The sequence below is a fragment of the Mesorhizobium sp. WSM1343 genome, from assembly GCF_055901535.1.
In genome coordinates, this window is sequence record NZ_JBVVWZ010000002.1 from 284,034 (window position 1) to 341,704 (window position 57,671).

Below are 57,671 nucleotides of genomic sequence, written 5' to 3' on the forward strand. Positions count from 1 at the left end.
CTGGGGCCTGTGTCTGCGATGCCGGCTACCCAGACTGCCTAGATGAACTTTGGACGATGCCTCTCTTCCGGGGCTACCCAGCTTTCTATGAAATCCAGCGGATCGACGGTGCCCATCATTGCCCTCGCGAGTGTCAGACGCTCCTCCAGACGGTGTCGGCGAACTTCGTCGTTCGTATTCTTCAATCGGTTTTCGGCATCCGCGAAAAAGCGCTCGACCGTGATCGCCTTTCCCCACCTCTCGATAATTTCCGCAAGCTGCTGCTGGCTATCGGCAAGAGCTTGAGCTGTCTTGCGGGCATCCTCTTGCCTTAGGTAGCGCTCCCACTCCTCCTCTCGCTCCTTTTTCCTCTTCGCCGCCGCCACATCCTCGGCGTCCATAAGGCGTTGCACATTGTCCCTAGCCGCTTTCAAGGTCTCGACGATTTTTGGGATCAGCGTGCCAAGCGCCTCCTGCTCGGTCTCCTGCCAACTGACAGACCAGTCGACGCCCTTTTTCGGGGAATAGGCAATCACCCGAAAACGTCCGCAGGGCATATCCTGCTCTGTTGTCCACGAGTGCGTCAGTTGCCAAGGCTTGGCTGATCGTATGAACCTGCTGTCCTCGCGATGGTAGTCACCATTGAGGTATCGCATCGTCACTCTTTCGGTCATCTCGGTGAGAGCGAGCCCTATTGGCACCGTATCAATGAAGAAGACGGTCGGTCGGTCCGGAGCCCAAATGCTCCCGGAGTGATAGCGTCCGTATTTGCGATCCTTTCGCTCCACCTCCTGTTCTTTAACGTGGATCCGATGAATGTCACCGGCAGCCTGAGCGATGTGAACGCGGTACCCCTGTCCGTCCAGCGCGAGGTAGAGGTCATTGGCGATCGCCAGTGCGCGATGCAGTGCAGTTTCCGATGAAATTAGATCTGGCAGGATCCTCTTGTAGGGCCTGAGGAACTCGCCGTCTTTTACGTCCCGTGTTTTTCGCAAATGTTCTTCGACACCAAACAGTAGCGGATGACGTGCCGGACGATGGGGTTTCGCTGCGCGCCTGATCTTCCGAGCGGAGCCTTCTTCCGGCGCCCTTTTTGGTCTTGGCTTCTGGGTCGACGGCGTGATCTCAATGGTCTCATCAGATGCCTCTGGAAGCGCTGGTAGCTCCGCCGGGAGCCCGAGAGAGATGCAAGTCCAGTACCCCGATCCGGGATAGGGTACCTGATATCGTTTGCAGATGGCGGCCAGCGCCGTGCCGGAAATTCCGAGCTCCGGGGCGACTTTACTGAGCGGCCTGTCGCATACCCGTTGATAGAGATCAAAACGTGTCAGTTGCATTGGCGAAAAGGTCTCAATTCAATTGCGGCCGATATCGCACTGCCGGGATACACCAGGCAATATGTCTCTCCGGTGGTCACTGATTTGTCGGCGGTTTGGATAATTTTTAACGCAACGGCGCGGGCAATATCCTTCAGGGCCGCCAGCTCAATGTTCTCTCTCTTCGCATCAAAGAGTCGCGCAAAGGCCTCCGTGGGGAGATGCCTATCGACAACGGCAACTTTAGAACCCTTCATCACGAAAGCCGACGGTCATCTGCGGAGCGGCGCATTGAGGATGTGGAGAGCGAGCGACGTGCCCAACTGATAGAACGTCTCGCACTGGCGAGAGCCATGATAGGTACGACGGATCCCTCGATTAGCTTGAAGGTTGGCCCTCGAGGAAGCGCGGCCCTCTTGTCCCGCAATCCGTGACCGCGTCAGCACCGCCCGGCCGACCGCTGATGAGCCCGAAGCGAAGGCGCTCTACGGCAGTGATGGCAGCGACGCGCGGGGACAGGGGAAGACCGGCTCTTCGAGGTGAATGACTGGTTGCGGGCAGGCCACGAGCCCCGAATGAGACATGCTGAACCAGCAGATGACGTGAAGTCGGCTCTCTATTCTGTTGTACCTTCTATGTAGTTGGGGATAAGTCTCGACAGCAGAACTGGCAGACAGATCTCGGGGGGAACGTGAATATTCAATCGGGCATCGACGACCCTAACGGCGTCATCGCGCAAGTCGCGTATTTCACTACTAAGGAATTTGACAGGTCACTGAGCAGAGCCTTTCTCGGAGGTGGACAGCAACAGAAGAAGGCCATCAAGGTCAAAGCGATCCTCGGCAGCCTGCGCGACCCAAATCCTTTTGTTGGCGTTCCAGTTACCAATCATGGTGAAACCCGCGTCCAGAATGCCGTTAAGTACGATCTTGGCGATGGCTGGCGCCTGATCACCCAGCAAACGGACAAGACGTGCCTTTTCCTGTTTGTCGGAGATCATGAAGACGCCGACAAATGGCTGGACGGGCAGAAGGGGATGAAGCCTGCTGTCCGGGACCTCAGGGCTGTTCTTGTGCCTGGTTCAGGCCAGCAGGTCGTTCACGCCAACTCATTTCGCGCCGACCATCACGACAAGCCCCTTGTCGAGCGACTGGACGCCGGCGCGATGGACCACGTACTGGACGGGCTCCCGCGCAGTGTGGCGAGGAAGCTCGAGGCGCTGGATGCACGTTCAAGCACCAGTGATCTTGATGGGGTGGTCGCCGGCATTCTAGATGCAGGAAAAGCAGAACTCGTTCATGCCGTTTTCAATCTGCTGCTTTCTGGCAATTATGAGGGTGCACAGGCTCATGTCGATCTGAGTATGGGTCGCATCGGGCTGCTGGACGACGTGGACGAAGCCGATATGCTCGAGGTGGCCGACGGCGAGGATATTCGCCGTCTGCGCATTGGATCGCCAGAATATGAGGCTTGGCTAGCATCCTTCGAGAAGCGCTCCAGTTGGTACGAATGGTTCTTGTATCTCCATCCCGAGCAGGAGAATGTCGTGATGGCCGAATATGCCGGCGTCTCTCAGCTCTCCGGAGTTTCAGGGTCGGGAAAGACCTGTGTCGCCGTTCGCCGTGCACTCCGTCTGGCGGAAGCAGCGGATTCGAAAGTTCTTCTTCTTACCCTTAACCGTAGCCTAGCCGGTCTCCTGCGCCAGCTTGTTGACGCTGCCTGCAGCAATGACGCCGCCCGGGGCCGTATTGAGGTCACGTCATTCTTCGAACTCGCCCAGCGTCTTCTCCATCAGTTCGAGCCGGACAATGATCGTCATTATGTGGATGTGACCTGGAAATCCAATGAGCATGTCGATCTGGTTTTCCGCGAATACTATCGCCAATGGCTGAACAATGATTCAGCGAAGGTGCTTCTGCCCCTGCATAAGTCGATGACCGCTCGGGGCGTTGGCGGTGAAGCCTATCTTCGTGACGAGTTTGACTGGATTCGTAGCGCCGTCACTCCGCATTCTCGCTCGTCATACCTCAGTCTCGAACGCAAGGGACGCAAGTTCCCGATTGCGGCTGATCGTCGTTCGGATATCCTTAAAGGTCTGGACGGGTGGGAACAGAAGATGCGCGATGTCGGTGTCGTCGACTATCTGGGCCTTACCTCGGCTCTTGCGAGGCATCTGGATGCCTTACAGCCGCTTTATACCAATGTCCTTGTCGACGAAGCCCAGGATTTCGGTAGTACCGAGCTTCAGATTATCAGAAAGCTCGTCGAAAAAGGGCCGAACGACATCTTTCTTTGCGGCGATATCGCACAAACCATACTGCCGAAGCATCGTTCCCTTCCGGACTTGGGCCTGGTCGGCATCACGCGCGAGCGAATTAAAAAGAATTATCGCAACAGCCGGGAAATTCTGAAAGCGGCTTACGAGGTACTGAGCAATAATCTTAACGATGAGATGCTGGACAGCGATGACCTAGAGATACTTGACCCTCAGTTCGCAAATTTCAGCGGCCCCGTGCCAATGGCTCTCGCGGCAGATACGCTGGAGCACGAGGTCGCGTATGCGCGTGCATATGCCGCCACTGCTCTGCAGAACTATGCCAAAACGGTTTGCATTGCATTTGCTGGATTATCGAGTCGAGACGTCAAGGGCTTTGCCGAGAAGTGCAATGTCACTTCGCTCGATGGCGCCTATGACCCTAGTTCTGATCGTCTGGTGTTTTGTGATCTTGAGCAGACCAAGGGCTACGAGTTCGATTCGCTCATCATTCTGAACTGCAGAAGGGGCGTCCTGCCGCCACATGATGTTCCGGAAGAGGAAGCCTATCGTGCTTCCTGCAAACTCTACGTCGCCATGACACGCGCAAGGCGGGAGCTGATCCTGTCGTTCAATGGGGAGGCGAGCCCATGGATCGCGGAAGTGAGGGACACTATTGGAACAGCTCTCTGGAGCGAGTTCGAGATTTTGGATTCGAGTCTCTTGCAAGGCGTCCCTGAACTTCTTCCCGAGATAGAGCCGGACAAGGAAATTGATGATGTCGGAAAGCTAACGGGGCTGCAGTTCATTTATACGGCCAAGGGGCTCGGACTATCGCCAGAGGCGCAGGACAAACTTATCGACCTTGTAGATGGTCGTGGCTTGCGTGCCGCAGGCGGCGTTCGACGGTTGAGATGGCAGAACATGCGATCAATGATCACAGATCTGAATGAAAGCCGGCTTCATGATTTGCAGTTTGGCCCGAATGTGGCAGCCGAGCTCCGACAACTCGGAAGCCTCCTACCTTGAGCGTAAGTCTGAAGGCCCTCTCTCCCGCGACACTTAACGCCGGGCGGAATGAGATGGGTGTCGACGCCTTCCCGCTTATCGCGCGTGGTCAGTATTCGGGTTTGGATGACGACCCCGTCAGGCGATCCAACGCGTCCAATTCTAAAGCCATTGCTTGCCAAACCGTTCCTCGAGTGCCGCCAATTTGGTCGGAAGATGGTCATCTCCGGTGGTCAGACCGAGATACATCGCGGCGCGAGTCGCTCCTACATAAAGGTACTTTTCGAACAGATCGGGTTGGCGCTGCGCGAGCCGGTCGATCCCGAGGAAAAAGACCGCCTCAAATTCCAAACCCTTGATGTGACGCACGTCGAACACGCGCACGTCGTTCTCCTGCCCGGCCATTTCACCGAATGGACAAGGAACAGCGCGAATGTTGCTCGATGCAAGCGCATCGTTCAGCGCCACAGCCATCGGGATAACCTCCTCTTCATCGCTGACCAGGATTGCGATGCTCGGCACTTGGCCGCTCAGGCGTTCAAGCTCGACTATTCGGTCCCTCAGCCAAGACGCGCAGGCGAGGCGATCCCCCAGTCTGACACCGAGAACAGGATCGAATCCGTCATTGTTGACGCGCTGCGGCAACTGCGCCTCAGGGACTTCGGGCGATGAAAGCTGCGCAATGGCCCGCGCCAACTCATTCAACTGCCGGCTGTGGCGATAAGTGATGTTGACGGAGCGGACCTCGAAATCTGGGAAGACCCACTTCAGGTCGTCATCCGAACGGCTTCCCCATTCCGTGATGCGCTGATTGAAATCGCCGCAGGCGACAAAGGAACGGGCCGCCGGATCGCACAACGCCGCCATGCAGGCAAGTTGCACCGGCGAGAAATCTGTCGCTTCATCCACAAGGATTTGCGTGCGGTTCAGCGACAGTACGGGCGCCAACGCGGCATGGCGGCCCTGGGCGTGTCCGCGTGCAATCCGCCGATCCGCAAGCAATGTGCGGGCGGATTTGAGGATGGCGAGCAAAATTAGATCGACCTCCAGCGGGTGCAGGTCGGTCGTCGCAATCGGATCACGGCGATACCAGCGGCCTTCTGCCTGACGTTCGCGACGAAAGCGTCGATACCGTGCGCCTACCCCTTCAACAAGACGCCGTTCGGCATTCAGGAAACGCCGCGCTGCCGTTTGCAGAAGGAGATCGGTCCCGATTGTGCGCAAAGCGTCCTGCGTCAGGCTACGGTCGCCAAACCAATCGGCAAGTCGGCCGTTTCGCGATTGCTTTCCGAGCGATCGTCCACTGGCCGCTGCGCGCGCTTTGGAACGCAGGGCGCGGTACAATGCTTCCACAGCAGCTTCGCGGCCAAGCTTGATCTGCCGGGTCTCTTCTTCATCCTCCTCGTCGGGATCTTCGTTATCATCGCTTTCGGACAGCGTTCCGACGAACGCGACAAGCGCATCAAGAAAACCAGCGTCTGCCTTAAGCGCCTGCCTCGCCGCCGCGTTTAGCGCCTCGTCGGTTTTCCTCTTCAACCCGCCGATCAGCGCCTGAAGCTCATCCGCCATAGCCGCCATGGAAATCAAGGCACCGGGATGGGGGCCAGAAACAGACGACGGAAGTGCTTCTCGGAGACGAGCGCCAAGACGCTTTACATCTGCCGAGCTATCGGCGGCCAGAATGTCGGCGTTCGTTTTCAGTTCCCTCCAAAACAGGCCGAGCTGCCAAGCCTCAAAATCCTCGAACCACGCTCGCTGCGCCGCTACCGCCTCCGGCAACAGCGATGGCAACGCATCCTTCATCACGAACGAGCCGCCCCCGGCAGCGGAACGCAGGACACCGAAGCGGTTCCGGGCAAGCTCGCGCCGGTAGTCGTCCCAAGTCTGAATACGCTCATCAGGTGCCGGGATAAGCTCCTTCGCGAAGGCTTCCTTCACATACCGCCGCAACAACGTCGTCGGGGTGAACATCAGCCAGCTCGTCTCGTGTTGGGCTTCCCCAGACGTTGTCGCATCGATCACATCCCGCTCATCCTCAGGAAGGCTTTCCAAGTCGATCTTCTGTCCAAGACGCTTGATAAGCGTGGTCGTTTTCCCAGTGCCGGGCGGCCCAAGGATCACAAGGCGCGTATCTATGGGGAGACGGAATATCTCATCCTGATACTCGTCTAGAACCTTAAGGTCACGGAGCGCCATCCTGGTAATGGCATCGCGTTTGCGACCCTCAAAAACGACGGCCGCAGCCCTGTCGCTCGCCAATGCGGCCTCAAGGATATCAAGCTCGTCTTCGGCGACACCCAGGCCCCGCAGCAACTCGCGAAGGGAGACGACCGTAAACCCCGCAAAATCCTCGCCTTCCACAAAGGTGTTGAACGAGTCCCAGATACCGCCCACCTCCTTGGCGTACAGCGTTGACTTCTCGAGCACCGTGAACGTTTGAGATCCGGGACCCAGGATGCTTCCTCCGATGGGAAGCGCAGCGATTCGACCAAAAGGGAGATGGTAGCCGACAGCAATGCTTCCGTCCGAAGGCGTCCGGTGCGGGATCGCCCGGGAAACAAAGACGAACCTGCGCGCGCCATCTTCGTCCTGCGCCACCACACGGGAAAAAGCTGGCTCTGCCAACAACGCAATAAGCGCGCGCCGCAATTGATCAGAGTTCTGGCTCACGCGGCGAACCGCAGGGCCGTCTGTAAAGGCGTTTAGTGAAGCCAAGGCGTTGGCGGGAGACGGACTGCCCTCAGCAAGTTTCTCCCGAACCCGGTCTGCTGTTTCCTCGAAATGCCGCAGCGTGTGCTCTGCAATCGGTACAGCGCGCTCCCACTGGGTGGGCGCCATTACCGCTGAAACTGTCTTCTTCTTGTTCAAGATCTTGCGTCCCTCCTCCGGTCCGTCTTCCTTCACGGACGTAAAGCATCTTAGACAAATATTCCCTCTTCCATGAAAGAAATTTGAAGGTATTTTTATTGTGCGGGCCTTGGCGGGCGTATCGGGTTTGCCGACCAGGCTGTCGTGAATCGAGGCCGCTTCGTGGTTTCCCTGCGTAGGCAACCAGTCGCTTCTTTGCGGCCCAAAAAATCGGCCTCAATAGCTAAGTGTGAGGGAAAGCGGGAGTGTGGATTTCAGCAGGCCGGCCTTTTCAGCCTGCGGCTCAGGTTGTGGGGCTTGTGTATTTCACGTTTAAGTCTGCCAAAGGGGATTAATACGATTTGATGCTGCAAACCCGCGCCTCATCCCGCTCAACAGCGCGTCCTGAAACTCCGGCGGACGCAGTCTCATTAGGACTTCGACTTGATTTCGTGAGATGAAGAAGAATGGCGGATCCGGATTTCAATGACGATGGCTATGACACCAAGACCGACATGGTCCCGGAGTTCTTCAATTTCATCCGAAGCCTGCGCGCAGATGATCTTGTAGCCGAGCTCTTGCAGAACGAGATCGACGCGGGCAGCACGCATACGATCCTAGACTTCGGCGCCGACCGGCTCATATGCAGCGGCAATGGCGCGCCGGTCGATGCGGACGGCTGGAAGCGCCTCACGTATCTCCGCGGCGCGGGCGATGAGGTGCCGCAGAAAAAGGGGCTCATCGGCATCAAGAATCACGGCCTCAAAGCGTGCTTCACGATCGGCGATTCGATCCACATCCGCTCGGGCAAGCTTAGGACCCATCAGACGCTCTACAGATATGGGGAGAACAAACCGCCCAAACCCGGTGCGCGCCGCGTGCCAATAGCGGATCCCGACGGGCCGGACGTAGGTTGCGCCATCGAGATTCCATACCGGCGCCGGCAACTGGTTTCGAAATCGGGCGAGCGGACAATCCTCGAAGTGCCGAGCGAGGCGGGTATCGACGCCTTGTACACTGACGCGGCTTTGTCCCTGGCACGGCGGTTCATCGGCACCTTGCGCCCGGACATCCGGCCGCACCATGTCATCGAGCTCAGGCATCACCTGCTCGGCACCAAGCGCTTCTTCTTCTCGACCACCAGGGCGCTCGACAAGGGCAAGTTCCAGGTCTTTTCCCGTAGCTGCGAGATAAGCGGAGCTGATGGCGATAGCGTCCTTCGAGAGCGGGTCGCCACACGCACGATCGGACGCCCCCAAGGGGCCCAGCATGACGTTCCGGCCTTTTATGCCCGCAAGGCGCGCCTCGCCATCGAGGTGGCCTGGGCGGAGACCCTGCGGGGGCGGATTGTTGCCGGCCGGGGCGAGCTCAGATATCCGATCGGATATGTGCTGGGCGGCCCCTCCTCCTCAAGCGGCTTTGCGGCCCACTATTCCGCGCCGTTCGCCTCCGATACGGAGCGGCATGGCCTCGCCGACCAGTCGAAGGTCTGGAATACACATCTCGTCAATGGCTGCGACGCGCTTCTCGTCGAGGCCATTTCGTGGCTGCTCAGCCGTGCGGATTTGCTGCCACTCGATCTCCTGGGCGCCGACTTCGCGCCGGACGAGCGCCTCGCCCCGCTGGTCGTGGCGCTCGCGCAAAGCCGTGCGCTCCCGAGCATCGCGCCGCACGCAAGACAGGGCGCGGCCGCGAACAAGACGCGCCGCAGCTGGACGCGGATATTGATCCCGAGCACACAGACGCGTCCCGGCGTCCATTCAGACGCCCTGGCGGATGTGGCGCCTCCCGAAGAATGGCTGCTGGCGGCCGCGACGCCGGAGCGGATCCGTTCGCTCCTGCTCGACCGGAATCTCGCCGGCTGGCTAGAGAACCGGATCAGCTTCGACGAGACCGACGTTGCCGAGCGATTGAGGCCGCTTGATGCGGAACGCGAAGGCTATTTTCCTTGGGCGAGCGACGCCGAGCGCCGTCGGGGTTTGTCGAACCTCCCTCTGGTGCGCCGCCATCTCGACGCCTTGCTCGAAGGTGATCCGATCCCCTCGCCGGCCCACGGCCTCGAGCTCCCCAACACAAATGGCACCGCGACGCCAATGGCGCGGATGAGCCTGGCCTCTGAACTTCCTACCGATCTGCCGGGCGTCAGCCTGCCGCCCATCGTTCATACCGACCTTTCCGCGCATCCGATCTTTAGGTCGCACGATTGGCTGCGGCCGCATTTCGGATTTCCGGAACTGGTCGAGACCCTGGCCGCCGCTCCGATCGGCGCGACGGTCGCCAAAGGGCTTTTCGCCTGGCTGTTTCACAACCCCGCGGGATTCCCGAAAAAGGCTTGGCCCGCGATCAAGAAGCTGCCGATTTGGCCGGATGCCAGTGGCATGCCGGGACCGCTCGGCAGATTGTGCGAGCCCAAGAGCGGCGGGCCTGCCCGGGTCGTCGCGAGCGCGCTAACGCGCCCGCATGCTGACATCGCGAAGCTTCGGACCGCGCTGGCGCACAGACGGCTGAGCCTTACCGTTCGCAACGAGCCCAGCGAGGCGGAAGTCTCGAACTGGCTGGCCGCCACCCTCACTGATTTGCCAGGGGGACGGATGCTCGATGCTGAGGAAATGTTGCGGTTTCGCAAGCTCGAGCGCGACCTGGAAACCATCGCCAAATCAACAAGCGCGCGGCTTCTGGCCGCGAGCGACGCACCGCCGGCCTTGGCGCTCGATGGTACGCTTAGAGCACGATCGGACCTGGTCCCACCGACGCCGGCGATGGGGCGGTTGTCCCTAGTGGGCGAGCATGTCGCCGCTAGCCGCTCCGAGGCACTCGCGAAGATCTGGCCGATGCGCGCCGCCCCGAACGCGGCAATGTTGTGTGCGGCGCTTAGCGCGGACCTGGCCAACCAGCCTGCTTTGCTGGGCCGGCTCAAGGCGCTCGCCGACGTTGCCGAAGGCTATGATCTCGGGATCGGCCAACTTGCGTGCATTCCGTTGGGCGGCGACTTTGCCGCGCCTGTGGCGCTCGCCTTCAAGGGCAACAGGGGCGACTATTGGGGCGATTACCGGCGCCAGATCAGCGGCAAGAATCTCGCGCCGAACGACCAGGCCCTTTATCGCCGCGCCGGCGTGTTGCCGGCAGAACCCAATACGGAGAGCTCACGCGCGTTCTTCGCCTGGCTGCGCGAGGACGAGCGACAAATCGAACCGCACTTGCCGCAGATCGTGCGCCATTTCGCGCATGAGCGTGGGCCGACGAGCTGGTGGGGCATTTATGAGAACGAGCCCTGCCTTCCCGTCGACAGCGCGAACGGTCTCGAGCTTGTCAGCTACCGTACAGCTACGAGGGGCCGCTCGGTTTTCGTGAAGGATTTCCCAGCGCTTGCGCGGACCATACTAGACGATCCAGGATCGCTCATGCTCGCGATCGACAAGCATGAGCAGGTGATTTCCTCGATCACTCAAGTCCTGCTGGGCCAGGGTGTGCGATCACTTCGACATGTCGCGGGCGAGCCCACCAAGGTGACGGGGACCGATTCCGTGCCGGCACCGACTTGGGTTCAGGAGATCGTCACGACGCTTAAATCCAGGCGTATCGCCAGGACGCTCGAAAAGCGGCTCGACCATTATCAGGTCGACAGGAAGTATATTCATGCGCACTGGCCCAGCCGTCTTTCCGGCATCGCGAGCGTCATGTGCGCGAGGAGGGTTCTTGCGACCTACAAGATCGGTCAGCGCGAAATCGCGACCGAGATCGACCATGCATTCGACGAGGCTGGGGGCATACTATGGCTCAAGCTTGAGCCTGACGACCGACGCAGCAGCGTCGAGAGGGCCCTGTTTATGGCGATCGCTGAACGAATTTTCGTGCAAAGCGCTCCTCTTTGGTGCGGCCCAACCCTGGCCGCGGCGCTCAACACCGACATCGTCGAGGCCAGGGCCGCAGCCGAGCAAAAGCTCGACTTCGAGGAGCCGCTGGAAGCGGGCGAAAAACCGCTGGATGAGGACGAGCCGATCGGTGAGGTCGAGCCGGATGAAGCGCCGATCGGCCATTATAATTGGACGCCGGACCCGGCCCGGAACGTTCCTCATCCCGCTCCCCTGGCGGAAAATCACGGCAAGTCCGGACCTGAAAAGCCCGCAGAGCGCGACAAGAACAGGAAGCGCGAACGCGCGGCGGTGCCGGGGGAGGAAGACCAAATCAGGGATTTGAAGCAGAACCATTATGCGTTTCATTGCCAAATCTCGCTGGCATCGCACGCGCCGGCCAGGCTGGCGCCTGCCGGAAGTTATGTGGAGCTGGCTGAGAACCGCGCCAAGATGATCGACGCGCACCATGCCGATTATGCCGGGGCGTCTGGCGCACGACATGCCGGCAATCTACTCATCCTGTCCCACGTCGAGCATCACAAGGTTGGACGACAGCTGAGCCGTGAGCAAGTACGCGCCGCGCTAAGGGATGCACGGCCTCGTCAGGTGGTCTTCGGCAAAGGCAGGCAGCGCAAAACGGTCGAGGGCGTCGTGGCCGATGTTCTTGTCGCTGCGACTGGGGAGATCATCTCGATCTTCTTCACTTTGGACCACAGGGACTATTGGCTTCGATAGTGCCCACCGAACAATGTCAGCGCCAAATCGGTGGGAGCCGAGCCCAAGCGCTACCTATTCGGGCAGGAGCACGGCGACGTCGCCGCGCTGCTCGAGAATGACGCGATCTCCGTTGAGCGGCTGCTCGGCGCCTTCTTCCGCGCATCGGCCTCCGGCCCGCGTATGACCCCCGCGAACGATGGAAGGCAATAAACCCGGCGCCGTCGGCAAAAGACGGCGATATCAGCCGAATTTGCAGGGCCGTCTCCAATCTGCGTAGACTTTGTTTATGCTAAGAATCGGCTCCGAATTACAGTTGAGCGCCTCCGACCTGGTCGGCTACTTGAACTGCGGCCACCTTACGGCGCTAGACCTTCAGGTGGCGGACGGCGCGCTTGACAAGCCGAAGATCTGGGACCCGCTGCTCGAGATCCTGCAGCAGCGCGGCGCCGCGCACGAGGCGGCCTATGTCGATCACCTACGCGTGTCCGGCCTTACGGTCGCGGTCATCGAGGGCAAGCGCATCGATGACGGCTCAGTGGCCGCCACGATCGAGGCGATGCACGCCGGTACGCAGATCATCGTGCAAGCCGCTCTGCGCGCACCGCCCTTCACGGGCCGGGCCGACATTCTGCGGCGCCTCGATACGCCAAGCGATCTCGGCGCCTGGTCCTATGAAGTCGTAGACACCAAGCTCGCTCGCGAAACCAAGGGCGGGACGGTGCTGCAGCTCTGCCTCTATTCTGACCTCGTCGGGCAGGTGCAGGGCCTCGTGCCAGAACATGCCTACGTTGTCGCGCCCCTTACCGGCTTTGAGCCGGAGGTCTTTCGGGTCAGCGACTATGCCGCCTACTACCGCAATGTCCGGGAACGCTTCGTCGCGTCCTTGAACGGAAACGGCGGCACCTATCCGGAGCCGGTCGCTCATTGCGGTATCTGCCGCTGGCGCGGCCGATGCGACGACCAGCGCCACCAGGATGATCACCTCTCCCTTGTGGCCGGGATCACGGCCGTGCAGCGCGGTGAGCTCGCCGGCCACGACGTGGCCACCATGACTTCGCTGGCCGAGCTCCCCTTGCCGCTGCCGTGGAAGCCGGAGCGTGGCGCCGCTTCGTCCTACAATCGCATTCGGGAGCAGGCCCGGATCCAGGTCGCGGGGCTCGCGGCCGGGCAGGTGCTCCATGAAGCGCTGCCGATAGAACCGGGCTTTGGCCTGTGCCGCCTGCCGGTGCCGGACGACGGCGACATTTTCTTCGATCTCGAGGGCGACCCCTTCGTCGGCGAAGGCGGCCTCGAATATCTCTTCGGCTATGCCTTCAAGGACGCGGAGGGGGCGCTCACCTACGTCGCTGACTGGTGTCTCACGCAGGCCGATGAAAAAACAGCCTTTGAGCGCTTCGTCGATTTCGTCATCGAGCGGCGAGCAGACCATCCCGACATGCACATTTATCACTATGCGGCCTATGAGGTGGGCGCGCTCAAACGCCTGATGGGGCGCTACGCCACGCGCGAGGAAGAGATCGACACGCTGCTGCGCGGGCAGGTCCTGGTCGATCTCTACGCGGTGGTCCGCCACGCCATCCGCGCCAGCGTCGAGAGCTATTCCATCAAGAAGCTGGAGCCGCTCTACGCATTCGTACGCGCGGTGTCGCTGCCCGATGCCAACTACTCCTTGAGCAGGGTCCAGGCCTGCCTGGAGCTCGGGGATGCAGGCGGCATCAATGCCGACGATCGGGCCGTCGTGGCGGGCTACAACCAAGATGACTGTGTCTCGACGAAGCGGCTTAGGGACTGGCTCGAGGGCCTGCGGACTGACGCGGTCGCCTCAGGCTTGGAGATACCCCGGCCGGCTCCGCCTGGAGAGGACGCTCCCCCGGATATTACAGCCTGGCAGGCGCGGATCGATGCTGTAGTGGCCGTGCTGACTAATGGCATTCCGGTGGACTCCGCGGAGCGTAGCGCCGAGCAGCAGGCGCTCTACGTGCTGGCGAACGTGCTCGACTGGCATCGCCGGGAAGAGAAGGCGATCTGGTGGGAATATTTCCGGCTGGCGGCGCTGTCCGCGGACGAGCTGGAAGACGAGCGGGCAGGCATCGCCGGTCTCGAGTTCGTGGATACCGTTGGCGGAACCGTCAAGGCTCCTATCCACCGCTATCGATTTCCCCCGCAGGACGCGGAGTTTCGCGGCGGGGAGGATTTGCGCAGCGTCGGCGGCAATCGGTTCGGCAAAGTCGAGGCCGTCGACCTGGAACATCGCTTCATCGACATCAAGAAGCGTGGTGACACCGCCGGTTTTCACCCCGAAGCTATCTTCGCCCATACCTACATCGACACGGCGGTTCTGGCCGAGTCCCTGGTGCAGATCGGCGAGTACGTGGCCGCTCACGCCATTGCCGGTCCGGGTACCTATAAGGCGGCGCGCGATCTTCTGCTGCGGCTGCCGCCCGATGCCGGCGGCGCGGCGCTACGCCAGCCGGGCGAGAGCGCGGTCGATGCGGCCTGCCGCCTCGTCCCGGCCTTACACGGCGTGCTCGCCATCCAAGGACCGCCGGGCGCGGGCAAGACCCATACCGGCGCCCACGCGATCCTTGCGCTGGTCAGGGCCGGCCTTCGCGTCGGGGTAACCGCCAACAGCCACAAGGTCATTCGCAATCTGCTCGAAAAGGCCGCCGAAGAAGCGGAGAAGGAAGCCTTCGACCTCCAGTGCTTGCACAAGGTCACTGATGCGGAAGACAATATCCCGCACCTCACTTTCACCACCAAGAACGCCGAAGCCCTCGGCGCCTTTGCAACCGGCTACCATGTTCTTGGCGGCACGGGGTTCCTGTGGGCCCGACCCGATGTGGCTGGCCTCGTCGACGTGCTGTTCGTGGATGAGGCCGCGCAGATGTCGCTCGCCAACGTGCTTGCCATATCGCCGGGCGCAGCCAGCCTTGTCCTGCTTGGCGATCCGCAGCAGCTTGAGCAGCCGATGCAGGGCTCGCACCCCGAAGGTACTGAGGTCTCGGCCCTCGATCACCTTCTCGGCGGACGGCAGACCATTGCCGAGGACGAGGGCCTGTTCCTCGACCAGACCTGGCGCCTCCACCCCGACATCTGCCGTTTCACCTCCGAACTGTTCTACGAAAGCCGACTTCTTCCCCGTCCCGGTCTCGAGAACCAGGCTATCCTGATGGACGGCCCGCTTGGCGGGAGCGGTCTGCGCTATGTTGCGGTTCAGCACAGCGGCAACCAGAATTCCTGCCCGGAGGAGGCCGACCGTATCCGCAATATTGTGCTGGGGATCCTTGCCTCAGGTGCAGGTTGGCGCGACCGCGAGGGCAACGAGGCGCCACTCACCCTGAACGACATTCTGATCATCGCGCCCTACAACGCGCAGGTCTTTGAAATCCAGGCGCACCTCCCCGGCGCGAGGGTAGGGACGGTTGACAAGTTCCAGGGACAGGAAGCACCAATCGTGATCTATTCCGTCACGACCTCCAGCCATGCCGATGCCCCGCGTGGGATGGAGTTCCTCTACAGCGCGAACCGCCTCAATGTGGCCACCTCCCGCGCCAAGGCTCTGTGCATTCTCGTGGCCAATCCGGAAGTATTCGAGCCGGAATGTCGGACGCCGCGCCAGATGCAGCTCGCCAATGGCTTCTGCCGCTACCTGGAAATGGCCGATGTGATCGATCCATAGCCGTTTCGCTCCGGCACATCCGTGGCCGTTGAAACGTGGTGACGAGGAAGGGTGTCCGTGCGCTCGACGCCGCACATATCAAGGCCGCCAAGATGGCAATCATGGCCGAGACGCTGCAGCCCACCTCTGCTATCGTCGAGACAGATAGAATGAGGGCGGGGCCGGCGCGCTAGGCTGTCGTGGCTCCCATGCCCCAGCTCCGCACAGGCCAGGAACCCTCGCTTTCCTCCTCCACGACGAAATAAAAGTCCTTGAACCGCCGGGCTTCGATGCGTGGCAGCATGTCCGAAAACTGCGCCCTGGTGACTTGGAGGGAGAGGCTCAGCGACGGCAGGCGATCGGCCTGGAAGAGCGTGCCCGCGTCAGGGAACTGCGTCTTCAAGGGCGTGGGCGCCATGATCATGACAATGCCCGGCCACCGGAACGCCGCGTCCGGCATGATGAGGGTGGCGGGGAGAATGATGTAGGTGAACTCGACCGACTGGCGGGGCGGGCCTGGCTGGACCACCTGGCCGAAGTTGACGCTGGCTGATGCTACGATCTCGCCGCGCCACTCGCCCGCCACGATCGGCGGCAGCCGGAGACGGTCGCCCTTCTTGCGGCCGGTCATCCGGTAGGCGTGGCGCCGGGGAGCGTGGCAATATCGATATCCGCTTCCTCCAGCCTGCGCATGGCCGCCGCGACGACCTCCGCACTAAACTGCGGCGCGTGCCGCAGGACGATCGCTTCGCCGGTCAGCTCCGGCATGTTCCGCTCCAGCAGCATGTCAAAGCCGTCGGTGCTCTTGGCGCTCATGGCCCAGTCCTGAAGCGTCTGGACCACTCCCGCCCTTGCGACTTTCTGCCTTGTGCGCGCGAGCCGGGTCGTCTTTCCCCGCTCGTCGGACAGGACATGCTCGAAGGCATGTATCGTCTGCCAGAAATCATGCTCCACGGTCCCCGGCTTCTCCTTGGGCAGGACCGAAACCAGCTTGCGGAAAGCAGCGTCGGCGACGCCCGGCTCACCCTTGTCCCGGGCGTTCCTGATCCACGATCTCAGCTTTTCGGGATCGTTGCAGTTCTCGATCAGTCCCAGAACCTTCGCCACGTCGCTCATTTGGTCCTCCCTTTGGCCCCTGGCCCGCAGCCCCTTCTTGCCCACCACAGTGAGACGGACATTCTGATTGAACGGGGCCCCTTGGGTTGACCGCCGCTTCCCATGGCACCTCCGTTTGCTCTAGAATTAACGGAGGTTGCCCACGTCCGGAGCCTACCATGTGCAACGACTACGAGCAGCATGTCCTCTGGGCTGAATATTGCCGGATGATGGCATCGCTGTCGCTGAATATCCCGAGCCACCAGACCGAACTTGATTTGCCCCAGGCGGATGACGTCCACATCAATGATCCGGCGCCGATAATGCGTGCCGCTGATGACACGATCGAACTGGCGTCGATGACGTTTGGATTTCCGCCGGCGGGACCAAAGGGAGGGCCAGTGTTCAACTTCCGCTCCGAAGGCCGGCAGTTCGGAAACAGCAAACGCTGCCTCGTTCCTGCGTCCGCATTCTTCGAATTCACAGGCACGAAATATCCGAAGGCCAAACATCGTTTCACACTCAACGGCTCTCCCTTCATGGTCATCGCCGGGCTTTGGCGTGAAGCTGTCGGCAACAAGCCTCCCACCTTCACCATGCTGACGACCGAACCCGGGCCGGACGTCGCGCCATATCACAATCGTCAGGTGGTGGTCCTTCAGCCCGAGAATTGGGCGGCCTGGATCAATTTGACAAAGCCTGAGGCTGAGCTGCTGCGTCCGCTTCCCGCTGGATCCCTCTCGGTGGAGACAGTTCGCCCCGAAAGCTCGTGACTTAGCTGCGCAAGATGTCTGGTACGCTGAGCTGACCGAGATCGAGAACCGGCGTGTATTCGCCCGTGCGGCGCCAGACGCCGCGCACCTTTCCATTCTCCCGATCCCGCCTCGGATCGAACATCAGCCCCTCGAAATGATCAAGGAACACCTCTGCTGATGCGGCATCGCTGAAGCAATGGAGCCGATAGGTTTCATATTTGCCATTCGGCCATATCGCCTGCACATGCCGTGTCTGGTGCTTAAGCCCTCGTTCCTGGCAGAACTTCGCGATCATGGTGAAGTTCCGGTCGGTGCAAAGGTCATCTGGCAGCGCAACCTGGTGAGGCCAGTCGCGGTCGATGACCGATGGCGTTGGTGAAACCCGACTGCGTTTGACCACTATTCGAAATGCATCGACTGGCCACGCATCATGGCCAGCGTCAGCGCGATTGCAGTATTTGCCGGTGGCTTCTCCATGTGCAGGGAGCCGTCGAAATCACGCCATGCCGCCATGCGCAATTCATCATCGTCATCACTGGCCGCCGGGTCGAAAACGTGGGCATCGCAGGGATCCCTGTCGATCTCGATTGTCCAGTCCCTGAGCGCCTTGCGGGCCATCTCTTCGACCTGGGCAAGATCGCTGGTGAAGAAGGGGATACGGTCTCCCTCTTCGGAAAGCGGCTCAACCCGATCCAGCGTCGGCCGCTCGGGCACCCAACCCAGAACGAAGGCAATGTCGAAATCGATCTGGCGGTCTGGGCCAGCTGTAACCTCCAGCCGTTTGACGACGTCAGGATAGAGCTGCTTACGCGCCGGCCACGTGTCCGGAAGAGCCTCGGCCTGCAACTTCTTGCGGGGAACGTTGATCAGTTCCATGACCTGATGGCGCGGAATTTTGTCCTCCGGCCAGCCCGCACAACAAGCAGTCGTCGCAGCCTCGTCGGCCTCCAGCCAGACTGTGGCGGCCTGGTTCTCGTCTTCAGTAGGCTTGTCGTCTTCTGGAAAGCCTTTGATATCCCACCCTTCCAACGCAAACAGTCCTTCCGCGCCCTGCAAAGCCGTAATGCCGGCGCGTGCAAACACGGCTTCGGCTGCGGCGATGCCGCGTGCGAGCTCTTCTGGTGTTGCGTTCTCGATGTTCAAGCGAAGTTCCATGGTTCGCCTCCTATGGCCTATCTCTGTCAAGGAGAACAAAAAGAGAACGATGAGTCAAGTATGCCTTGACGAGAGAGGAATATGTTCCTTATTTCAGCGTGATCTTGAGCAGCAAAGGACCGTGGCTCGGCGTCAATCGCGCTGGCCGGCGAAGCTATGGCGAAAACAGCGGAAGACAATTTTCGGATCGAGGTCTGGGATCGCGAGGAGCAGGCTTTGTCAGAAACCATCTCGCGTTCTCCCGATTCAACGGTCAGTCAGGCAGCCTGGCAGGCCGCCATCCGGCGCCGGCCGGGCATGTTGCTCATCCACTACAACAGTCGGCATGTGATGGAGAAAATCCTGACACCCGGCGAGGTGACGATCCCGCCACAGACCATTGTCGACGGCAGCGTTCATGCCGGCCTCGATGTTGCGCTCGGAGATCTTCGCGAGTGGCATCTGCTGCGGGCCTGGTGCAGATCCTGTTCGCATCATGCAACGGTAAAGCCTGCTGGCCTCATCAAACGCTATGGGAAAGGCGCTCTGTTCAGTTCAGTCGAGCGCGCGCTTTTTTGCACGAGTTGTGACAGGGGCGGGCCTGTCAGGCTGGAAATTCACAAGCTGCCACGCAATTGAGGAGAGCCGAAGGGCGCAGGACCTCCTCGATTTCTTCTAGGCGAACTCGGCGCTGACGCTGGCAAGCCAGTAGCATCGTTGCCGATCAGCGGCTTGGCTCCCGAGGACCGGAACTGCGTGCGATCATGGCTGATCTGCTTCCATCGTGACGCCAAGTCATGCGGACCGCCGGGGACGGGGACAGTCGGTCCCGCGTCCCGTCCTGCGGCCGGCGCTATGCTGACGCTCCTACGGCTGTCCCGTTCACCGCCCGCGGCGGGGGCGAATTTCCTCCGTCCTACCCGCGACAGTCGTCCGCTGTTCCGGACGCGTGCAGGACTACGGTTTATACGCCGTTCTTCCTTAGAGCGCCGACAGTCGCCAACGGGAGATCAACGAGGCAGCAGCGCGTCTTTTGGAAAGACGAATGAGGACAGCGTCATCGCACCTATGCGATCCCGTCCGTTTCGCTCTCCTCGTCGATGGTACGCACCGGGAGATAGGCGTTCGTCTCCAGCCATTCGCGCAATACAATCTGTATGAGGTCCGATCGGCCCACCTTCATCTCAGCGGCTATAGCGTTGAGTGCATCCTCAGTCGCCGGCTCCAGGGGCACGCCGGCAACATTCCTGAGCATCAACGCCGCGCGACGAAGGATGATCTGCAAATCCGGCCGCGACAGGTCCGCTATGCGATCCGCAGCGCTTTCGAGCTCTTCAGCAAAGGACATCCGGGTCATGGTCGGCTACGGCGCCGTTCCCGGCGCCCTTTTGCCTTTTCCAATTCGGCCGCGATGTAGGCAGCAGCGTGTTCGGTCGCCCGCCTCGTGTTCTCACGCCGCCGTGCCAGGTCCTCTGGCGGGTAGTACACCTCGAGGACAGTCATGCTGTCTATAGCGGCCGTCGAAAGCGGTTTCCATTCCTCCGCACCGGCGGAAGTCTTTTGAGCCAACCGCACTTTTGCCCGCGCAAGCACAATACGAAGAGGCGAACGTCGCATCATGTCAGAATTGCGGAAACCTTACACAAGCGCAAGCGGTGCTGGGTGACGCCGCACCTTCTCAAACTGGACAAACGCATCGAATGTGTTTTGGCCAAGTGACCCTTAGGCCTGTCGGAACTAACACCTACTTGCAGGCTCTCACGGAGCAGGGCTGTTGCGTCAGGAGGGAGCCATGTCAGGAGCATGTGCCACAGCTCGCTACGTGAGGATGAAGATAAAAAATGACGCCACGGGAAGCGATGGTTCTCGCGCAGAAAGTTGGCCAATTGACTGAATCAACGGACAAAATTCAGAAACCCTCAAACAACCTTGGGCGGCAGTTGAACGCTCTCATCAGCCGCGTCGTGCCCCAGTAGCTCGCGATATTCTTTCACGAGTTGATTTCCGGCCGGTAGCCCCACCATGTACTTCAAAATGTCACGCGCGACGCGCTTCCCGCGGGCCACAATGATGCGCTTTGTAGGCTCCCAAATAACTCCGACATAAGGAGCGCCTGCAAGGTCGATCGGCAATCCTCTTATGATGGTGAACGCTTCCTCGAACGTTATTTTCTTTTTCGTTACGAGGTCGATTGCGACCCTGGTCATCATTTCGAGCCCGATCGGCCGAAATAGCAGATGACCGCCATGGCTACCGCGTTGCTTCTTGGTGACTGCTTCTGGATCGGCCGTATCGAAAAGGGATTTCACCGCGGGAAAGGCGGTTGCAAGCTGATTGAAGAACTCCATTGCGTAAGCGTAGTGTTTATCGAGCCGTTCGTCGGACGGCCTATTAAACCGGAGCCGCTCGTCCGACGACTTGCCGACCTCAAGCTGGAATATTAAACGAAGGACGTCATAGAGATTGGCTATCGTGGTTAGCGCCTCGAAATTGGTTGGCGGTATGTTGGCGCTTGAGATCACCGCAATCTTGGGATTCTTGAAGCGCGGATCGGTCTCGACCATCCTGCGAGCCACGATTGCCATAACGTCGTCCTCGTCGAGGGCGATGATCTCGTTTTTCAAGACCGGGACCGCAGTCTTGTTCAACGTAGTAAATAGACGGCGAGTTCGAACCATCCCTTCCTTGCCGGGCTTGTGACCGACCATTAATACCGACAGTTGCTGATCAGTAAGATCAACCTTCTCTTCGAGGGCTTTCTTGATTCCCGCCAGCCGATGCTGTCCATCCACGGCAAAGATTTTCTCCGCTCCCGTCAAACTCAGGAAACCTACATTATCCATGGCACTTTGGTTTACGTTCTTGGCCAACTCGGGGTAGGTCTCGGACTTGAAGTCGCCGAGCTCCAACCATGTTGGCTTGCCCCCATAAGTAGCCAGAACCAACGAGTTGAAGAAACGTTCGTCGTTATTGGCTAAGTACGCCGCAATATGTTTCGCTCTGGTGCCTTGGAGAGTGCGTTGAATGAGGTCTGACAAAGCCTTGTTTTTGTGAATTTCTGTCGCAAACCTAACGCGCGCGGCGATCTCTGGAACTGGAATGAGGCAAGAATAGTAGATCCAGTCGCCGAAGTAGCCTCTCAGTGCGGGGAGAATGAGGGGTTTGGTCGCCATCAGAATGCCGCCGCCTTTGCGTTCGTGATCGTAGCACCGAGATCGCGCTTGTTCATAGGAGGATTGACCGCGTCCAGAAAGGCATTCTCCAATTTCAACAGATCCACCGCCTTGTTGGGAAAGGTGGCGAAGTTGAAAAAGAGGTCATCTTCCCAATTCGTTAGCATATAGGAAATAGCGGGGCGCCCCCTTTGGGTGTTGTGTTGTCGGAGATACTGAGCGTAACGGCTCCTCAACGTCGCATTTGAGACGTCACCAGTGATCCCCATATATAGGATATAGCCATGTGAAGGCAGCTTTCCGGGAGAGAGTTCGGCAGTAAACACGTAGATTCCACGCTCGTTGGGGATGCTTGGTCGAGTAGCCTCGCCGAACCGCTCCTTCTTCCATTCAAGTTTGTAACGCGTGCTGAACCTCCTCCACCGCCGAAAGTCGAGGAAAAAATGCTGCATTTCGCCCTTAAGCCATTTCGTTTGGCTAACAAGATCAACAGGGCCTTTAGCCACTACCCCTCCCGCACCGAAGCCATTGTCTGGTCCGAATATTTCAAGGTCTGCTAATTGTCGAGCAGGTCTATCAGAGCGTCGCAGAGGCCAAAGGCCTCGTCGTCGAGATGCTCTTCAAGGATTTCAATTAGGTGGGGCATGCCGGCAAATGCAAGGCTGTTTGCGATCCGCATCATGGCCCTACCATCCGTCACGATCGTCGGGTCGCCAGTCTCTCCAATGGCGATCAGCTTCAGGGCGTGTATCCGCCATTCAGGCGACGAAATTGCTGCGCCTTCAGCGGCCTTGTAAGTGGCCATACCCGTCAGATCGACTGGCTTCAGTTTCTTCTTCACCGCCACGCCGATGGCGAGGAACCAGAAGTCAACCATACGAGGAAAGGGCTTACGGTCCAGCTCATCAACTGAGCTTGCACCCGTCGATTGCGAGTACCTCTGAAAGAACTCCTGAAACTCATTCGGTGCGTTGATTTCCGTATTCAAAAATGGGTTGCTTATGGCGCTCATGATCAAGCGGGTTCCATTTCTGAGGTTTCGGCGGCTATGTCCATTCGACGGGCGCAGATTTCGCACTCCTCGTCGTACGAGCAATCACACTTCACGATCTGTCTTGTGTTCGACACCGGCGGATGCATGAGCATGGTGGGGTAGTGAGCAGGGTTGGTGAGCGTCACCACTGCGCCCGCGTACTGCTTAAGGATGGATTCGGTTCCAGCGATTTCGGATCGCGTGAGGAAAAGGACCAACTGCGCACTATGTTGGATCGCAGCTCGCAACACGGAAGCCTTCACGTAGCCGCTCATCATGCCCAACGGGGTATCGATGATGTTCGGTGCCTCGACCTCACTTACCTTTGTCAGGGCAAGGATGAAGGCCAAGGTCAGTGCGCGTCTCGAGGCACCATTGAGGTCTCGGTCGGGGTTTAGCGCTCGATCATCTGGCCCCAGCACAATAATGTCGAATGCGGGGCTGATGGCCGCTTGGCGGATAATGGCACCCTGATCTGGGTCCGCACCGATCATCTCCAGAAAGATGTCGTTCATCAGGCCGCTAACCCGCTGCAGCTCGTCAGATTTGAGCCGTGCTAACGCACGATCGAAAACGGTCCAGAGATCTTGTGAGACGATGAGCTCCCCGCGGAGCCGATCGCCCTTTTGCCCCTCTTTCAAACCCTTGTCCCGATCCTCCTCGGCATCGCTCTTCTCGACCTTGGCCCGCTCGAGCTTAACGCGAGCGCGGGAGGCAATGTCGCCTTGCTCATCGGCAGCACGGCGAGCGGTTTTGCGATCAGTCTGAAGCGATTGGACATCGACGTCAGGGATGGAGGCCATCTTAGCTTCGATTTGCGCCTCGCGGCCATTCAATTGAGCCATGCTGGCCGCCACGCCCTTCCGATTGTCAAAGTGAGCGATGTAGCGCGACTTCCAACCGTTTGTGGGCAGGGGCTCCATCAGAGTCTTCGCGCCAAAGTAGAGTTCCGTGATGAGCATTTTCGCCGCATCGGCGCTCCTACTGTGCTCGACAAGGTCTTCGATATGCTTGCGACGGCGTTCCGCGTCATTGTCATGCGACGAAAGTGGCTCGCCGCATATGCAAGTGCCTTCCTTGAGTCGTTCCAGGAGGACCGGTATGGCTTGATTCGGGATGTCGCCCTGTTCCCGCAATTTATCGAGCTGCACTGTCGCCTTCTCGATGTGTCCGGCGAGGAGTTGTCGCGCGAGGAGTTGGTCCTTGATCAATTCGCCGAGATCCCGTGCCAGCGACAATTCCTGCTGTTTCTCGCGCTTCAGCTGTATCTGCACGTTGTGCAGTTCCTCGACCAGCTCCGACCTATTTCCAGCGCGAAGAGCGTTCTCGATCTGCCGAGTTAACTTCTCGAAATACTCCTCGGCTCGCCCCTGCTCATCAGTAGCTTTAGCAATGGTCGCGTCGTAGCCCGTGATCTCTTCATCGAGCTCCTCGATGCGCTTGGAAGCCTTTCGGACACGTTCGCTGGCATTAGTTTCCTTCACCTGTTTATTGATGTCGGCACCAGCGGCCTTCACGTGCCTGCCGGCTTCCTCCACAACCGACAGCCCCAGTAGGGCCTTGATGGCGTTCTCGACACGCTTTCTCTTGATAGTCATGCTGTCGGCTTCGATGAAGCTCAACGCGCGATCTCCGTCAGTGAAGAAAATCTCTCGAAGCTCAGGTGGCAATTCGGTCCTAAGCCTGTTGTCAGGGTGGTTTTCCTTCTTGGTCCCGCCTGCGCCGGTAAGCTCATACATTTCCAACTCGGAGTCGCCGCGCGTCCATTTGGTTTGGTCGAGAGTTTCAACGGCACGTCGAATTACACGATAGCGGCGCTGCTCCGGAGTGAAGCCTGCACGTTTGGTGATCGTGACCTCGAAGTCGACATGGACTTCGATGGAGCAGTTGCGTGCGGACCAGTCGATCGGCCCCAGCCGATAACTCTTGGCGTCCCCTGGAAGGGCCTCGTCGCCAAAGAATGCCCATTGCATCGCCGTCAAAATCGTTGTCTTACCGGTCTCGTTTTCGGCACGGATTACTGTCAGGTTCTTGTCGGGCCGAGTTGAGAACTCAAGCTCTAGGTCTCTGAGTAGCCGAAAATTCTCGAAACGCGCACGAAGAAGCTTCATTTGGCTTCTCCTGGCTGTTGTGCCAATTTTTCGGCGAGTTCATTGCCCAGATTGTTAATCTGCTCGGCGATGTCCTTGCGGACGTTTCGATGCACGAAACGGTGCTTCCGTTCGATGCTGACGATCTCGGCCACCAATGTTCGCAGTTCTTCTCGGTATCCCGAGAATCGCTCTTCGACGTTCATCGCCTCTTCTAAAATAATATCAATTACCCGCTTCGAATCCAAAGTTCCCCCCTAAGATAAGTCGAACGCATATTCCTGTAGTTGCTCCAGCGCTGCAATTGGACCATCGGCGGCTCCAAAGTTCCTGGCCAATCGCGCAAACTCCTGCACCCGTTTCAATTCTCCCCGTGCCAGCTGCTTGGCATCGTCATCGCCCAATAGGTCTGCGGGTGGCATCGCAACGAAATCGTGAATGATACCGTGACTTTTGCCGATGGCATCACATTTCCGTAGAATTCTACCGCGGCGTTGGACCCACTGTCGTTCGACAGTATTGCTGGCCAAAATATAGGCGCGCTTTATCTGAGGAACATTTACACCCTCGTCCAGGACGCGCTTTGCAGTCAAGACCTGCAAACCACCGGACTGGAAGTCGGCAAGTATCTTGGCTGTGCGCTTGCGGTCGCGCGTTTCCTCAGAGGTCAGTTGATGAAATAGCACCCCCCGATCGCGTAGGATGCGGTTGACATCTTCGAGTTGCCTGGGGGCCTTATCGGTGGCGTAAATTAGCTCGTAGCTCAGATCACCCGGACGGCCCCGATCCAGAAGTTCCTCTAGTTCGGCTAATTTATTCGATGCAACCTCCACAATCAGCCGCCGTTTTCGGATGAGATTGTCGAGCTGCGGATCACTGATTCCGGCGCTGAGCTTCCACGCCAGCCTTCGTATCTGATCCGAAAGGACCGCGAAATCGTTCATTTCGTTATCTGTCAACGAGACGCGGTGAACGTAATAGTCGTATGGGACGAGGCAAACACCAATTGCCTGCTCCAACGTGAATTCGAAGCAGGGTGGCCCGAAGTAGTCGAAGAGCTTGTCTGTTCCGTCAGGATCGTATTGGCGGATTGGAGTTGCCGAGAGGCCAAGACGATAGTCAAAGAATGTGGGTTGGTGAGCAAGGAAGCCCGCGCTACCAAGGTTATGCACTTCGTCGGCGATGAGCACTTTGCCGACGGGTATACGGGCGATCTGCGACTGGAACTCAGGATCAGTCAGAATGTCGTGACTGACAACCAAGACCTCTACCTGCGAGAGCTTGAGCTTTAGGCTACGGCCCGCTTCGCCAATTTGCCGTCGTCGCTCGGCGGGGCCGCTTCCGTCTGAAAGATTGCGCGGGGTTACGCCAAAAAGTGCCACCTCGTCGCACCACTGCTGTACGAGAGGAACGTACGGAGCCGCGATGACGATGAGTAGCTGGCCGGCGACGTCGTGCAGTTTGTGACACGCTATGAGCGAGGTCAGCGTCTTGCCCGAACCCGTGGCCATTGCAAGAATCCCGCGGTTGTCCGCACCTCTCCACGCGTTCACGGCCCCACCTTGGTGCTTGAAAGCACCGGTTTCGTATTCCAGCCAATCCGGGATGTGGAATCCAACCTTCTGTGCCACAGTAATCTGTCCGTTCGGCGGAACGGAAAGGTCGATCACTCGCTTGGCCTTGGCCCAAAGGCGTTCTGCATCTTCCTCCGTCGGCTGCAAACCTTTGCCGTAATCAGACAACAACTTCTCCTCAATGGCGGCCGGCAACCGAACCACAAGACAATCGGGGTCATCACCGCGCCAAACGGTTTCGAATTCGCGCCTGACGCGCTGTTCGGTCTTGTCTTGGCTATCATCCATCCAAGCGCGAGCGAGAGCTACTTGCTCACGATTTCGTCGTAGCGCGGCGCCTGTCAGATTGCTCGATCCGTGAAATACGATCCGCAATTGGTCGACACCGAGCAACCAAACCTTGGGATGGAACAACCCGTCCCTTTGGATGGCCACCCTGAAGTCCAGACGTTTCTGTCGGATCAACCAAGCGAGACAGGCAAGCGTATGGCGAGCAAGGTCGTCTGCTTCTGGGATACCGTCGTGGAATAACCGCTCGGCCACGCTCTCAGCGGACAGCAAACCCTCCCGCAACGCCTGTTGGTCGCGTTCGGAAACGAATGGGCTAACAACAAGCCTCATCGGCTTGTCGGAATTGCGGAGAAAGGACGCGAGGCCAGGACCTATCTCGGCGAGGGATGAACTCGCAAAGAACCCCATCATACAGTCGAAATAGTCACTTTGAGCGATGGTGGGTACCAAGACCTCTAGGAGGTCATCACCCGGAAGGAAATAGATCGGATCTGCCTTTTCGAGCCTCCTGATTATGGATGATACATCTATCTCGTTCACGTACTAAGGTTCCTTGTCGCCGGTCGAAATTGCGGCTCACTTTTCCAGCCCGCTTTTTGGACAACGTACAATGGTGCAACAATCGCTGTCGTCAATTCGTCGTTCCAGAACAATCAAATCGACAAGTATGAAGAAATCGGCCTACCACCGACTGCAGGTCGCCTTGAGCGACGGGCATACGCGATCGGCTGACTTACTTATGACAGATCACGCAGCCCGCTGACGCCTCATCAATTCCGTACACTTCGTCAATTGAGGGAGACTGATCGCCGGCCAAAGGATTGGCGCGACGCCGAGACAATAGCCGGATACGTCGGACCTCGAACTCCCTTTCGATCTGGTCGATCCTCTCAGGCTGACTGAGTTCGTCCAATGCTTCGCCCTGACTCCACGTAAAAGGTGAGCCGTGGTCCCGCGCGGTCTTTTCATATCCCTTGGCATCTTCGAATGCCTCTGGGTGCTCGCGCATCAGTCGGACCCACTCGATCTTCTGCTGAAAAAAGCAAAATGTGCAGCCTGAGCGCGTCCGCCACCGATAATATTCAGGTTCACCCAATCCTGCACTTTCTAAGGTCTCGATCACCCCGGCGCGGTTGATGCCATCTTCGCGTAGCGGAAAGTGGACTTGCATGTTGCCATGGGTTGCTTGGTATCCTTCACGACTAGGCTCGTCTGCGCGGATGGCGACGTACGAATGGATGGTGACGCCCTCATCGAGATCTTTGCGCAACCATTGTTCTAGTGGCCGCAACTTCAACTGACGAGTGCACCATCGCGTCTTGGGGGAAGGCAGGAAGTGATTGTATTCCTTGAGCCAGAAATCGAAATCACGATCGGGATTGAGCCGTGTGATAGGCTTGCCCAGAAAACCCTCTAGCTTGTCGAGGAACGAATAAACTTCCGCCAGCTCCTTTCCTGTATCGGTGAAGAAGTATTCCAAGTCGATGTCGGGGCGGGTCTGGCGCATGTGCACCGCAAGGGCCGCGCTGTCGCGACCGCCCGAAATTCCAAGAATGTGACGCTCGCGAACTGCGGTCATATCTGCTCCAACTCCTGTCCTGCCGACAGCCGCTCGACGATTCGCGCCAGCGCGGTGAGTGACACTGCAGATCGCAGCTCCTTCCTTTTCAGTTGCTCGTACAGTTCACCCGCTACGTCGTCGGCCTGAGCAAACTCTTCCTCGGATACGTGGAAGGCGTGGAAGAGGGGCTTCTCAGCTGGATCCAAACCGATCATTACCGAAATGGCCTTGGCGGTGGGGGCCCGACCTTTGATGCGGGCATACGCTTCAGCATCCCGAAAGCGACGAGCCAGTTTCGCCATCTCAAACATGGCCTGTTCCTGTTCTCGATCCGACCAGTTACGCGGCGGTTTGTGCACGAGCAGACTTGCAAGGCCCTCGATGTCGCCATCACCGCCCTCGAAACCACCAGCCCGCATGATGAACGCCTCAAGCCGCAGATCGCCTGAGATACCGGCCGCGGTTGAAGCTCGAAAGCCGATGCCTTCGAAGGTCGTAGGATCTACACTCAGATGCTCGGCGAGCCGGCGCCTTATCTCGTGTAGCATCGCCGGATAGGCTGTCTCGGCCTTAAACAACGATGCAGTAACGGCGACTGCGGGATCCGTTTCACCCTGCAGGGCCGAACTGAGGTCCGAGAACAGCAGGACTTCCGGATCACTGGCCTTGAGAACGACATCGCGAACTTTACGGACCTTCCCATCGAGGTGAGCGGTACGCTGCGACCAGAGTGGCAAGGCGTGGAAGCGCTGGAATAGCGTGGACGCCACGGGGAGAGCTCTCGCTTCGACGACCTTTTCATCGGTGGACAGCAATACCGCCAACTGACGGATGAATTGCTCATCGCGCTTCGAGCGGGAGATACGGCGGAACTCGACAGCCGATGCGTCCTGCAACAAACGATCAGCAACCACATCATCAATCACGGCCTGATAACGGCCGTCGACATAGACAGCTACGAGACTACGGTTTGCCAAAAGGTAGGCTAAAGCCAGCATCGGCATGACGCCGCGTTTGATGCCGAACGGCCGAGCGGCCCACAGGTCGAACAGCTCGCCGAGGTTGACCTTCTCTTCTTTCAACAGCCTCCAGGCAGGCTGCAGACTCTTCCCCGCGCCTTCCTCATCAGGCTCTGTGAACCGCCAAACGCCTTTGTCATCCTGACGATGCAGTCCTAGTGGGGCCAGGACCGTCAGATAATGGCCGCGTTCGACCGGGTAGTTCTCGATACCAAGATCTTCGACATTGGACTTGGCCACCATGGCATGAATGACCGCACGAAGCCCCGCCATCGCACTCGATGATGGTTTGTCGCGATAAAGCAATTCGGACTGAATCACCGGTGCGCTATGATAGGCGCTCGCACAGAGCGCCGAAGCAACCACAGTCAGACCCTTCCCATCGAGCTTGTGTTCCCGCTTGTCGAATGCCCACCAGCGCGAGGAGAAAAACGCCTCCAGCAGCTCGCTGCGGACGGCGTCAGTGATCTGCGCGCGCCGACCAGTCAATTCGCGACGAGCGATGCGATCGCCTTCGAGCCGAGGATGCGATGCCTCGATCTGATCGATCGCATAGAGATCGGTCGCGTAATCGCGCAGCAAATAGATGCGGTCTGTTGCCGCCACAGCACCGAGCACACCGGCGTCTTTCAACTCGCGGCTCAAGATCTTGGCTGTTACCTCCAGCTTTGCGTCAAACGATCTCGCGTCCGGCATCAGCAAGACAAGAATGCCTGAAGAGCTACGCTTACGTTTCGCCAGCACCGCAGCCGTTTTTTTGGCCCATGCTGCAGGATTGACGGGCACTTCGTCGGCGAATTGCAAAATAACGTCGAATACCCGGAGGGCACCAGTCGCGAAGTAGTGGCTTTTCGCGGCAATCGGACCAACACCTAGGCGGGGCGGTAGATCGGCCAGAACTTCGGCATCGAGCTTAAGTCCAACCTTAGACATGGCATCATCAAGGTCGAAGTCGCTGCCGGCGAATAGCGCGTAACCGCCGAGACGTGGCTGGCGGATCAAGATTGCTCGGTTGACCAGGTCATCGAGCGTCTTGGTGATTTGGCTGACGCTGACGGCTGGGGCGCAAAGTGCAAGAATGTCGTCGGCAACAGCCAAGCCCGATCCGTTTCGGAAAAGCTCGATGATCGCCGCCGACTTAGTCAGTCGCGCAGCCAGCGAGCCTTGCAGCGTAGCGCGCTCTACCGCTTCGATGGCCAAGCTCATCCGGTTGCCATCAGGTCCGACGGACAGTGCCGTGCCGAAGTTGGCAACGAGATAGTCCCACAGTTGGTCGGGACCATAGAGGGATGCGTCTCCGACATCGGTCTGTGCCAAGTGAGCTTGGAAACCATGCGGCTCCGCCGATGACAGAAATCCGAAGACACTGCGCTCGTTCTGTGCGAAACGCTGACGCGACACTGGTCCAAGTAGCAGCGCCGACACTGGATGTAGCGGCCATGCATCCGCCAGCACGGTGGTCAGTAAGGCGATATCGACAGGCCTTCGTTTCGATATTGCCAGCGCAGTTTTCGACGCAAGGCCGCGCGCCCCTGCGGGAGTTTCATCGGCGTGGATGGCGCGAGCGAGCAGTGCCGCCACTTCGTCTGCTTGAGCTACGAACGGCACATTTTGAAAACGTCCCTGGACCTTGGCCCACTCATCGCGAGCACTACGGTTCAGACGGCCGGCATACTGCTCAAATGATTGATGTAAGATGCCGACGACCACGAGCCGACCTTCAGACCGAGCGGCGCGCTCGGCAAGATCCTGCAGAATGTGGACGTCGCCTTCATCGCCCATAGCGTGCTCAAGGAATTTTCCAAGTTCGTCGATGACGATCAGGAGCCCGCCCTTCGAGCGCGCGCGGCTTTCGAGTTTGTCGATCAGGATTCTATCGTCGGCAACCGCAGCCGCCTTGATTTCTTCTGACCAGTCGAAGGTTTCAGCGGCCGCATCGGCTAGGGCGTTCGAAAGGCTGGTGCGACGGCCGGTCAGGGCCAGAATGCCCCAAGACTTTCCGCGACCAACGAAGGCCCCAGAAAATTCGGCAGCTAATTCCTCGCCGACAATTCCTTCCGCCAGCGCTCGCTGCTTTTTGTTGCCAGCGACCAGGTTGGCAACAAGCAAGGCAGCGCAGGATTTCCCGCCGCCATAGGGACCGGTCCACGTGAATGCGTACTGCGAGCCCTCGGCTATTCCGCCCAGCATAGCCTCAAGCGATTTGCGCACGCTTGACTGCAGGACGTAGCCAGTCAGAGGCGGAGTACCGTTGAGATCCGTGTCAAGCCGTGCCGACAACGCGAACCGACGCTCGACCGTGACGATTTCAGAGAGTTTGCTCATGCAGCCCTTCGTCGATCGTAACTCGAGGTGATCAGCTCAGTTTCATTGATTGTGCCGAAATCCCCGCTAAGCGCGACCTGCCGAAGGCCGGCGGTGTCAGTCCAGACCATCTTGCCACCTGTAACATCACCTATCCGCATGAGCCGGACGACCAGACTATCTTCATCGAGTTTGAAGATGCGGCCAGGCGAGCCGGGCCCGTACTGAGCTTGCTCCACGGATAGCGTCGGCGATAGCGCGTGATTGCGCTCCCAATATCGCTTGAGGATGAGTGCGAAAACGCCGTCGGACAGCGTGTTCTTCGGTCCGCGAACAAATTCCAGCTGACCACTCGATTTGAGCTCGCGCACTAGCCCGAGTTCGACGAGGAGCGGCTCGGATGCATCCTCGCCGCTGTCATTGTTGCGAGCGGCATAGCTACGAACAAAGACCTCGACGTCGCGCTTCAGCGTTTCAGCCGTTGCACGGGCACCGCGGGCGTTGACGATCGAAGCCATTGCCTGAACAAGGTCATCACGGGTGAAAGCGATCTGGTTAATGCGGTTGAAAGCATAAAAAAACGTCGTCGCCACGTCGGGCGCCGAGACGAGCTGCGAATGAATTAGCCACAGCGTTGAGTGCTGCTCAAGGTAGGGATCAAGCCCGCCATCCTCAAAGATTAGCCGACCGAAATCCGTCGCTGTTAGGTGGGTTTCACCATCCGTAATGATGGCGGCGGCGAGCGCCCAATGGCGCATGGCCAAAGCCATATTTTTACCCACACCGAAGCGAGCGATTGCGCTTTGTTCGTGAAATGTTCTACGGTCAACGCCGTTGGGTCCCGACGCGACATCGAACGCCTTCTTGAGCCAAAGAAGGCGTAAGGGGAATGTCTCGTGCCCGGAGACACGAATCGGAGTGGCAGGATCAAGCAGGTCGTTCGTCATAGCGGGATGCTACTGGAGACCCCCGCCAGTAGCAACCTTAATCGCGGATACTTTCAGACAGGATTCTGGCGGCTTCAATCACTTCGTTCCGCGTATTGAACCGTGAGCAGTAGATTCTGACAGTTTCGGAGGCCTCTTTGGTTGTATACCCCATTGCTAATAGCACATGGGACTCGTTGATCTGGCCACTATTGCAAGCAGACCCTTCAGAAATAGCTAACCGATCACTAACCCTTCCAATAATTGACATGGCGTCTTGTCCCGGGAACCTTATGCTGATGCTGCCCGGAACCCGGATCGTTTCGGGTACATTCTCAAGAAACTTCGTCTGTCGGAACCGAAGTTCGTCTAGGAGTGAGATCGCAAGACCGGCCGCGTGCGCAGAATCCGCGTTGAGACGTTCCCTGGCGACTCTTGCCGCCACACCGAACCCCACTACCAAAGGGGTCGGAACGGTCCCTGGTCGAACACCGCTTTCTTGGCTGCCGCCGAATTGCACGGGCAGGGGCCGCAGCGATGATGCCGACGATACGAACAGCGCCCCGATACCCATTGGGCCGTAGACCTTATGCGACGAAATGCTTGCTAGGTCGAAATCGGTAAGGTCGAGCGGCAGCTTGCCGACGGCTTGGGCCGCGTCGACGTGGACGAGCGCGCCGACGGCGCGGGCGAGTTCAACTACGCGAGCAGTCGGCTGGATCGAGCCGACCTCATTGTTAACCGCCATGACCGAAACCATAAGCGTCTGATCGTCAATCAGGGTAGCAAGCTGCTCTAAATCAACCAGGCCGTCTCGCGTAACTGGCGCCTCAATCACTTGGAAGCCGAGGCCGTTGAGCGACGCAGCCGACGCCAGCACGCTCTTGTGCTCGATTGCCGACACGATGATCCGTCGCCGGTCGAGCCCACTTTCAAGCGCGGCAAAAGCGATGCCGCGGATGGCAATGTTGTTGGCCTCGGTTGCGCCAGAGGTGAAGACGAGTTCCTGCGAATCGGCGGATACCAACGCAGCGAGTTCAGCCCGGGCTGACTCCACTGCTTGCGATGCCAGCATTCCGCGAAGATGAGGCGAATGCGGATTGCCAGTCTGCGCATGCCACCACGGCGTCATCGCCTCTAGTGCCTCTGGCGCCAGCGGCGTGGTGGAGTGACCGTCAAGGTAGATTTGATTCACAGGCCCAGCTCAGTTTCAGAATAGTGGACAACGATAGCCCGAATTGGTTTGGATTCGAAGCCAAGAGGGATCCTGCTGTCGTCGACAATAGTCAGCTCGAGCAGCAGTGCAGGTTATATAATAAGATACCTCCGCCAATCGGTGAAAAAACGGCTCCAAATAATTTGTAAGGCAAGGACGCAGCCATCACTTGCGATCCTAGGCGAGTCGAGCGAACCTTCTGGCTTAACGAACAATGTCGATGCAAGGTCCATGAACGAGCAAGGCGAACCAGTACCCCGAGTCGCAGAGGGTAGTGTAAAGCTGTCCGACATTTATCGGGAACAATACGCACATTTCCGGTCGATGAACGACATCCTCTATAAAATTCCGCCGCTTTTCACCGTGGCGCTCGGTGGATTGTGGTATTTCGCCACTTCGCAAATGCGAGCTGACAAAGCGATCGCCATTTGCGTCTTTGTCTTCAGCGCAATTCTAAGCCTGGCATTTATCAATATCATGGGACGGTTTGGTCGCGCCTTCAATGGATACCTCGATAACTTAAACAAACTTGATGGACATTACAAAGTCACTATCAAGCCGTCGAAATTCCCATCCACTGTAAAGACAATCCAGTACCTTCTCTGGGTAGGCGCCGCGGTATCGCTAGTCGGCGCTGGTTATGCTGCAGCTTCGAGCTCTACGATTCCGCAAGCGCCAGCAATTCTAACTATCCCTGCTATGGCCCCGGCCGGTCCGCCGTGAGACTGTCGCCGCCGCGTCGTTTGGTCGTCCAGGCCTAGGCAACTCGCTTGGGCATCCACTTCGAAGGCTTAGGATCTGGCCGTACGGCAACCGGCCTATAGAACACACACTCTCTTCGCGGGGGAGAGATGGTCTTAGCCATCTCTCCCCCGCGAATGCCGCCTGCGTCAGAGCGGGGCCGCCCGCTCGCAAGGCTGTACATATCGATAATCCCTGAACTTATCCGATCCGCCCCGCTCAACGCGCAGCCCAGCTCCGCTCGCCGGCATTCGCCCCCCACTCTGCCGCGCGCTCACGCGCCCCCGGAAGGCATGCCGACGGGCATGCCTTCGGCATGTAAAGGGAAAGGATTAGAACCATGACGATCAACATGACAAATGCGAAGACCACAGCTGCCGGCGAGAGCGGCACAGAGGTTTTCATTCCACTGAACAAACTGAAAAAGTCACCCCGCAATGCTCGCAAAACCCCGCACAGCGGGGCGATCATCGAAGCCTATGCCGCGAGCATCGCCGCGAAAGGCATCCTGCAAAACCTAGTGGTGGAGCCGGAGCTTGACGGTGAGGGAGCAGAAACCGGCTTCTATTTTGTCAGTATCGGCGAAGGCCGCAGGCTGGCGCAATTGCTACGCGTGAAGCGCAAGCAGATCAAGAAGACCGAGCCGATCCGCTGCGTCGTTGACATCGTGAACGATGCGCACGAGATCAGCCTGGACGAGAACATCACCCGCGAGGATATGCACCCCGCAGATCAGTTCGAGGCGTTCCGCGAGCTTCACGAGGAACGCGGATGGGGTGCTGAGGAAATTGCCGCACGCTTCGGCATTACCGCGCATGTCGTGCGGCAACGCCTGCGGCTTGGAGCTGTAAGCCCCAAGCTGATGCAGGTCTACCGCGACGGCGATCTGACGCTCGATCAGTTGATGGCCTTCGCCATCACCGACGATCACGCGCGGCAGGAGCAGGTTCTCGAAAACCTCACCTACAATCGCGATCCCTACATCATCCGCCGCGAACTGACGCGGACACATGTTGCGGCGACCGACCGCCGCGCCGTCTTCATTGGCGCTGAGGCCTACATGGAAGCGGGCGGCGCCATCTTGCGTGATCTGTTCACCGAGGATCGCGGCGGCTTCTATGGGGATGCCGCTCTGCTCGACCGCCTGGTCATCGAGAAGCTGCAAGGCATCGCCGAAACCGTCAGGCAGGACGAAGGCTGGAAATGGGCCGATGTTCATATCGACTATCCGCACGCACATGGCTTGCGCCGCACCTATCCGCAGCTAGTGGACTTGTCGGAGGAAGACAAAGCTGCCTACGTAACGGCATCCGACGAGTTCAACCGGCTCACGGAAGAATGGGATAGCGCCCAGGAACTGCCGGACGATGTCGATCAGCGTTTCGGCAAGCTTGAAGCCGAGATCGAGCGTATCGACGCACTGCGTCACGCCTACGATCCCGATGTCGTTTCGCGCGGCGGTGTGTTCGTCGTGCTTTCCCATGACGGTACGGCGCGCATCGAACGTGGCTTCATCCGCGCCGAGGACGAGCAACCCGAAACCGGAGCGGAAACGCGGCCAGACGACGGGGACTACGCCGAAAATGACGATGGCGAGATCATCGAAGACGGCAGCAGTTCGGATGCCGATGGTGGCAATGATGTGGAGGACGATGGCAAGCCGTTGTCGGACCTTCTCATTCGCGACTTGACCGCTCATCGGACGCTTGGGCTTCGCCTTGCGCTTGGCGAACAGCCGGACATCGCACTTGTCGCGGTGACCCATACCCTTGCCGCGCAGACCTTCTATCAGGGTGCTGAGGCCCACTGCCTCGAAATCCGCCCAACCAGTGTCTATCTCGCCGGTCACGCGGACGAAATCGAGGATACGGCGGCAGGCAAGGCACTGGCGGATCGACATGCGGGATGGGCTGCGGACATGCCGCGCGATGTGGCTGACCTGTGGGGCTTCATCGCCTCGCTCGACCATGCCAGCGTCACGGCGTTGTTCGCTCATTGCGCCTCGCTTACCGTCAATGCCGTAAAGCAGCCTTGGGAGCGCAAGCCTCGCGCGCACGAGACTGCGGACAGGCTGGCGACAGCGGTCAACCTCGACATGACGGCACATTGGACGCCGACCGTCCGGACGTATCTCGGGCGCATCACCAAGGCACATATCCTCGACGCCGTGCGCGAGGCTGCCAGCGAAGAGGCGGCAGAGAGGCTGTCGGACCTGAAAAAGCAGCCAATGGCGGAAGCCGCCGAGCAGTTGCTCGTCGGGACCGGATGGCTACCTGCGGTCCTGCGCACCGAGCAACCTGTGGTGTTCGCTGAACGGCTGGACGAGGCAGCAGCAGATGCCACATCGGCGGACGTTACCGAACTGGACACGAAACCCGCTCAGTCTGACACGATCGAAGGCGCCGAGGCCTTCAACGTTGCCGCCGAGTGACCCGCAGCATGCCGGAGCCGCGTGGCGGCTCCGGCATGCCTTTCAAGAATTTTCCGGCCGCGCCATTGGCGCGGCCGGATACATCGACAGCTCGAAGTTTTGCAAGCGATGGAACCCAGAATGTTCCTGACACGAATGTCTCCCGGCGTGCCATCGCCCAGCCATGTGCCGCGATCCCCTGCACGAGGTGCCTGAGCGGATGCGTCCCATTCCCGGCAATGCCTCGCCGTGCGCAGAAGTCAGCGTAGTCGGATCATTCCGCGATCCGGCGCAGGATCTGGCGTGATGAGATGAAATGTTTCTAGCCATCGATCTCAACCGGGCTCGCATCCGGTCGACTTGAGACGTGAAGTCGTCGCGGGATTGCCGGCGTGAAAACCTGTGCCCCCAGCAATCAATCGGTCGCCTTCGGAGCCGCCCCGAACGCGATGGCGGTTCAGCCCAAAGATCAGGGAAATCGGGTGTCCCTTCGTCACCTGTTGGAGTAGTGACCGACACTGTCCTGGCACTGAGGTGACGTTTTTTGACCGAAGCGTAGAAGCGTTTCGGGGCGGACGACTATGGGCCAAGCCATCCTGGCGTTTCCTCTCGTCGGTTGGTTCTAAGCCACGCCCACGGCGTCCTCGAATGGATTCGGTCTGACCGAAGACCGTCTTCGCTTCGCTCAGGCTCGATCGTCTTCCCGCAACGACGGCGCTGCGTTTTCTTCCCCTGTCCGCTGCGCGTCCATTCCTCGCGGTCCAAGAAAGCCTCGCGTCGCCGTCTTCCACTTCGTTTCAGTCCCTTCGGGGTGCGGACCGATCGTCTCCGGTCTCACGACCACCATCGAGGCCGCGATGGGCGCGGCCCGACAAAAAACAGAAGGAACCACCACAATGGCTACGATCGGCACTTTCTCCCGCACCGCGAATGGCTTCTCCGGCTCGGTCAAGACCCTCAATCTCAACGTCAAGACGGTGACGTTCTCTCCGGCGGATGGCGAAAATGAAAAGGGTCCCGACTTCCGCATCTTCGCCGGCGCCACCGAGTTCGGGGCGGCATGGAAGAAGACCTCGCGCGAGGGACGCGACTACCACTCCGTCAAGCTCGATGATCCCAGCTTCCCCGCTCCGATCTATGCGAGTCTGGTCGAGACCGACACCGAGGGCGACTTCTCGCTCATCTGGTCCCGCCGCGCCGCAGAGTGATCCGGCCCACGAAACGAAGCCCCGCCGCAAGGCGGGGCTTCGCCATGTTTAGGTTCGCCACTGCCTGACCTTCGTCAGACGCGGCAGGCTAGGCTTTGGCCGGCGCCTTGCGCGCCTTCTTCACCGGCGAGTTGATTGCAGCCACAGTCGTTCTCGCTGCCGCCGCACGCACGACCGGTTTCCGTTTTTCTGCCGCGGCAGATGTGGGCGCTGGGGCCTTGCGCCCGAGCCCTATTGATTTCGCCAGGGCCGAGCGCGTGGCCGCGTAATTCGGCGCCACCATCGGGTAATCGGCCGGCAGGTTCCATTTCTGCCGATATTGGTCGGGGGTCAGGTTAAAGTGCTGAAGATGCCGCTTGAGCGATTTGAATTTCTTTCCGTCTTCCAGACAGATGATGAAGTCCGGCGTCACCGATTTCTTGATCGATACTGCCGGCTCCTGCTTGACCACCGGTTCTACCGCTGGCGTTCCAATGCCGTTCAGAGCGGCATGGATATCGCCGATCAACTTCGGCAACTCGCCAACCGGTACTGGATTGTTCGATACATAGGCGGCGACAATGTCAGCCGTTATCGACACGGTGTCCAGTTGGTTGCCTTGTTCGAGAGCAGTGCTCATATAATTTCCCTTTTTCTATCGGATGAATTGAGCGACGTTTGATTTCGCCCGCCACCAACGAGGCAAGTAGTACGTTTCTTTGTAAAATCCACGTCTTTTCCGCAACATTATAAGAGTAAGCTTCGCTTTCATCGTTCTGATCGACTGCGGATACCCTTGTCGGTCCGTTGGGAAGCGAGGAACTTCCCCTCGCTTCCCCGCCATTGCCGCCTGTGCAGAGCAGGGCCGCCGGCTCGCAAAGCTGCCAACTGCAGCAATAGTCGCGATCACTTTCCATCAGCTCCGCTCGACCGCGCAGCCCGGCTCCGCGCGCCGGCATTGGCCCCCAACACTCCCGCGCGCTCACGCGCCCCCGGAAGGCATGCCGGGGGACATGCCTTCGGCATTGACGAAACAAGGAGTGAGCACAATGAACATGACCACCATCATCAACGGCGAGAGCAACAGCCAGCAACAGGCGGCTTCCAGTGGCTTTCGCGTGGATATCTCGCGCGGCGAGAGGATCGGACGAGTTTCCTCCGAATGGTTTTCGCGTCCCGATGACGAGCGCTATCTGAGCCTTACCGAGCTTTATGATGCAGTGAAGCAGCGCGCGGACCGAGCGACCGCCCGTACCGTTGAGAGCCGCGCAGTGCGCGTGGAAGCCACCCGCGACAATGCAGAGCGACTTTCGCTCATTGTTCCCGGACAGGAGCAGCCGATAGCGCCTACGCATTGGAGCTTCGGCCAGCTTTGCAGCCTTGTCAGCGCACCGGCCAACTACATGCGCCAGCTACCCGCGCCGCTTGCAGGCATCAATTTGCAGCATGGCCTTTTGTGCCATCGAGCGGAATTGATGAAGACGCTCGAGACAGAGGACGGACGCATTGAGCTTCGCGCCGTGACCGGCCCGGACTATGGCCGCATCTGGGATCACGAGCTTGTCGCCGCCGTCATGAAGATCGCGGGCAACGGCACTGGTGACACCATGTGGAAGGTGCCCGGTGTTCTCGATTGGGCGACAATGACGCACAATCCATTTGTGGACATCAGCAAGGACACCACCACGCTCTACGCCAGCGACCGCGACGTGTTCCTCTTTCTAGTGGACGACACGCATCCAATCGAAGCCGGACGCCTGCCGAATGGCGAGCCGGATTTGTATTTCCGTGGGTTCTATTGCTGGAACTCGGAAGTCGGTTCGAAGACGCTGGGCATTGCGAGTTTCTACCTCCGCGCTGTGTGCATGAACCGCAACCTGTGGGGCGTCGAAGGTTTTGAGGAAATCACGATCCGCCATTCAAAATTTGCTGCGCAGCGTTTTGCCCATCAGGCAGCGCCCGCTTTGACGAGCTTTGCGAACTCAAGCCCCGCGCCGTTCATCGCCGGCATCAAGGCTGCTCGCGAAAAGATCGTCGTCCGCAGCGACGAGGATCGTGAAGGCTTCCTGCGCAAGCGCGGGTTCTCCAAAGGCGAAACGGGCAGGATCATCGAAGCTGTGTTGCAGGAAGAGGGCCGCCCGCCGGAAAGCATCTTCGATTTCGTACAAGGCATGACCGCGCATGCCCGCACCAAGGCGCATCAGGATAGCCGACTGGAGCTTGAAGGTAGGGCGAGGGTCCTGCTGGAACGGGCGGCATGAGCAAACGAAAGGCCGCGCAGCAAACGTCTCGCCGCGCGGCCTTTCAGGTCCGCCGTATCGACGAGACCCTCATAGCATAAGAACATCGAGCGACCAGATCATCGGGTCGGTTCGTGCGGCCGTTTTTTCAAGGACGGCGGCCGCTCGCCGGGCTCTGCCCGGCTCGCGAAAAACACACACAGACGGTTTTCAAACGACGAATACCTAGTATATTGGGTGGCAGTATATTAGGTAGCCGGTGACTCCTCCCGAATGATCTTGCGGGAGAGAGTTGCGAAGAATCTACGCCGGCTGAGACATGCCACTGGCTTGTCGCAGGAGGAGCTTGCGGATCGTGCCGACGTCAATCGCAACTACGTCGGTATGCTTGAGCGCGAGGAGCACGCTGCTACAATCGACATGCTCGAAAAGCTCGCCGCAGTTCTGGATGTCGATCCTATCGAGTTCTTCCACCAAAACGGTTGATCAGCCCGGAGGCGCGTCGAAGCGACTCAATCAAGGTGGCCATCCGCTTTCCAACCAGCAAAGGAATCTCGACGGAGCACCTCGATTTGGTGTCGTAGCGGAGCATGGGCACCTTGCTTAAACCGCTGCTCGATCCCGATGTTGCCGACGTTGCGCCGGATGCGCCGATCCTAACCGGCTATGACGAGGAGCGACTGCTCACCTACATCCGCCTTCTTGATGCGGCGGCCGAAGATGCGGACTGGCGCGAGGTGGCCAGGATCGTCCTGCACATCGATCCTGAGCATGAGCCGGAGCGAGCGTTCAAGTCCTGGGAGACCCATCTTGCCCGGGCGCAGTGGATGACGACGAGTGGTTATCGGTATCTTCTGGCGGGCGGTGCGCCCCACTAGGTGCAGCCTGCCATGCGCCACGCTTTGCTGAATCAGCACAGCGGTTTGCTGACTCTCCAACTACCCAGCCCGCGTATCGACCCCGATGCTGATTCCGAAGCTCGCAGCCGAGTGCTGGCATCGGGAGAGGACCAGGCAAATTGCAAGGCGATTGGACCAATCCAGCGGCCTATGTGCACATGCGCGACTACGAAGCGTCGGAGTTCGCTGCCGAATATCTGATCCGGAACGACGCCTTCATCGTCGAGTGCAGTCAGCTTGCGTCGCTAGGCGCAAATACCGAAGACCTGCTGGGACAATCTGACTTCGCCGCACGGTGGGGCGCGCGATTTCACAGTCACCGGTGACGGACTTCCATCTGCCGAGAACATCGTCTGGACGGAACAGGCCTCGCCGCGCGTTCTCCGGGCCACGCGGATGCCCGCTTCGATCGACTCTTCGCATCAGAGCGTGCTTCTTCGCGAGCGCAGCAACGCCAGCGTTTGGGAGCAGGGCGAAGACCTTGAGGCTCTTTGGTCGGCATCGACCGCAACGCATCGCCTGATTGCCGAGCGGCGCGACGGCTCACTCGGCATTGATGCCATCGTTCTCCCGCTCGACGACGCCTTCGAAACAAGACTGGACGCCGCGCGCCGATTCTGGCGGGCACTGAACGGTCGACCATCCTGCCCAGTCTACGGCGTGCTGCCGCAGCAGACGAAGATCAGGCATATCCTCAATCTGCGCGCTCACGACGCCCGCCGCGCAGCGGCCTCCTATCGCATGATCGCGGAGGTGCTGCTGTCACGAGATCCAATCCTGCCACGGGATTGGCGCGACCATCACCTAAGGCACAAGGTACGGGCGATCCTGCGAAGAGCGGATCGCCTGGTCGCCGGCGGCTATCGCGATCTTCTCTTTTATCCCCACAGCCGCAGCCAGAAATCCGGGCGCTAAAGCCCCTTTTCGCGGGGTAGCAAAAACGCACTCCCCGATCTTTGCCCTTCCTCGCTTTTCCTCAATTCGACCATCGTCCGTTTCGCGCGTCCCGGCAGGCCAGGATGACAGCAAAACCGGATGGAGATCGAGCAATGTCGAAGGGTCCCGCGGACGCGCCCCAAAAATACCTGCGAACCAAGGAGGCCGCACCGATCGTCGGTCTTTGCGCTCGCACCCTGGAGAAACATCGAACCTACGGCACCGGCCCAAAGTATCGGAAAGTCGGTGGGCGGGTGCTGTACGACATTGACGATCTTCACGCCTGGATCGAACTTGGCGCGCGTACCTCTACCAGTGATGCGAACGCGACCTTTGTTCCGCCAGCCAAGCCTCATGCCGCCCGCGCGCCAGCCTATGCCGGCAGACGCGATCGCGCCTCCTGACAGCACGGGTGGCGTCAGTGCAGTACCGCTCCGAAGGCCAGCTCGATCTGTTTCACGCTCGCGCCAGTGTCATTACGCCACGCGACGCGCAGGATCTCATGTCGTGGCCGTTCTTCTCGCTCGCCAAATCCCGCCGCGTAACGCCGATCGATTTTCGCATGGGCGAAGTATCGATTCGTGTCGAGGCGACGGCCGAACATGGCATGGCGACCATCTGGGACGCCGACATTCTGATCTGGGCGGCCAGCCAGATCGTCGACGCACGAGACAACGGCCTTCGCACGTCGCGTCTCATGGCGACTACACCCTATGAGATCCTTGCCTTCATCGGCCGCGGCGATTCCGCCCATAGCTATCATAGGCTGAAGGCCGCGCTTGACCGGCTGCAGTCGACCACGGTTGCCACGTCGATCCGACAGCCAGCCGAACGGCGGCGGCATCGTTTCTCCTGGATCAACGAGTGGAAGGAGCGAATGGACGCCAGCGGGCGCCCGCTCGGCATCGAGCTTATCCTGCCCGATTGGTTCTATGCCGGCGTCCTCGACGATGCCCTGATCCTCACCATTGACCGAGAGTACTTTGGGCTGACGGGGGGCCTGGAGCGATGGCTCTACCGTCTGGTGCGAAAACACGGCGGCCGACAGACCTATGGCTGGAGCTTTGACCTTCAGCATCTCCATCTGAAGTCAGGCGGCCTTTCGCCGTTCAAGCGCTTCACATTCGATCTGCGCGAGATCGTCCGTCGCCAACCGCTGCCTGGCTATTGGCTGGGGCTCACCATCGATCCTGATGGTCGATCGCGCCTGACGTTTCAACCCAATCCGCCGGAACCGTACGCGGCGCAACGCGCGCCACGCGCCAGAACGACCAGGGGTGTGAAATGACTGTGGACAGGCCCGTGCTATCAGGAACCGCAACTCCCGTGCCATCGGGAACCGGATTCCCGTGCTATCAGGAACCGGATTCGATCCTAAGCCATTGTGGCGATTGCCGAACCGGCTCCTCTAACGTTTCTAACCGAGAATCCTTCGGATTCTTTCTAACGCAAAGCGCAGCTCGGCGAGGCTGTGGACGACAGCCGAGCCCTGATCTTTCGGCCATAACAAGAACGATCGACGTCCACCGTTCCCATCGAAGCAGGGCTAATTTTTGCGCCCCTCACGTCGCGATGCTTATTCGTGGCCTCCTGTCATGGAGGTCGGCATGAGCGATCTCACCACCGTCGAACTGGTGTGGCTGAAGAAGCGGATCGAGAACTACATCCGCTTCGGCAAGGTTGCTTCGAACAGGAACATCGACCGCGCTCGTCGTGCCGTCACCTTCACGCCTGGCAGCGTCTTCGCTTTCGTCCGGTGGATGGGCAATGACTTCGGCACCGTCGCGTCCCGCATCGACATACTGCGTGCAGTCGCCGCCGGTCGGCGCTGTTCGACCGTCGCCTATGTGCGCCCCGGCGCCGAGATCCTGCTCACGGCTACCGGATGGCGGAACGTCGAAACGGTGCTGACGATCATCGACGCCATCGAGGCGATTGGCATCGACCCTGCCGATGTGCCGCCGGACTACTGGCGCCATGTCCACAGCCGGTTTGCCGCGCGCGAGACGCCCAGGCCCTACACACGCCAGCGCCATGAGGCTTGGCTCCTGCGCCGCAGGATTGAGCCATGAGCATGCGCCTTGCGATCATCGCCGGCATGCTTGGCGGCGCGGTTCTCGCTGTCGCACCGGCATGGATCGCCCATCGCCCGCGCTTCATCTGGAACGCATCTGCAAGCGTCCCCATCGGGTTGTATCGTGTCGAGCTGGCAAGCAGGATCGACGTCACCGACATCGCCGTCGTCATGCCGCCCCAACCGCTCGCCAGCTTCCTGGGTGAGCGTCAATATCTGCCGAACGGTGTACCGCTTCTGAAGCGCGTGTTCGCACTCAAAGGCACGACGGTCTGCCGACAAGGCGCCGCTATCATCACCCATGGCGCGACCGTTGGACTTGCGCGCGAGCGCGATAGTCGCGGCCGACCGTTGCCCGTCTGGCAGGGCTGCCGCGTGATCTCCGACGGCGAAGTCTTTCTCATGAACCGGGACGCCGGCGACAGTTTCGACGGCCGGTATTTCGGGCCACTGCCGCTCACTTCGATCATCGGTCGTGCCGTTCCCGTCTTGGTGACGGGCCGCACCTCTCCGACGCCGAAAGTTTCAAGCGGTCACGGTCCAGGCGAGCCGTGAAGGCCCGCGCCAATCATCCCCAAACGCTCATGAAAGGAGCACCGCTATGGCCCAAATCGGCACCTTCACCCGCAACGATGACGGCTTCTTTGGCAACGTCTCAACGCTGACACTCGACGCGAAGCTCGCCATCCTGCCTGCCGAGAAATCGGATGTCGAGAATGCACCGGACCATCGCATCTTCTGCGAAGGCATGGAGATCGGCGCGGCGTGGGAACGTACCGGCGAGAAGGCTGGCAACTATCTCTCCGTCGCCATCGACGACCCATCCTTCACGCAGCCGATCCGCGCCAATTTGTTCCAGTTCGATGCTGAGAAAAGTGTTTGGGCTCTGCACTGGAGTCGGCAGTCGAAGCGCGACGAGCGAGGCTGATCGGATGCTCCGATTGCGCCCAGGGGGACTTTCTGTGTCAAACCCTATGATCGATCGGGCGCCGGTCAAACCCTTCGACCCGATCGCCTGTCAGGCGGCCGCCGCGCGCAGCGAAGGTCAAGGGCGGCCGGACGCTTGCCAATCGCTGCCGACGCTCATCGCGCCGCAATTGGTGGCAAGCAGGTCCGGCCGGCGAAGCCTTGCCCTTGACGGAAGCGAGCACGGTGGCAGGACTTTCGCGTGTCGGGATAGCGGTGCATGCGCTGTCATCCGGCGAAGCGTGACGATGCTGTGTGTATGCGTCATGCTCCTCCCTTCTGCATCAGCTGCTTACGCAGGACCTCTTTCTCATGGCGAGGGGCCGGCTCTCTCCAACGCCAAGACTTCGTCCGCTGATCCCTGGTCGGCTCATATCCGGGAAGCCGCGAAACGCTTTGCCCTTTCCGAGCGATTGCTTCGCGCAGTCATGCATGTCGAGAGCGTCGGTGATGTTCATGCGGTGTCGAGCAAGGGCGCGATGGGTCTGATGCAGATCATGCCTGCGACGTGGGAAGAACTGCGGATCAGGTATCATCTCGGCGATGATCCTTATCGACCGCACGACAACATTCTTGCCGGTGCAGCTTACCTCCGCGAGATGCTCGACCGCTTCGATCGGAGCGGCTTTCTCGCTGCCTACAATGCCGGTCCCGGGCGCTACCAGGAACATCTTGCGACGGGCCGTCCGCTGCCGCGAGAGACAGTCGACTATGTCAGGAAACTCGCCCCGCTTATCAATGGTTCGGTTCCTATTCCTTTGCGCCCGCGACGAGGAGCGGGCAGAGCGAGTGCACTGGGTTCAGCGATTTTCGCGCACGTCGTAGACACACCGAATGGCTTAGCTTCGCGAGACGAAAGCGAAGCCGAAGGTCCCGTTGAGACTGTGTTCACCGCGATCCGCTCCCCCAGTTTGCGACCACCGGTGGGTAAAGCGATCACCGATCTTACAGCGCTCGCACCGCAACCGGACGGCTCACTTCGTGAAGGTGCGTCAGATCCGAATCCCTCTATTCGTCGCCCGTTCGTGCAAGATTCCTTCGCGACATCACAATGATTGGCGCATTCCTGGGCAGTTGCATTCGGGCCTGTTCCGTCGTGGAAATTGCCCTGGGTAGGTTGGCCGTGAGAGAGATCGTAAGCGTCCAGCCACTGCACGTCAGGTCAGGCTTGACATGATTCCTCGATTTGCAGGCTCGAAGAAGCAGCACGCCGACGCGGCCTCTTATTCTCTGGAAGCCTCCAATTTCGCGATCACTGCTTCGGCACGTTCTATCGCGGCACGAAGCTCATCGCTCTGCCATGAATCGGCGGAATGTCCATCGTCGAAGGATCGATCGTGGGTCTCTCTGGCGCGCGATGTCAGCTCCCGAAGCGCGGCAATGGCCTCGGCAAGCAGTCTTGCATCTGTTCCATTTGCTGAAGACTGTGTCACCTGCTTATCCCCTTCACATTGCAATTATGAACCATCAACCGGGGTCGCCACAACATACGACCATCGCCATCGTGAGTTGCCCAATTCAGCGAGAAGCTGGTCTTGCTCAGGCAGCGGCTAGGCCTTTGGGAACACGACGGTTCTTGGTCCATTTGCTCAGAGTTCTTCCGGGCCATCACAATGAACACTGCTTTTCCGGTCAATCGCATTCCGGCCTGTTCCGTTGCGGAAATTGCGGTGGGAGAGCTGGCCGTGAGAGAGGTCGAAGAGGGATGGCAGGATAAAGGGCCGCGATGTGCGGCTCGGTCGGGGTGTTGGATCTCAAGGGTTTGCGCACTGGTTCTGCGATGTGCGCGAGAAATCCGCGATGTGCGCGATCAGCAATTTCTCAAAGTTTTCAACAGAGGCCGCACCTTGCGGGAAGAATGCTCATGAGCACGGATAACGAATTCCGCGTCCGGCCTGGCCGCATTCGTTCCCGGGCCAGTCAGCGTGCACGCCCCTTCATCTTCCAGGCACTGGCCGCTGCACAAAGGGCAGGGGGACATATCTCGCGCAAGGGAAACGTCATCTCCTCACGCGCCTCGACGTTCGGTCGTGGCAGGTCGGCGAGCATCCGCGCCAATCGGCTCATTACCGGCCGCTCACGCGGCGCCGTCGTAAAGGCACGGGTTGTCCGGCAGTTCAGGGGATCGACGCCGCTCGCCGCCCATCTCAAATATCTTGGTCGCGAGGGTGTGGCCCGCGATGGCGAGAAAGCAAAAATGTTCGGGCCGGACGGGGACGGGGCTGATCATGATGCCTTCTCAGAACGCTGCAAGGATGATCGGCACCATTTCCGCTTCATCGTCTCTCCTGATGACGCCCAAGAGTTGGGCGACCTCAAGAGTTTTGCTCGCGGCCTCATGGTCGATATGGAGCGCGACCTCGGCACCAAACTCGACTGGATCGGCATCGATCACTGGAACACCGAACATCCTCACGTCCACATTCTTGTGCGCGGCGTGGCCGATGATGGCGAGAACCTCGTCATCTCGCGCGACTACATCCGCCACGGAATGCGAGATCGAGCGGGCGATATCCTCACCCAGACGCTGGGACCTCGGACCGATAAGGACATCCGCCGAACAGTCGAACGACAGATCGACACCGAGCGCTGGACACAGCTCGACCGCCAGCTTGTTCGCGATGCCGATCGCCTTGGCATCATCGATCTCGCGCCGCCTCGCAGCCACCAGCCCGACGAGTTCCTCACGCTTAAGATCGGCCGGCTGCGCAAGTTGGAACGACTTGGCCTCGCCGGCGAGATTCGTCCAGGCCAGTGGACCATTGCCGAGGAGGCTGAGACGACGTTGCTTGCGCTAGGCGAGCGTGGCGACATCATCAAACGCATGCATCGCAGCCTATCCGGCCATGGCGTCGAAAGAGGCGCGGCCGACTATGTCCTTGCAACTGAGCAGACAGCCAAACCTGTCATCGGTCGGCTGTTGGAGCGGGGCCTCGACGACGAGCTGCGGGGCTCGGCATACGCCGTGGTCGATGGTGTCGACGGACGGGTCCATCACATCCGGTTTCAAGATCTTGATGCAAGCGGAGATTCAGCACCTGGCTCCATAGTTGAGCTCCGCAACTACAAGGATGCGAAGGGCCATGGTCGTGTCGCGCTCGCCATCCGTTCAGACTTCTCCATCGAGGAGCAGATCAGCGGCGGCGGCGCGACTTGGCTCGACCGTCAGCTTGTCGCGAGCAAACCCGTCGAACTCGGGGAGGGCGGCTTTGGCCGGGAAGTGAAACAGGCGCTAGAGGATCGCGCCGATCATCTTGTCAAGGAAGGCCTCGCACGGCACGAAGGTCAGCGCGTCATCTTCTCTCGCAACCTGATCGACACGCTACGCGATCGCGAGGTGAATCTGCTCGGCGCTCGGCTGGCTGACGAGACCGGACTGCCATTCACGAAGGCTTCGGGAGGAGGCCAAGTAGCTGGAATCTACCGGCAGCGTTTCTCACTCGCGTCTGGCCGATTCATCATGATCGATGAAGGACTTGGCTTCCAGCTCGTGCCTTGGTCGCCATCTGTCGAACGGCAGCTCGGAAAACATGTGTCCGGCTTCGCCAGTCCAGGGGGCGGAGTCGATTGGATCTCTGGAAAAAAGCGAGCATTGGGGTTGTGAATTGTGATGTCTTTCGTGCTGAATCTCGTATTCGGCAACGGACACTCTGCGATCGCCATCGACGGCAGCTTTGCGCCTCACGCCGGACCTAGAGGCCAACTTTGCCTGTTCCGAAAGCCGACGTTGCAGGCGACCGCTCTGGAGGTCGCCGTCGGGTCGCCCGCGGTTATTCAACCTTGCATGGATGGCTACTTTGGCCGGTTTAACGGACGTAGCCGTGCGCCTGTCGGCCTCGACGGGCGTTGTACGCTAAATGCAATGCAATGGCGGTTGTACAAAAGGTGACACCGGCGCTGATAAAGAAGACAACGCTCAACCCTGCTCTATCGGCAGCCCATCCCAGCGCCGGGCTTCCTAGAGCCATCGCGACATCCAGAAAGGCCGTGTAGATGCCCATCGCCAACCCGCGGTTTTGCGGCGACGTGCCACCAACCGCCTCCACGCCAAGCCCGGGGTAGACCAGGGAGTAACCCAGGCCCGCCAGCGCGGCTCCTAAGGAAGCAAGCACACTGCTTCGTGCCAACCCGATGAGCAGAAGCCCGGCTGACTGCACCAGCACGAACAGCAGGGCGATCTTTGCACCGCCGTACCTGTCAGGCAAATGACCGTAGACCACACGCGCTGCGATCAGCGCAGCTCCAAAGGCGGTAAATCCAACCCAGACGGGCCGCCAATGATTGCTGGCATAGAGAAGGGAGCTGAAGGTAAGGATTGAGCAGTAGCCGACACTGGCGAGTGCCGCACCAACGCCTGGCAGCCATACCGCGCCAAAAACCCCTCTCAAATCGGATTTTCTCTGCCGCAACTGTATCCAAGGGTTCGGCGCTCGCATGAGTGATCCCAGGACGAGCAACGGCAATAGTGTGGTCAGCAGCCCTATCGCCGCAAAGCCGTAGGCTGTGAACAACATGGTTCCCAATGGTCCGCTGAAGGCCAATGCCGCGAACATCGCAGTGCCGACCCATGCAATGACTTTCCCCGAATGCCCGGCATCCACGAGCGCCAGGCCCCAGGCCACGCCACCTGTGATGATAAAGCTCTCGGCACCGCCCAGCACCGCGCGTCCGACGACGAGGATCGAGACGGAGAGAACGGGCGAACGCGCGACGGCAACGGACAGGAGATAGAGCAGCCCGGCAGCCGCTGCCGTAACCAGGCCCACGAGAACGGCTCGTTTCCCTCCGTTCCCGTCCGCAAAGGAACCCGACCACACGCGTGAGACCAGGGATGCCGCGAACTGCGTTCCCGCAACTAGGCCGACAACGACACTACCGAATCCCAGATTGTGGCTGACGTGCAGCGGAAGCACAGGCAATGCTGCGCCGATGACAACAAACCCGGCCAACACCGCCGCCATGGCTGGCAGCAAGGTAACCGCGACCGAAGGCGATGGTGTTGGCGATGATGTCGGCAGGTGTGTCATTCGTCAGAAGCAATCTGATGATGTTGTTTGCGGGGCCTCGGTTCGGATCACCAGGGTTGGTTGGCGGGTCCGACCGTGAACTCGTTGATCGTGGTGTCTTCCGGTGCGTCGATGGCGAACGCAACCACGTCAGCGATCCGGTCCGGCGAGATTCCGAATTTGTCATAGGTATTCTGCATCGCGGCGGCCGTGCCTTCGTCGCTGATCGTTTCAAGCAGTTCCGTGTTGATCGCGGCCGGATAGATGGTCGCGGTGCGGATGTTAGTCCCTTCCATGGCGGACTCCATGCGCAGCACTTCCATGAAGTCGCGCACGAACCATTTCGTGCCTCCATAGACCGCGCCGTTCGGGTAGGCCTTGAGCCCGGCGACCGAAGAGGTCGCGATGACGTGTCCGGATTTCCGTGCGAGGAACTCCGGCAGCACCGCGGCGACGCCGTTCAGGACGCCCTTGACGTTCACGTCGACCATCTGGTGCCAGTCCTTTGTCTTCATTGCCGATAGTGGCGAGATCGGCATGAGGCCGGCGTTGAGGAACATGACATCGACGCGGCCGAACGCCTTCCTGGCCAGCTCGACGATCGCGTCGTTGTCGGACTGCTTCGTAACATCCAGTTCCATGTAGGTCGCCTGACCGCCGTCCTTAGCGATCTCGTCGGCGATCTGCTTCAGCCTATCGGCGCGCCGCGCGCCAAGGACGACCTTGGCGCCTTTGCTCGCGAGCAGCTTCGCGGTTGCCTCGCCGATGCCTGACGATGCTCCGGTGATGATTACGACCTTGTCCTTGATCATGGCAGTTCTCCAAAGTTGAGGGTTGGTTTCTCAGGCGCCGTATTGTGCGTCCGTCACATGCTCCATCCAGTCGACGACCCTGCCGTCCTTAACCTCTTGGAGCGCGATATGGCTCATAGCTGTCTCGGGCGCCGCCCCATGCCAGTGCTTCTCTCCCGGCGCGAACCAGACGACGTCGCCGGGCCTAATCTCCTCGACCGGGCCTCCCTCGCGCTGCGCGCGGCCTCGGCCGGAGGCGACGATCAGCGTCTGCCCCAGCGGATGCGTGTGCCAGGCCGTGCGGGCGCCCGGCTCGAAGGTCACCTGAGCGCCTTGGACTCGCGCGGCGTCGAAGGGGTTGAAGAGCGGATCGATCCGCACCGTGCCGGTGAACCAGTCCTCCGGGCCTTTGCCGGAAGGCCTCGTGCCTGCGCGAAGAATGTCCATAACTGATCTCCCTTGTGTCCTCAGATGCGTTCGATGTGGAGCGAGAACTCGCCGCGCACATGCAGGGCCTGCTCGCCCCCGTCGAAGCGGCCGAGCCTGATCAGCCCTGGATGGCGGTAGTCCTCGTAGAACATCGCCAGGTTGCCCCAGGGCATGAAATAGCAGAGGTCATAGGGCTGCTCGTTGGCGAACGGACCGCTTCCCTCCTCGGTTAGCTTGCGCGGCAGATAGGCGATCTTCTCGTTATGCGCATAGTCCTCAATGTTGAGGTCCAGCGGCAGCATGGAGAAGAAGTCGCGCGCCGACGGATTGTCGTAGAGCGTGGCGGTCATCGTGCGGCCGTTGAAAATCATCCTGATCTTCATGTCGGTGGGCTCCTGGCTGGCTGGGTCCTTGCCCCCTTGGCTGGCGGCTGCGCGCGGCAAGGCCGCCACGGCGAGCGCGGCGCCGAGCAATGTCCGGCGGCTGAGCGTCGCACGCTCGATGGTCATGGCAAGGACCTCTGGGCCACATGCGACGCGGCAAAGGCGGCAAGCGCTGATCCGCCGAGCATCACCGCGCCGAAGGTGAAAGCTCCCCACCAGCCGACCGTATCGAAGAGCGTGCCGCCGATGGCGGCGCCGCCGGTGATGGCGAGCTGGATGACCGCGACCTGCAGCCCGCCGCCGGCCTCGGCGTCGTCAGGTAACGTGCGGCTGAGCCACGTGCCCCAACCAACGGGCGCGGCCGTGCCGAAGAAGCCCCAGCCAACGAGCAGAAGCGCTGTAGGGACCGGCGAGGCACCGAGGGCGACGAGCGCAACTGCTAGCGCGGCCATGACCAGGGGGATGACTATGAGAATGCCGAACAGGCGCGTCCGCAAAAGCCGGCCGACGCACCAGGTACCGAGGACCCCCGCCAGCCCCATCGCCAGCAGGATCGCCGAAAGCGCGGCGATATCAAGCCGGGTGACGCTCTCGAGGAAGGGGCGCAGATAGGTGAAAAGCCCGAACTGGCCCATGAACAGCATCATGATCGACGCCATGCCGATGGCGACTGGAAGACGGCCCAGCAGCGCCAGCGGATTGCCTGGACGTTTCCTTTGGCGCGGGGGCAGGGCTGGAAGGCTGATCCACTGCCAGACCAGCGCCAGCAGGCCGAGCGGCACGACGAGAAAGAAAGCGCCGCGCCAGCCGATATAGGCTCCAAGAAAGCTACCCACTGGTGCGGCAATCGTGGCGGCAATGGCATTGCCAGCGTTCAGCATGGCGAGGCCTTTTGGAACCATGTCTTGCGGCATCAGGCGCATGACGATCGCGGTCGACATCGACCAAAAGCCGCCGATCGCGATGCCGAGCAGTGCGCGGCCAACCATGAGGAGCGCGTAATTCGGCGCAAAGGTGACGGCGAACCCGGAGACAATGAGGAGAGCCGTAAAGCCGGTGACGACCAGCCGGCGGTCAATTCGCCGGGTGAGGCCGGCGACAAGCAGGCTGGTCACGACGGCGAAAGCACCCGAAATCGAAATTGCCTGTCCGGCGTGCCCGGCGGTGATACCGAGATCGGCCGCGATCGGGGACAGCAGGCTGACCGGCATGAATTCCGAAGCAATAAGCACGAAGACGCACAACGACATCGAGAGCACCGCTCCCCATGCGGAGCGGTCTTCGAGGGACGTTGTGTCGTAGGTCGTTTCCATAATTGGCATCCTTGCAAGGCGACCGGGAGCGGATCAGCCGCGATCCCCGTCGCCATGCCCGGAATATATCGACGCGGAACCCATTCTATTAGACTGAGGAATTCGCATGGACTTATCTGCTTGTGATATGAATGCAGGCCAGGAGGTGACCTATGCAGCGCGATGGCATGAAGGATCTGCTCTGGTTTGTGGCTGTCGCCCGGGAGCGCAGCTTCACCAAGGCGGCAGCCAAGCTCGGAACCTCGCAGTCGACCCTGAGCTCGACGATCAAGGAGCTGGAAGCTCGTCTTGGCGTCCGCCTGCTGACGCGCACGACACGGAGCGTCGCCCCGACGGAGGCCGGCGAGCGGCTTTTCCAATCTCTTGGCTCGCGCTTCGACGAAATCGAGGCCGACCTTGCAAGCCTGGTGGCCTTTCGCGACAAACCCTCCGGAACGGTCCGCATCACGCTGTCCGACCATGCGCTCCAGACGACTGTCTGGCCGAAGCTGCAGCCCGTGCTTGGCGACTATCCCGACCTGCGCGTCGAGCTCTACAGCGACAACGCTATGAAGAACATTGTGGAGGAGCGCTTTGACGCAGGCGTGCGGCTCGGCGAGAGCATCGACAGGGATATGATTGCAGTGCGGATCGGTCCAGATTGGAGGCTCGTGGCCGTGGCTTCGCCGGAGTACTTTGCCCTCCATCCGGTGCCAACCACCCCCCAGGACCTGGTCGATCACGACTGCATAAACATGCGGCAGGCGACGTTCGGCGGATTGTATGCCTGGGAATTCGCCAGGGATGGCCGCGACCTTCGCGTGCGGGTGGAAGGACAACTTACCTTCAATTCGTCCCTACCCATGATCGAGGCTGCGATACGCGGTTGCGGGATCGCCTATGTCCCGGAAAATCTCGTAAGCCACCACATCGCCAGCCGACGGCTCAGGCTGGTGCTTGACGATTGGAGTCCGCCATTTGCGGGCTATCACCTCTATTACCCGAGCAGGCGGCAGCTCTCGCCTGCGATGTCGGTGATCGTCGAGGCGCTCCGCCATCGCATCTGAACAGCCAAGCCCACTCCTTGCCCTGGGTTGTGAGGGGACGATGCGGGTGGCTATGTTCAACCGCACATGGCCGAGGTCTTCAGCGTTCCAATCTTGCAACAGCAACGATCAGCCAACTCTGAGCTTGTTTGCGATGGCTGCTCCAAGAAGTTTTGCCCTGACACCGGACGGTCCGCTCCCGGCCCATCTGCAGTCATTTCGAAACTCCCATCATGGCGAACTCCGATATCAAGCGGCACAGCCGTGTCTGCTCAGCCAGTCCTCGATCAGCAGAAACAGCACTGCAACGAACAAGTCCGTGTAGGTCGGACTACCCGGCGGTTCCGTAAACTGTCTTGTGTTCTTGCGTATGCGGACATTCGATATTTCTGTGGGCGCCCCAAGCCTCAGCCAAAGAGACGATGCATGCCGGCGACCAAGATATTGTGGGGGCAACTCGTTGCCGTGCTTCTGATCGTGCTGGTCACTACTTGGGGCGCGACGCAGTGGACCGCATGGCGGCTTGGATTCCAGCCGCAGCTCGGGGATCCATGGCTCGAGCTTGCCGGCCATTCCATCTATCCGCCGCCGGCCTTTTTCTGGTGGTGGTTTTTCTACGATGCGTATGCGCCAGACATTTTTCTGGAGGGCGCGCTGATCGCAGCGAGCGGCAGCTTTATCGCGATCGCAGTGGCCATCGGTATGTCGGTGTGGCGGGCACGGGAGGCGAAGAACGCCGCCACATATGGTTCTGCACGCTGGGCGACCGGTAAGGAGATCCAGGCCGCCGGGATGATCGGACCGGACGGGGTGGTGCTGGGGAAGCTGGAGGGCGATTATCTCCGCCACGACGGCCCAGAACACGTTCTGTGCTTCGCGCCCACACGAAGCGGCAAGGGTGTCGGCCTTGTCGTGCCCTCGCTCCTGACGTGGCCAGGCTCGGCGATCGTTCACGACATCAAAGGTGAGAACTGGGAGCTGACGGCCGGATGGCGAGCGTGTTTTGGCCGTATCCTGCTCTTCGATCCAACCAATGCGTCCTCTGCTGCTTACAACCCTTTGCTGGAAGTGAGACGCGGCGAATGGGAGGTCCGCGACGTGCAGAACGTTGCCGATGTCCTGGTCGATCCCGAAGGCTCGCTGGAACGCAGAAACCATTGGGAGAAGACCAGCCACGCGCTCCTGGTCGGTGCCATCCTGCACGTTCTCTATGCCGAGAATGACAAGACGCTTGCCGGAGTTGCGAATTTCCTTTCCGATCCGCAAAGGCCGATCGAGATGACACTTCGCACAATGATGCTGACGAAGCATTTGGGCGAGGGCGGGCCACATCCGGTGGTGGCATCGGCGGCACGGGAACTGCTGAACAAGTCGGAGAATGAACGCTCCGGCGTGCTCTCGACAGCAATGAGCTTTCTGGGTCTCTACCGCGATCCGGTGGTGGCGAACGTGACATCCCGCTGCGACTGGCGTATCGCCGATCTAGTCGAGGACGAGCGGCCAGCGACACTCTATCTTGTCGTGCCACCCTCCGACATCAGCCGTACCAAGCCGCTCATCCGGCTCGTGCTGAACCAAATCGGGCGAAGGCTGACGGAAGAGCTTCATGCGAAGGATCGACGGCATCGTCTGCTAATGGTGCTCGACGAGTTTCCTGCGCTCGGCCGGCTCGATTTCTTCGAGTCGGCCCTCGCGTTCATGGCGGGCTACGGCATCAAGTCTTTCCTGATCGCCCAGTCGCTCAACCAGATCGAAAAAGCGTACGGTCCGAACAACTCCATCCTCGACAACTGCCATGTGCGGGTGAGCTTTGCCACCAACGACGAGCGCACGGCCAAACGCGTCTCCGACTCGCTGGGAACGGGAACCGAGATGCGGGCCATGAAAAACTATGCCGGGCATAGGTTGTCGCCCTGGCTCGGGCATCTGATGGTCTCACGGCAGGAAACAGCGCGTGCGCTGATGACGCCCGGCGAGATCATGCAACTACCACCGACCGATGCCATCGTCATGGTTTCGGGCCTGTTCCCGATCCGGGCCAAGAAAGCACGGTATTTTGCCGATCCACGTCTCGCAGGGCGTGTCCTGCCGCCACCGAACCCTGAAACGGCCTCAGGACCACTGCGCCCGGATGACTGGACCGGCGCAACAGTCCCTGCGGTGCCGGAAGGCAATCCTCTGCAATCCGGGCTCTCTGCGGATACGCAGGACGAGGATCCGGCAAACGGTGGCATCCGCCGCCAGCCGGAGCTCCCGGAACACGAGGATGTCGCGCCGGAACGGGCAGTGCTGCGCGGCGACGAGTTCGATCTGGACCGGGACGAATCCGATGATGATGCGGTCCGTCGGCGGGTGGTCGATCAGGCCATGCGGCGCGCTGCACGGCAGGCGAGCCTTGATCCGAATGACGGCATCGAGCTCTGACCGGTGAAGAACGCGAAGAAGAAACGGCTCTCCGCCTACCTTGATCCTAACGTCATGGATGCGCTTGCTGACTATTCGGCGAGGCGCGACGTATCCCTGTCGCTGATAGCCGAGGCCGCGATCGCCTCGTTTCTGTCACCGGATGCCGAGGAGCGCAAGGAGGCGGCGATCACCCGTCGTCTCGACCAGATTGACCGGCGCGTGCAGCGTGTCGAGCGCGATGTCGGCATCGCGATCGAGACACTGGCGCTGTTCGTCCGCTTCTGGCTCAACTCGACCCCGGCGTTGCCCGAATCCGCGCAGGCCGAAGCGCGCGCGAAAGGTCTGCAGCGGTATGACGCGTTCGTTGACGCGCTTGGCCGCAGGCTGAGCAAGGGACCGAAGCTCAGACAGGAAATCGCTGATGAAGTCCCGCCGGCGCCGCCAGCCGGCGCGGATGATTCCCCGTCGCGGTAGATGGCAGCGACAGGCCGGCGAGATCGCCGCACCGCATTCAGCAAGTCTCTGCACGCCGCGTTGCACTCACCGGTTTTGCCTGTTGCAAGGCCGGTATTCATGCCTCTTCTAATCATCCCCGACCGCGGCACGAACAGGCTCGCCGCAGCGAACGGGGACTATCGTGGCAGGCAATCATCATTCTGGCAGGGAAGCGGTGTCGCGCGGCGCGCGCATGCTGCGCACGGCGCTTGGACCGGCCATCGCCCGCTTCCTCGAGGATCCTGAGATCGTCGAGGTGATGCTGAACCCGGATGGACGCCTTTGGGTCGACCGGCTGGGAGAAGGGCTCTGCGCCTCCGATGAACTGCTGGTCCCGGCCGACGGCGAGCGCATCATCCGCGTGGTCGCCCACCATGTCGGTGCGGAAGTTCATGCGGGTGCGCCGCGCGTGTCGGCCGAACTTCCGGAGACAGGCGAACGTTTCGAGGGCCTGCTGCCACCGGTCGTCATGGCACCGACCTTCGCCATCAGGAAGCCGGCGGTCGCAGTATTTGCCCTCGGTGATTACGTCACTGCGGGGGTCATGACCGTGGGCCAGGCCGACG

The 57,671-nt window shown here is 60.0% G+C and carries 49 protein-coding genes (1 of these 49 only partly in view); 24 read left to right on the plus strand and 25 right to left on the minus strand.

Annotated features, from left to right (window positions below):
- Positions 1–38: 38 nt before the first annotated feature.
- Positions 39–1,316, minus strand: coding sequence for a hypothetical protein (locus AC0NIL_RS31905; protein ID WP_473573663.1), 1,278 nt, complete (start codon positions 1,314–1,316; stop codon positions 39–41).
- Positions 1,307–1,552 (minus strand): hypothetical protein, encoded by a 246-nt coding sequence (locus tag AC0NIL_RS31910; protein ID WP_473573664.1) that lies wholly within the window; start codon positions 1,550–1,552, stop codon positions 1,307–1,309. The genes AC0NIL_RS31905 and AC0NIL_RS31910 overlap by 10 nt, the downstream gene beginning before the upstream one ends.
- Before the next feature lie 434 nt (positions 1,553–1,986).
- Between AC0NIL_RS31910 and AC0NIL_RS31915 the strand changes: the two genes are divergently transcribed.
- The gene (locus AC0NIL_RS31915; RefSeq protein WP_473573665.1) at positions 1,987–4,578 is read left to right on the plus strand and encodes a UvrD-helicase domain-containing protein; all 2,592 of its coding nucleotides are present in this window, start codon (positions 1,987–1,989) and stop codon (positions 4,576–4,578) included.
- A 141-nt stretch (positions 4,579–4,719) separates the two neighbouring features.
- Here the strand turns inward: AC0NIL_RS31915 and AC0NIL_RS31920 are convergent, their stop codons facing one another.
- A complete protein-coding gene (locus tag AC0NIL_RS31920) occupies positions 4,720–7,425 on the minus strand; it encodes an ATP-binding domain-containing protein (protein ID WP_473573666.1) in 2,706 nt (901 codons plus the stop codon).
- A gap of 446 nt (positions 7,426–7,871) precedes the next feature.
- Here AC0NIL_RS31920 and AC0NIL_RS31925 point away from each other — a divergent pair, with 446 nt between their 5' ends.
- Both AC0NIL_RS31925 and AC0NIL_RS31930 read left to right on the plus strand, forming a co-directional pair.
- Positions 7,872–11,993, plus strand: a complete 4,122-nt coding sequence (locus tag AC0NIL_RS31925; protein WP_473573667.1) for a hypothetical protein — start codon at positions 7,872–7,874, stop codon at positions 11,991–11,993.
- 295 nt (positions 11,994–12,288) lie between these two features.
- On the plus strand, positions 12,289–15,654 hold the full coding sequence (locus tag AC0NIL_RS31930) for a TM0106 family RecB-like putative nuclease (protein WP_473573668.1): 3,366 nt from the start codon (positions 12,289–12,291) through the stop codon (positions 15,652–15,654).
- Between the two features lie 169 nt (positions 15,655–15,823).
- Here the strand turns inward: AC0NIL_RS31930 and AC0NIL_RS31935 are convergent, their stop codons facing one another.
- Together AC0NIL_RS31935 and AC0NIL_RS31940 are read right to left on the minus strand one after the other, a co-directional pair.
- The gene (locus AC0NIL_RS31935; RefSeq protein ID WP_473573669.1) at positions 15,824–16,264 is read right to left on the minus strand and encodes a hypothetical protein; all 441 of its coding nucleotides are present in this window, start codon (positions 16,262–16,264) and stop codon (positions 15,824–15,826) included.
- Positions 16,261–16,749 (minus strand): hypothetical protein, encoded by a 489-nt coding sequence (locus tag AC0NIL_RS31940; RefSeq protein ID WP_473573670.1) that lies wholly within the window; start codon positions 16,747–16,749, stop codon positions 16,261–16,263. The genes AC0NIL_RS31935 and AC0NIL_RS31940 overlap by 4 nt, the downstream gene beginning before the upstream one ends.
- A 158-nt stretch (positions 16,750–16,907) precedes the next feature.
- Here AC0NIL_RS31940 and AC0NIL_RS31945 point away from each other — a divergent pair, with 158 nt between their 5' ends.
- Complete coding sequence (locus AC0NIL_RS31945) at positions 16,908–17,501, plus strand: SOS response-associated peptidase (RefSeq protein ID WP_473573671.1); 594 nt, start codon at positions 16,908–16,910, stop codon at positions 17,499–17,501.
- 1 nt (position 17,502) lies between these two features.
- Here the strand turns inward: AC0NIL_RS31945 and AC0NIL_RS31950 are convergent, their stop codons facing one another.
- Complete coding sequence (locus AC0NIL_RS31950; protein ID WP_473573672.1) at positions 17,503–17,778, minus strand: hypothetical protein; 276 nt, start codon at positions 17,776–17,778, stop codon at positions 17,503–17,505.
- Positions 17,779–17,882: 104 nt separating this feature from the next.
- A complete protein-coding gene (locus tag AC0NIL_RS31955; protein WP_474048851.1) occupies positions 17,883–18,638 on the minus strand; it encodes a hypothetical protein in 756 nt (251 codons plus the stop codon).
- 156 nt (positions 18,639–18,794) lie between these two features.
- On the opposite strand from AC0NIL_RS31955, the gene AC0NIL_RS31960 reads away from it, so the two are divergent.
- Entirely contained in the window at positions 18,795–19,256 is a 462-nt protein-coding gene (locus AC0NIL_RS31960) for a hypothetical protein (RefSeq protein WP_473573674.1), read from the plus strand.
- A 427-nt stretch (positions 19,257–19,683) separates the two neighbouring features.
- On the opposite strand, the gene AC0NIL_RS31965 is transcribed toward AC0NIL_RS31960, so the two are convergent.
- The 11 genes from AC0NIL_RS31965 to AC0NIL_RS32015 form a co-directional block, all read right to left on the minus strand.
- Positions 19,684–19,974, minus strand: coding sequence for a hypothetical protein (locus AC0NIL_RS31965; RefSeq protein ID WP_473573675.1), 291 nt, complete (start codon positions 19,972–19,974; stop codon positions 19,684–19,686).
- Between the two features lie 562 nt (positions 19,975–20,536).
- Positions 20,537–21,790, minus strand: coding sequence for a DGQHR domain-containing protein (locus AC0NIL_RS31970; RefSeq protein ID WP_473573676.1), 1,254 nt, complete (start codon positions 21,788–21,790; stop codon positions 20,537–20,539).
- A complete protein-coding gene (locus tag AC0NIL_RS31975; protein ID WP_473573677.1) occupies positions 21,790–22,296 on the minus strand; it encodes a hypothetical protein in 507 nt (168 codons plus the stop codon). Before AC0NIL_RS31975 ends, AC0NIL_RS31970 begins: the two co-directional genes overlap by 1 nt.
- 50 nt (positions 22,297–22,346) lie before the next feature.
- Positions 22,347–22,802 (minus strand): hypothetical protein, encoded by a 456-nt coding sequence (locus AC0NIL_RS31980; RefSeq protein WP_473573678.1) that lies wholly within the window; start codon positions 22,800–22,802, stop codon positions 22,347–22,349.
- Between the two features lie 2 nt (positions 22,803–22,804).
- The gene (locus tag AC0NIL_RS31985) at positions 22,805–24,934 is read right to left on the minus strand and encodes an AAA family ATPase (RefSeq protein ID WP_473573679.1); all 2,130 of its coding nucleotides are present in this window, start codon (positions 24,932–24,934) and stop codon (positions 22,805–22,807) included.
- Complete coding sequence (locus tag AC0NIL_RS31990) at positions 24,931–25,161, minus strand: hypothetical protein (RefSeq protein ID WP_473573680.1); 231 nt, start codon at positions 25,159–25,161, stop codon at positions 24,931–24,933. Before AC0NIL_RS31990 ends, AC0NIL_RS31985 begins: the two co-directional genes overlap by 4 nt.
- A 9-nt stretch (positions 25,162–25,170) precedes the next feature.
- Positions 25,171–27,318, minus strand: coding sequence for a DEAD/DEAH box helicase family protein (locus tag AC0NIL_RS31995; protein ID WP_473573681.1), 2,148 nt, complete (start codon positions 27,316–27,318; stop codon positions 25,171–25,173).
- 193 nt (positions 27,319–27,511) lie between these two features.
- A complete protein-coding gene (locus tag AC0NIL_RS32000) occupies positions 27,512–28,357 on the minus strand; it encodes a phosphoadenosine phosphosulfate reductase domain-containing protein (RefSeq protein ID WP_473573682.1) in 846 nt (281 codons plus the stop codon).
- Positions 28,354–31,683: a hypothetical protein gene (locus AC0NIL_RS32005; RefSeq protein WP_473573683.1), complete on the minus strand. Its 3,330-nt coding sequence runs from the start codon at positions 31,681–31,683 to the stop codon at positions 28,354–28,356. Before AC0NIL_RS32005 ends, AC0NIL_RS32000 begins: the two co-directional genes overlap by 4 nt.
- Positions 31,680–32,609, minus strand: a complete 930-nt coding sequence (locus AC0NIL_RS32010) for a DUF4007 family protein (protein ID WP_473573684.1) — start codon at positions 32,607–32,609, stop codon at positions 31,680–31,682. Before AC0NIL_RS32010 ends, AC0NIL_RS32005 begins: the two co-directional genes overlap by 4 nt.
- A 37-nt stretch (positions 32,610–32,646) precedes the next feature.
- Complete coding sequence (locus AC0NIL_RS32015) at positions 32,647–33,783, minus strand: cysteine desulfurase family protein (RefSeq protein ID WP_473573685.1); 1,137 nt, start codon at positions 33,781–33,783, stop codon at positions 32,647–32,649.
- Between the two features lie 345 nt (positions 33,784–34,128).
- Between AC0NIL_RS32015 and AC0NIL_RS32020 the strand changes: the two genes are divergently transcribed.
- The 3 genes from AC0NIL_RS32020 to AC0NIL_RS32030 all read left to right on the plus strand — a co-directional run bounded on the left by AC0NIL_RS32020 (position 34,129) and on the right by AC0NIL_RS32030 (position 38,163).
- The gene (locus AC0NIL_RS32020) at positions 34,129–34,527 is read left to right on the plus strand and encodes a hypothetical protein (RefSeq protein WP_473573686.1); all 399 of its coding nucleotides are present in this window, start codon (positions 34,129–34,131) and stop codon (positions 34,525–34,527) included.
- A 358-nt stretch (positions 34,528–34,885) separates the two neighbouring features.
- The gene (locus AC0NIL_RS32025; protein WP_473573687.1) at positions 34,886–36,976 is read left to right on the plus strand and encodes a ParB/RepB/Spo0J family partition protein; all 2,091 of its coding nucleotides are present in this window, start codon (positions 34,886–34,888) and stop codon (positions 36,974–36,976) included.
- A gap of 875 nt (positions 36,977–37,851) precedes the next feature.
- Positions 37,852–38,163, plus strand: a complete 312-nt coding sequence (locus AC0NIL_RS32030) for a DUF736 domain-containing protein (RefSeq protein ID WP_352680085.1) — start codon at positions 37,852–37,854, stop codon at positions 38,161–38,163.
- 88 nt (positions 38,164–38,251) lie between these two features.
- On the opposite strand, the gene AC0NIL_RS32035 is transcribed toward AC0NIL_RS32030, so the two are convergent.
- Positions 38,252–38,782: a Ros/MucR family transcriptional regulator gene (locus AC0NIL_RS32035; protein ID WP_473573688.1), complete on the minus strand. Its 531-nt coding sequence runs from the start codon at positions 38,780–38,782 to the stop codon at positions 38,252–38,254.
- A 415-nt stretch (positions 38,783–39,197) separates the two neighbouring features.
- Between AC0NIL_RS32035 and AC0NIL_RS32040 the strand changes: the two genes are divergently transcribed.
- The 11 genes from AC0NIL_RS32040 (at position 39,198) to AC0NIL_RS32090 (ending at position 46,312) form a co-directional block, all read left to right on the plus strand.
- Positions 39,198–40,403 (plus strand): DUF932 domain-containing protein, encoded by a 1,206-nt coding sequence (locus AC0NIL_RS32040; RefSeq protein WP_473573732.1) that lies wholly within the window; start codon positions 39,198–39,200, stop codon positions 40,401–40,403.
- 252 nt (positions 40,404–40,655) lie between these two features.
- Positions 40,656–40,868: a helix-turn-helix domain-containing protein gene (locus tag AC0NIL_RS32045; protein ID WP_128338275.1), complete on the plus strand. Its 213-nt coding sequence runs from the start codon at positions 40,656–40,658 to the stop codon at positions 40,866–40,868.
- Between the two features lie 113 nt (positions 40,869–40,981).
- Positions 40,982–41,260: a DNA -binding domain-containing protein gene (locus AC0NIL_RS32050; RefSeq protein WP_128338277.1), complete on the plus strand. Its 279-nt coding sequence runs from the start codon at positions 40,982–40,984 to the stop codon at positions 41,258–41,260.
- Positions 41,261–41,400: 140 nt separating this feature from the next.
- Positions 41,401–41,607 carry a transcriptional regulator domain-containing protein gene (locus tag AC0NIL_RS32055; RefSeq protein WP_281061060.1) on the plus strand — a complete coding sequence of 69 codons (207 nt, stop codon included), beginning with the start codon at positions 41,401–41,403 and terminating at the stop codon, positions 41,605–41,607.
- Between the two features lie 70 nt (positions 41,608–41,677).
- Positions 41,678–42,196 (plus strand): DUF2285 domain-containing protein, encoded by a 519-nt coding sequence (locus AC0NIL_RS32060; protein ID WP_473573689.1) that lies wholly within the window; start codon positions 41,678–41,680, stop codon positions 42,194–42,196.
- A 134-nt stretch (positions 42,197–42,330) separates the two neighbouring features.
- A complete protein-coding gene (locus AC0NIL_RS32065; protein ID WP_135898944.1) occupies positions 42,331–42,621 on the plus strand; it encodes a helix-turn-helix transcriptional regulator in 291 nt (96 codons plus the stop codon).
- Positions 42,622–42,629: 8 nt separating this feature from the next.
- Positions 42,630–43,505, plus strand: a complete 876-nt coding sequence (locus tag AC0NIL_RS32070) for a replication initiator protein A (protein ID WP_474048856.1) — start codon at positions 42,630–42,632, stop codon at positions 43,503–43,505.
- Positions 43,506–43,824: 319 nt separating this feature from the next.
- Positions 43,825–44,289: a DUF2840 domain-containing protein gene (locus AC0NIL_RS32075; protein ID WP_473573691.1), complete on the plus strand. Its 465-nt coding sequence runs from the start codon at positions 43,825–43,827 to the stop codon at positions 44,287–44,289.
- Positions 44,286–44,846: a S26 family signal peptidase gene (locus tag AC0NIL_RS32080; protein ID WP_473573692.1), complete on the plus strand. Its 561-nt coding sequence runs from the start codon at positions 44,286–44,288 to the stop codon at positions 44,844–44,846. The genes AC0NIL_RS32075 and AC0NIL_RS32080 overlap by 4 nt, the downstream gene beginning before the upstream one ends.
- A gap of 46 nt (positions 44,847–44,892) precedes the next feature.
- The gene (locus AC0NIL_RS32085; RefSeq protein WP_473573693.1) at positions 44,893–45,219 is read left to right on the plus strand and encodes a DUF736 domain-containing protein; all 327 of its coding nucleotides are present in this window, start codon (positions 44,893–44,895) and stop codon (positions 45,217–45,219) included.
- Between the two features lie 46 nt (positions 45,220–45,265).
- Complete coding sequence (locus tag AC0NIL_RS32090) at positions 45,266–46,312, plus strand: lytic transglycosylase domain-containing protein (protein WP_473573694.1); 1,047 nt, start codon at positions 45,266–45,268, stop codon at positions 46,310–46,312.
- A 168-nt stretch (positions 46,313–46,480) separates the two neighbouring features.
- On the opposite strand, the gene AC0NIL_RS32095 is transcribed toward AC0NIL_RS32090, so the two are convergent.
- Positions 46,481–46,690, minus strand: coding sequence for a hypothetical protein (locus AC0NIL_RS32095; protein ID WP_128338029.1), 210 nt, complete (start codon positions 46,688–46,690; stop codon positions 46,481–46,483).
- Positions 46,691–47,121: 431 nt separating this feature from the next.
- On the opposite strand from AC0NIL_RS32095, the gene AC0NIL_RS32100 reads away from it, so the two are divergent.
- Positions 47,122–48,861, plus strand: a complete 1,740-nt coding sequence (locus AC0NIL_RS32100) for a relaxase/mobilization nuclease domain-containing protein (RefSeq protein ID WP_473573695.1) — start codon at positions 47,122–47,124, stop codon at positions 48,859–48,861.
- A gap of 202 nt (positions 48,862–49,063) precedes the next feature.
- On the opposite strand, the gene AC0NIL_RS32105 is transcribed toward AC0NIL_RS32100, so the two are convergent.
- Genes AC0NIL_RS32105 through AC0NIL_RS32125 form a run of 5 tightly spaced genes read right to left on the minus strand, consistent with a single transcriptional unit; the run spans position 49,064 to position 53,179 of the window.
- Entirely contained in the window at positions 49,064–50,284 is a 1,221-nt protein-coding gene (locus AC0NIL_RS32105; protein WP_473573696.1) for an arabinose transporter, read from the minus strand.
- A gap of 47 nt (positions 50,285–50,331) precedes the next feature.
- Entirely contained in the window at positions 50,332–51,075 is a 744-nt protein-coding gene (locus AC0NIL_RS32110; RefSeq protein WP_473573697.1) for an SDR family oxidoreductase, read from the minus strand.
- Between the two features lie 30 nt (positions 51,076–51,105).
- Complete coding sequence (locus tag AC0NIL_RS32115; RefSeq protein ID WP_473573698.1) at positions 51,106–51,501, minus strand: (R)-mandelonitrile lyase; 396 nt, start codon at positions 51,499–51,501, stop codon at positions 51,106–51,108.
- 20 nt (positions 51,502–51,521) lie between these two features.
- Positions 51,522–51,992, minus strand: coding sequence for a cyclophilin-like fold protein (locus tag AC0NIL_RS32120; protein ID WP_473573699.1), 471 nt, complete (start codon positions 51,990–51,992; stop codon positions 51,522–51,524).
- On the minus strand, positions 51,989–53,179 hold the full coding sequence (locus AC0NIL_RS32125) for an MFS transporter (protein ID WP_473573700.1): 1,191 nt from the start codon (positions 53,177–53,179) through the stop codon (positions 51,989–51,991). The genes AC0NIL_RS32120 and AC0NIL_RS32125 overlap by 4 nt, the downstream gene beginning before the upstream one ends.
- Positions 53,180–53,331: 152 nt before the next feature.
- On the opposite strand from AC0NIL_RS32125, the gene AC0NIL_RS32130 reads away from it, so the two are divergent.
- The 4 genes from AC0NIL_RS32130 to trbB all read left to right on the plus strand — a co-directional run.
- Positions 53,332–54,225, plus strand: coding sequence for a LysR family transcriptional regulator (locus AC0NIL_RS32130; RefSeq protein ID WP_473573701.1), 894 nt, complete (start codon positions 53,332–53,334; stop codon positions 54,223–54,225).
- A gap of 405 nt (positions 54,226–54,630) precedes the next feature.
- On the plus strand, positions 54,631–56,628 hold the full coding sequence (locus tag AC0NIL_RS32135) for a conjugal transfer protein TraG (RefSeq protein WP_473573702.1): 1,998 nt from the start codon (positions 54,631–54,633) through the stop codon (positions 56,626–56,628).
- 54 nt (positions 56,629–56,682) lie between these two features.
- Positions 56,683–57,084 carry a CopG family transcriptional regulator gene (locus AC0NIL_RS32140; protein ID WP_128338208.1) on the plus strand — a complete coding sequence of 134 codons (402 nt, stop codon included), beginning with the start codon at positions 56,683–56,685 and terminating at the stop codon, positions 57,082–57,084.
- 214 nt (positions 57,085–57,298) lie between these two features.
- Positions 57,299–57,671, plus strand: the start of a protein-coding gene (gene trbB, locus AC0NIL_RS32145) for a P-type conjugative transfer ATPase TrbB (protein ID WP_473573733.1). 626 nt of this gene lie beyond the right edge of the window; 373 of the gene's 999 nt are visible here — the first part of the coding sequence; its start codon is at positions 57,299–57,301; its stop codon lies off the right edge, out of view.

Excerpts from the sequence above, each read along its gene's own strand:
- AC0NIL_RS31905 (WP_473573663.1), bottom strand. The coding sequence starts at position 1,316 with ATGCAACTGACACGTTTTGATCTCTATCAACGGGTATGCGACAGGCCG.
- AC0NIL_RS31910 (WP_473573664.1), bottom strand. The coding sequence starts at position 1,552 with ATGAAGGGTTCTAAAGTTGCCGTTGTCGATAGGCATCTCCCCACGGAG.
- AC0NIL_RS31925 (WP_473573667.1), top strand. The coding sequence starts at position 7,872 with ATGGCGGATCCGGATTTCAATGACGATGGCTATGACACCAAGACCGAC.
- AC0NIL_RS31935 (WP_473573669.1), bottom strand. The coding sequence starts at position 16,264 with ATGACCGGCCGCAAGAAGGGCGACCGTCTCCGGCTGCCGCCGATCGTG.
- AC0NIL_RS31940 (WP_473573670.1), bottom strand. The coding sequence starts at position 16,749 with ATGAGCGACGTGGCGAAGGTTCTGGGACTGATCGAGAACTGCAACGAT.
- AC0NIL_RS31945 (WP_473573671.1), top strand. The coding sequence starts at position 16,908 with ATGTGCAACGACTACGAGCAGCATGTCCTCTGGGCTGAATATTGCCGG.
- AC0NIL_RS31950 (WP_473573672.1), bottom strand. The coding sequence starts at position 17,778 with ATGATCGCGAAGTTCTGCCAGGAACGAGGGCTTAAGCACCAGACACGG.
- AC0NIL_RS31955 (WP_474048851.1), bottom strand. The coding sequence starts at position 18,638 with ATGGAACTTCGCTTGAACATCGAGAACGCAACACCAGAAGAGCTCGCA.
- AC0NIL_RS31960 (WP_473573674.1), top strand. The coding sequence starts at position 18,795 with ATGGCGAAAACAGCGGAAGACAATTTTCGGATCGAGGTCTGGGATCGC.
- AC0NIL_RS31965 (WP_473573675.1), bottom strand. The coding sequence starts at position 19,974 with ATGACCCGGATGTCCTTTGCTGAAGAGCTCGAAAGCGCTGCGGATCGC.
- AC0NIL_RS31970 (WP_473573676.1), bottom strand. The coding sequence starts at position 21,790 with ATGGCGACCAAACCCCTCATTCTCCCCGCACTGAGAGGCTACTTCGGC.
- AC0NIL_RS31980 (WP_473573678.1), bottom strand. The coding sequence starts at position 22,802 with ATGAGCGCCATAAGCAACCCATTTTTGAATACGGAAATCAACGCACCG.
- AC0NIL_RS31985 (WP_473573679.1), bottom strand. The coding sequence starts at position 24,934 with ATGAAGCTTCTTCGTGCGCGTTTCGAGAATTTTCGGCTACTCAGAGAC.
- AC0NIL_RS32000 (WP_473573682.1), bottom strand. The coding sequence starts at position 28,357 with ATGACCGCAGTTCGCGAGCGTCACATTCTTGGAATTTCGGGCGGTCGC.
- AC0NIL_RS32005 (WP_473573683.1), bottom strand. The coding sequence starts at position 31,683 with ATGAGCAAACTCTCTGAAATCGTCACGGTCGAGCGTCGGTTCGCGTTG.
- AC0NIL_RS32010 (WP_473573684.1), bottom strand. The coding sequence starts at position 32,609 with ATGACGAACGACCTGCTTGATCCTGCCACTCCGATTCGTGTCTCCGGG.
- AC0NIL_RS32020 (WP_473573686.1), top strand. The coding sequence starts at position 34,129 with ATGAACGACATCCTCTATAAAATTCCGCCGCTTTTCACCGTGGCGCTC.
- AC0NIL_RS32025 (WP_473573687.1), top strand. The coding sequence starts at position 34,886 with ATGACGATCAACATGACAAATGCGAAGACCACAGCTGCCGGCGAGAGC.
- AC0NIL_RS32030 (WP_352680085.1), top strand. The coding sequence starts at position 37,852 with ATGGCTACGATCGGCACTTTCTCCCGCACCGCGAATGGCTTCTCCGGC.
- AC0NIL_RS32035 (WP_473573688.1), bottom strand. The coding sequence starts at position 38,782 with ATGAGCACTGCTCTCGAACAAGGCAACCAACTGGACACCGTGTCGATA.
- AC0NIL_RS32040 (WP_473573732.1), top strand. The coding sequence starts at position 39,198 with ATGACCACCATCATCAACGGCGAGAGCAACAGCCAGCAACAGGCGGCT.
- AC0NIL_RS32045 (WP_128338275.1), top strand. The coding sequence starts at position 40,656 with ATGATCTTGCGGGAGAGAGTTGCGAAGAATCTACGCCGGCTGAGACAT.
- AC0NIL_RS32060 (WP_473573689.1), top strand. The coding sequence starts at position 41,678 with ATGCCCGCTTCGATCGACTCTTCGCATCAGAGCGTGCTTCTTCGCGAG.
- AC0NIL_RS32065 (WP_135898944.1), top strand. The coding sequence starts at position 42,331 with ATGTCGAAGGGTCCCGCGGACGCGCCCCAAAAATACCTGCGAACCAAG.
- AC0NIL_RS32075 (WP_473573691.1), top strand. The coding sequence starts at position 43,825 with ATGAGCGATCTCACCACCGTCGAACTGGTGTGGCTGAAGAAGCGGATC.
- AC0NIL_RS32080 (WP_473573692.1), top strand. The coding sequence starts at position 44,286 with ATGAGCATGCGCCTTGCGATCATCGCCGGCATGCTTGGCGGCGCGGTT.
- AC0NIL_RS32085 (WP_473573693.1), top strand. The coding sequence starts at position 44,893 with ATGGCCCAAATCGGCACCTTCACCCGCAACGATGACGGCTTCTTTGGC.
- AC0NIL_RS32090 (WP_473573694.1), top strand. The coding sequence starts at position 45,266 with ATGATCGATCGGGCGCCGGTCAAACCCTTCGACCCGATCGCCTGTCAG.
- AC0NIL_RS32100 (WP_473573695.1), top strand. The coding sequence starts at position 47,122 with ATGAGCACGGATAACGAATTCCGCGTCCGGCCTGGCCGCATTCGTTCC.
- AC0NIL_RS32105 (WP_473573696.1), bottom strand. The coding sequence starts at position 50,284 with ATGACACACCTGCCGACATCATCGCCAACACCATCGCCTTCGGTCGCG.
- AC0NIL_RS32110 (WP_473573697.1), bottom strand. The coding sequence starts at position 51,075 with ATGATCAAGGACAAGGTCGTAATCATCACCGGAGCATCGTCAGGCATC.
- AC0NIL_RS32115 (WP_473573698.1), bottom strand. The coding sequence starts at position 51,501 with ATGGACATTCTTCGCGCAGGCACGAGGCCTTCCGGCAAAGGCCCGGAG.
- AC0NIL_RS32120 (WP_473573699.1), bottom strand. The coding sequence starts at position 51,992 with ATGACCATCGAGCGTGCGACGCTCAGCCGCCGGACATTGCTCGGCGCC.
- AC0NIL_RS32125 (WP_473573700.1), bottom strand. The coding sequence starts at position 53,179 with ATGGAAACGACCTACGACACAACGTCCCTCGAAGACCGCTCCGCATGG.
- AC0NIL_RS32130 (WP_473573701.1), top strand. The coding sequence starts at position 53,332 with ATGCAGCGCGATGGCATGAAGGATCTGCTCTGGTTTGTGGCTGTCGCC.
- AC0NIL_RS32135 (WP_473573702.1), top strand. The coding sequence starts at position 54,631 with ATGCCGGCGACCAAGATATTGTGGGGGCAACTCGTTGCCGTGCTTCTG.
- AC0NIL_RS32140 (WP_128338208.1), top strand. The coding sequence starts at position 56,683 with ATGGATGCGCTTGCTGACTATTCGGCGAGGCGCGACGTATCCCTGTCG.